Origin of the sequence: Pedobacter sp. Leaf132, from assembly GCF_920984695.1 — a bacterium.
In the GTDB taxonomy this organism is placed as follows: domain Bacteria; phylum Bacteroidota; class Bacteroidia; order Sphingobacteriales; family Sphingobacteriaceae; genus Pedobacter.
On the sequence record NZ_CAKLBO010000002.1, the window covers coordinates 576,716 to 634,386 of the forward strand.

Genomic DNA, 57,671 nt, shown 5'->3' on the forward strand with positions numbered 1-57,671 from the left:
AACCTGATAGTAATAATTAAACATATCTCTTTTGCTTATTTTATCCTTCGGCCAGTAAAGCTTGCTTAAGTTGGTAAATTTTAATTCATGACCTTTAATTTTTCTTACCTGCGTTTCATCCTTCGGATTTAATAAAGTTTTAGAGGTTTGAGCCTTTGGTGGCTTAAGTGCTTTTGCATGGTTTTCTGTATCATCAATTAACTCATCTGTTGGAATTTCTTCCTCCCTTATTACTTCCTTTGCGTTCTTATCTGCTCGCATACCTTGAAATGATGGGTGACGAAAAACGCCGTCATCAGTAATTTCAGTAAAAGCAACTTCACAAACTAATTCAGGTTTTAACCAAATTGCCTTCGCCTTCGGCGGATTTGGCCTAAACCTCGAAGGTTTATTTACATCCGGTAATTCATCAAAAGGCATTTTCTTTGTTACCAATGGATCGAAAGCAGAAATCATTTCTTTTTGTAACTTATCAGAAAAACCCGTACCAACCTTTCCTACGTATTTTAAATTTTTTCCTTCGTAAACACCAAGTAGAAGCGAACTGAATTCTTTTGATGTATCATCGTTTCTTGTATAGCCGGCAATAATAACTTCCTGCCTTTTGCTAACTTTAATTTTTAACCATTCTTTAGAGCGTTTATTTAACACATAGGTACTATTTGATTTCTTAGCAATAATCCCTTCTAAACCCATTCGTTTGGCTGCATCAAAAAAATCGATACCGTTAGCTTTAAAAACTTTGCTCAACCTGATTCTGTCATCATCTGTTGGCAATATTTCTGCTAGAATAGCTTGGCGTTCGGCCAAGGTCAAATCCATCAGGTTTTTATTGTTGTACCAAAGCAAATCAAATACGTAAAATATCAGTTCTCCATCAGCCTCGCTTCTCCAATTTTGTAAAGCGCCAAAGTTTGATATGCCTTTGTTGTTTAAAACCAGAATCTCACCATCAAAAACTGCATCAATCTTCTGCTTACCCAATAAATCGTATATCGGGTAAAACTTATCATTAAATGATTTATTATTTCTGGATAGAATATCAACCTTGCCCTTGTTTATAAACGCTAAAGCCCTGTAACCATCCCATTTAACTTCATACTGCCATTCATCATCGTCAAAAGGTTCATCAACTAATGTAGCAAGCATCGGCTTGATGTTTTTTGGCATCGCTGTCTTTTTAGCTTTTGCAAGTAATTTCTTTACATCAAAATTCTTATCATTTTCTTCCGTATCTATCTTCTGTTCTAATTTATCCTGTTGTGTTTTTTTTGCAGGTTTTATTTGCGCTTCATGGCCATCCTTCCAAACGGTTTCAGGTGTTTTTTCCATCATTTTGATGTTCTTACCAGAAAGCACAGATTTATCTTCTTTCGTAATATCTTTAGCTGATGCAAAATCATCTTTGTGTTTAATAAGTAACCAGCCATTTTCGCCCATTCCGTTTGTTTTAACCAATGCAAATTCGCCTTTTAGCTTTTTACCATGTAAAATAACCTTTAACGAACCTTGTTTAAGCTGTTCCAACAAGTGCTTTTCCTGGGCTGCTTTACCTTTTATCTGTTCAATGGGCTCATAAGTTCCTTCATCCCAAACGATAACCGTACCACCGCCATATTCACCCTTTGGTATAATGCCTTCAAAATTTCGATAATCGAATGGATGATCTTCAACCATCATTGCTAATCGCTTATTTTTTGGGTCGGTAGATGGACCTTTTGGCACTGCCCAGCTTTTTAAAACACCATCCATCTCCAGCCTAAAATCGTAATGTAAACGAGATGCGTCATGTTTTTGAACCACAAAAATCAACTTTGTTTTACTAGAACTTTTACCAGATTTAGGTTCTGCTGTTTTAGAAAAATCCCGTTTCGATTTATATTTTGTTAAACTCATATCAGCTAAATATTAAACTACATAATATTAAACCATAGCTAAACGCAAAGGTTTCAAAATAAAATTTATCAGCATATATCTGATAATCAGAATATTATTAAAACCATTTAACAATTACAGAGGTTGTTTTAATAAATACATCCATTATGAGAATAAAAGGTACAGTGGTTATTACGCTAAAATCTGGAGAAAAGGCCCTGATTTTATTAACCGAAAGCAAAGCAGAACAATTTAAACTTTACCAACATTTAGCTACGGATGCTTATCAATTCAAAAATGAGTTATCTGAAGAGGAACCGGAGATTAAATATATTTCTTCAGGATTTAAAACTGACGAAAACGAAATTATTTGGGACGATAATTACATTGCTGTTCCCAATTGGTACGATAAAAATTAGCTGTTATTTTAAACGACCTGAACGTTGATAAGTGCATGATTGTGAATAAATAACGTAAACCAAAAGTTCTATTATTTCGTTTTTAAAGCATAGAATTAAGCTTATGAAAAAGTGTATCTATGTTGTAGAGGATAATCCTAACATTCGAGAAATTATAGAATTTCTACTAACCGAAGAACTTTATGAAGTTAAAACTTGTAAGGATACCAAAGCATTTTGGCAGCAAATGCAAATGCAAGCTCCAGACATGATAATTTTAGATATCATGCTTCCTGATGGAAATGGAATTGACATTTGCACGGCGCTAAAAACAAATGCCAGAACACACAATATTCCGGTAATGATGATGTCTGCAAATAACCATTTAGCACAAGTAAAATCTAAATGCACCGCCGAAGATTTTATAAACAAACCGTTTGATTTAAATGATTTTGCTGAACGCGTAGGAAAATACGCACCTAATTAAAAAGGGAAATTAAATTAATAATTTCCCTTTTTGTTGGTATTCGAATTAAAATCTACTTTACCAAAGCAGTATTGTAAAGCTTTTTATGGAGCTTGAACAACTCGGCAGATGGCATTTTAATTACCTTTCTATCATAAGTCATGTAGCCATTTATTTCACCTTCCACATCTGTAGTTTGCGTGTAAACGGCTGCCGATAAACCTAAAGGAATCAGCTCGACCATCTTTTCCATAAAGGTTTTATATTTACTTAACATTTCATCAGCAGTTTTAAAGCTCTGATAACCCCAGTTATTTTTATTTTGCCAGGTGTGGCCGTTTACCGGCAAACCCAAACCACCAAATTCGCCTAAAACCAATATTGTATTTTTACCAAATAAATCAGGGCGAGGCATTGCTGGTTGCGGGTAATGGTGTAAATCTGTAAAATGCCCGGTATTAAAGAAATTTCCTCCACTCGCACTGTTAACTAATCGAGATGGATCTTTTTTCATTGTCCACTCTGTAATCTCTTCGGTTTTAAACTGTCCCCAGGCTTCGTTAAAAGGCGTCCAAACTACAATGCATGGATAATTATGCAAAGCATCCATAATGGCCGTCCATTCTTTGCGGTAATAGCCTTCAGATTCAGTTGTTCTTTTTTGCTCAGTTCCTCTTCCAATAATTCCGGGATTTGGTTCCCAGCCATTTCCTAAATCGCCACTCGGCATATCTTGCCAAAGCAACATTCCGATTTTATCACAATAATTATAGTATCTGGCCGATTCAACTTTAATGTGTTTCCTTATCATATTAAAACCCATTTTTTTAAGTTCATCGATATCAAATTTCATTGCGGCTTCTGTTGGTGGCGTATACAAACCATCTGGCCAAAAACCTTGGTCTAACGGGCCATACTGGAATAAAAATTTGTTATTTAAAAACATCCTTTTAATTCCATTGGCATCAACACCGGTAGAAATTTTCCGCATAGCGAAGTAACTTTTTACCTCATCAATAATTTTGCCTTGTCTGATAATACTAATCCTTAAATCATATAAAAAAGGGCTATCAGGCGACCAAAGCTTCGAATTTTCTACTGGTACGACTGCTACTTCACCAGCTTTAACTTGATTTTGCGATATAACTTTGTTGCCATTTAAAACCTCTATTCTAATTAAATCGGCAGCTTGTGCTAAGGTAATATTTGCAGAAACAGAAATTGTTTTAGCGTCAATATCTGGAGTTTGTTTAGTATGTTGGATGTGTGTTTTAGCCACACCTTCAATCCAAACGGTTTGCCAGATTCCAGTTACAGGCGTATACCAAATACCTTCTGGTTTTTTAACTTGCTTGCCTCTGGGCTGAGGTCCTTCATCTGTAGGGTCCCAAACTTTTACTTTAATCTCCTGTACGTTACCCTTTTTCAATAAGGTAGTTATGTTAAAACTGAAAGGATCAAAACCACCCTCGTGCTTGCCTGCTAGTTTGCCATTTACGTAGACCTCGGTTTGCCAATCAACCGCACCGAAATGTAATAGAACCTCCTTATTTTTTAATGTCAAAGGAATTGTAATGTTATTTTTGTACCATAAAATACTATCCTTACCAACGGTTTTCCCCACACCAGATAGTGCCGATTCTACAGCAAAAGGAACCAAAATTTTTCCGTCATATTTCGCAGGTTCTTTAGCTGATTTCGGAATAATTGCATATTCCCACAATCCGTTTAAATTTTTCCAGTTATCGTTTCTAACCAATTGTGGACGCGGATATTCGGGCAATGGCGCATTTGGATTTACCTGTGCAGCAAAGTCAGTTACAATTTTATCTTTTTTGTAAGACCAGCTGGTTTGTGCATGAACACTAAAGCTTACTAAGACGCTTAAAGGGATGAGTAGTTTCCAAAATTTCATTATATCTGTGGTTAGGCAGTAAATATAGTAAATCCTTTTAGCTACGTTATTTTACAACAAATTATTTACCTAAAAGGATTTAAAAGAAAATACTTAACTGCAAAAGCGAAGCGTAAAATTTGGAATTAATGTCCATCTTTTAGCTTTAATTGAAAGGCAGAATGATTTTGTAGTGGTTATTTGTTCGTTAGAAATTTAGATTTTGGTTCATCTAAAATATTGACTTCAATTATCTCTTCAGCGTTTTTCAAAAGCCTTCTACTATCCGAGCTCAAATTTTTTAAGTGTAATTCTTTGCCCGCTTGTGCGTATCGCTGCGTAAGTTTATGCAATGCATCAATCCCACTCATATCTGCTACCCTACTTTCAGAAAAATCGATAACAACTTTTTCAGGATCGTTTGCAATATCAAATTTATCATTAAACGCAGTTACAGAAGCAAAAAACAACGGACCATACAATTTGTAATGCTTAACCCCATGCTCATCAATAGATTTGCTTGCTCTAATTCTTTTGGCACTTTCCCATGCGAAAACCAATGCCGAAATAATTACCCCGATTAAAACTGCAAGTGCAAGATTGTGCAAGAAAATTGTGATTAGTGCAACGGTAATTCCAATAAAAATATCATGCTTAGGCATTTTATTCGCTATGCGGAAACTTGCCCATTCAAAGGTTCCAATTGCAACCATTATCATTACCCCTGTTAGCGCTGCCATTGGCACTTTTTCAATTAAGGGAGCGCCAAAAAGTATTATGGTAAGAATAGTTAAGGATGCAATAATGCCTGATAATCTGGCTCTTGAACCTGAAGAAAGATTTACCAAAGTTTGCGCAATCATTGGGCAACCACCCATGCCAAAGAAAAAACCATTAGCAATATTTGCCGTTCCTTGCGCTAAACATTCTCTGTTACTGTTTCCTTTAGTGGATGTAATTTCATCGACCAAATTAAGGGTTAGCAAACCTTCTGTTAAACCCACACCCGCCATAATTAATGCGTATGGAAAAATAATTTTTAAGGTTTCAAATTCAAATGGAATTTTTGGAATATGAAATGGAGGAAATCCACCACTTACTGAAGCGATATCTTTAACTGTTTTTGTATCGATATTAAAACCTAATACAATAAGAAAAACGATTACGATTGCGATTAATGATGGCGGAATTGCCTTTGTAAATTTTGGAACAATCCAAACGATAGCGATGGTAAGCAAAACCAAGCCAGCCATCAAATAAAGTGCATTACCCGAAAGCCAAACCAATTGTCCGTTTACAACCGTTTTAAATTGTTCTAGCTGTGCTAAAAAAATAATAACCGCTAGGCCATTAACAAAGCCATACATAACCGGTTGTGGCACTAACCTTATAAATTTCCCCAGTTTAAATAAACCGACAATGATTTGAATAACTCCGGCTAAAATAACTGCTGCAAAAACATATTCAATTCCATTTGATTTCATTAAAGCAATTAGAACAATCACCGTAGCACCTGCCCCACCAGAAATTAAACCCGGGCGACCGCCAAAAATTGACGTAATTAAACCCATAATGAAGGCTGCGTATAAACCGACTAAAGGTGGAAAACCTGCCAGAATTGCAAAAGACAAAGATTCCGGCATCATCGTCATGGCTACGGTGAGTCCGGCCAAGATTTCATTACGATAATTTACTTTCTGCGTAAAGTCGAACAGATTTAGGTAAGATTTCATATTGGATTCAAAGGTAAATTAATTTAAAACTGATTTAGATTTTAAATTAATTTACTTTACAAATCGATACAATTATTTAAAGAGTGAAGCAAAAACTTTGTTTGAGTGCAGCTTAGCAGATTGATCGTAAATATGAGAAGTGCTCATAATTTCATTTACACCATATTTAGTTACAAAAGCATCCAGATTATTTTTTATCGTAGCGCCACTGCCAATAAATGAGTAATAAAGCATTTGCTCAACAGCATCCTTTTCCATCGCATCCCAAACCAGATTCATATTTTGAACGGGTGGTTTTAGTTTTTCACGTTTACCGGTAATTACGCCCAAAAACATTCTTTTTACAGAGTTTGATAAAATTTCTGCCTCCTCATCAGTATCGGCTGCAACCACGTTTACACAAGCCATAACGTAAGGTTTCTGCAAAACCTCAGAAGCTTGAAATTCATTTTTATAAATTTCGATGGCTTGTTCAAAATAAGTTGGCGCAAAGTGACTGGCAAATGCATAAGGTAAACCTTTTGCAGCAGCCAATCTGGCGCTATCCATACTCGAGCCTAAAATCCAAATCGGAACATCCAAGCCTTCGCCAGGTATTGCTCTAACATTAGAATTTCGGTTATCAGCAGAAAATAATTGTTGTAACCTTTCTACATCTTTGGGAAAACTATGTGCGGCGTGTATGTTTTGACCTCTAATGGCCATAGCCGTAACCTGATCAGTTCCTGGCGCTCTGCCCAAACCCAAATCAATCCGGTTAGGATATAATGAAGCTAATGTTCCAAATTGTTCGGCTACAATTAAAGGCGAATGATTTGGCAACATAATTCCGCCAGAGCCAACCCTTATCGTTTTTGTTCCACCTGCTATATAACCAATTAAAACTGCCGTTGCAGAACTCGCTACGCCTGCCATGTTATGATGTTCGGCAAACCAATAGCGGTTATAATCCAAACTTTCTGATTGCCGGGCCATTTCTAAACTTGTATTAAAAGTATCGGCAGCGGTATGCCCTTCTAAAACGGTTGCTAGATCTAAAACAGAATATGGTATATTTTTAAGTAGATTTTCCATTAAACGAATATATGTTACAATTGTACCCGCAAAAATATCCTTTAGTTAATCAAAGAATCTGCTACATTTTAGATATGACCTTAGTCAAACAGTTTATTTACTTCAAACATACAGTAAACAATATATGTTCAAGTGGTATGAAGATTTTTATACTGCTTTTACTGATATGCTCATATATCTATGCCTCTGCCCAATTCAGCGATAGCACAAATTACCACATTGTAGCATCGTCAACTGGCTCGATAAACAAAACCAATAACGATCGTGCTTATCTATTAAACAACAACATCAATTTTGGACTAAAAAAGAAAAGTATTGTTTTTAACAGTACAACCAGCTGGCTTTATGGCAAGCAAAATAATGCATTAAGCAATAACGATTTTTCTACTACAATGAATCTAAATCTGTATAAAACCTTTACCAATTTTTATTATTGGGGATTGGTAAATTACAACACAAGTTATTCGCTTAAATTAAAAAATCAGCTTTTAGCTGGTGTAGGTGTTGCTTATAGTTTTATTGATACCACTAACGCATACATCAATTTAAGTAATGGCGTACTTTTCGATAGAAGCAGCCTAGTAGAATTAGCAGATTATAGTACTTTTAGAAACTCTTTACGGCTACAATATCATTTTCTTATAAAGGATATTATTACGATAGATGGAAGCCATTTTTTGCAAAATTCTTATAGCCGTAAAGGAGATTACATTATCAGATCGAATACCACGCTGGGCTTAAAAATTAGAAAATGGATTAGCTTTACTACAGCATTAAATTATAACAGATTAAACGTAACACAACGTGAAAACTTAAATTTAACCTACGGTTTAAGCATTGATAAATACTTTTAATTTGAATTAAACTTAAAGAAAATCTTCAATAAACTTCTTCCTGTTAATCATTTCCAGGTACGCGTAATCTCCAGAAATTTGTTTTCTTATCTTTAATCTATAAAGAAATAAACCACCTAAATCGACAAAAATTGGAGCTTTTGCAGCATACCAAACCGCATGTGGTTGTTTCCAACAGAAATGATAATAATTTGAACTAAGCTTAATTTTTTTTAATTCTGGATGATAGAAATTTAAAACTTTGGGCTTAACAATTCCAGATAATACCTCTGATTTGCTAAACATCGAAAGATGGTCGGTATTGCAAAACTCAAAAGCTTCAAGTTTGGGATCGTAAGGATCTGGAAGATTTTTTAGCACTCTAAAACCTTTGAATTTTTTGCCATTTAAAACCCAGAGCATCTTAGGGTAAAAAGCTTCTCTGCTTTGCATTTCTGACAACGTAATTGGCGAATTTTGGAATTCTATAGCAGTGCCGCAATTTGTATAAACATCCGCTCTATGTAATTCGCCTGTATCCTGACAGCAAAAAACCTTCTCACGATATTCTATTGGAAATGCCTTTTTCCAGTTTTTGTGCCATGTACTTTCCCTGTGGTATTTTTCAAACGGATCGTTCGGGTAAGCTGTTAAATCTCCATTGAAATATTTTAGCAGATTTTCATCTACACTATCCATTTCCTTTAAAAACGTTTAAAACACTGGTTTTCCATTTTATGTAACCCAAATTACCACAAACGTAGCCTACAAAGTTTTCTACATCTTCCGTTACATCGTTAACTACTCTAAATCTTATTTTATATTTTGGGTTATAACTAATGTAAACAACAAGATCGTCTTTTCTTTCCCCTACCGAAAGCAGTGGCTGTAAATGAATATCCTGAAGTTCGGCAGCGGCCTGCTTCAAGCGTTCATTCATTATCTTTCCCAAAGAAATATCGGGCACAAAATCCGTTTCTGTTATTGCAAGTACCGTAATTGTCATAAAGTATCTTCCTCTTTTTAATCTGTTCTGTATGCATCAAAAACGCAGCAGAATAAGGCAAAAGTATACTAATATTTTTAGCAAGCAAATAATCAGACATAAATTTTATGCATACCTACATAATTAACTGTAAGATAGGAAAATAAAATTGATGCGATAAAGGGAAGAAATGGCTAATATAATGAGTGAATAAGAAGAATTTAGGCTTTTATACTATTCTCTGCAACCTTATTCTTTTCAGCAGCAGATAAAATTAGTAAACCGGTAATCGCTATACCAATCATTGCAGCCTGAAAAACCAAATGTTTTTTATGTTTTTTGATGCCTTTGTAAAGGTTATATGCCGCAATAGCACCAGCAGCTCCAAACTCAATATTTCTCTGTAAACTAAAAGGTGTTGAACCCTTTTTAGTAAAGTTTGCCCTCATTAAACTATTTATGATTGAAAAACCAGGTCCAATCGTTCTCTTTAAGGTTCTTGATTTTGCGAGGCTATTTACTAAATAATTTATGGGGGTTTTAGGGGTTGTATTTGCTTTCATAGATAAAAAGACAACCACATTGTAAGAAATTAAGTTTTAAAAACTTTCAAATAAATCTCAGGAGCATTTTATGAGAATTCTAAAAAGACTAACAATTAGTTTTTCTTGTTCTTTTCGAAGTACCGGCTAAAAAATAAGGCTTGATAAACAACAGCATTACCCCAATATTCAAAATTATGAACGCCTGGTCTGGTAATGAAATCATGTGGAATATTTCTATCCAAAAGCTTATCATGAAGTGCTACATTTACTTTATAAAAAAAATCGCCGGTTCCACAATCAATTATTATGGCAAGTTTATTTGGTGTTAATAGATGCGTTAAATTCACAACCGTGTTTGCTTCCCAACGTTCAGGATGTTCACTGTATTTGCCTAATCTTTTATACAAATCCCAATTCTCAGGAAAAGGTCTGATGTCTACCCCACCGCTCATGCTCCCGCAAGCGCCAAAAATATCTTGATGGCGAAATGCAAGGTACAAACCACCATGCCCGCCCATACTTAAACCGGTAATGGCTCGTCCGGTTCTATCTTGTATGGTCGAATAATTAGCATCAACATAATTAACCAGTTCAGTAGCAACATAAGTTTCATATTTATATTTTGCGTCTTCCGGAATATCGAAATACCAGCTGGTAACGCCTCCGTCAGGGCAAACTACAATTATGTTGTGTTGGTCGGATAGGTTTTTAACCGTTTCTTTATTTGGTGTATTGATTATCCAATCAGAAAATTTGCCACCGGCACCATGCAAAAGATACAGTACAGGATATTTTGTGCCGTTGCTGTATCCGTTTGGCTTAACAACTGCAGCTTTTATATCTTTTTTCATTGCGTTACTGCGGGTTAAAACGGTATCAACCGTTGCCGCAAAACTACTTTTAGCGGCTATAAGTATTACACAAAAACATAAAATGATGGATAATTTAAACTTCATAAAATTAGATAGGTTTGATGCAAAGGAGCAAATATATGATAATAGATAGATAATGATTTTTGTTATTTCGGGTTGTATAAATCCCATACCGAACCTTGCCTGGCAACTTCTTTCATTTGTGCCATAATAAAATCGGTGCCATTGCATCTTAGGTTTATCATTCCAAATTTGATTTCATTGGCTGAGTTAATAGAACGGGCAAGTTCGGTAGAAAACACTAGTGGTCTATCTGAAACTGAATACTTCCCTGCGCATCCAATTGCATCTGCCCTTGGATGTGCGTAACTTTCATTATCGCCAGATGAAATTACCGTAGCAATCGGACTCACCTGTTTCATAAAATCAACAGTAAATTCTGATGCACCATGATGACAGGATTTCGCAACATCAACCCTGAAAGGATTATCGGTTCTATAATGCTTCAAAAGATGTTCTTCTGATGGAATGTTTAAATCGCCGCCAAATAAAAAGCTTCTTTTTCCGTAGATTAATTTTACAACAACGCTATGTCCGTTAACGGTATGGGCATCATCTTTAAAATAATCAAAAGCGGTTTTATCATCAACTTTTGCCGTAACCGGACCCAATATATCGAGTTTAAAATCTACGTTTGTAAACTCATTTAAATTGATGGTTCGGGTTTTATGATCAACACGTTTGAAAGATTTTAAACGCCCCTCTTTTTTGGCATTTGATACTGCAAAACAGAATTTTTCATGCAATCGCTGCATCATTCCAGTATCTTTAAGTTTGTTCAAGTCTTCAATACTATCAAAAGTGGTTGTTAAAAAAGATTTACCTTCAATTTTCTCTTTCTTACCTAAACCGCAATTAAAGAGTGTAGCAAAGTTCTCATTATCCTCGTTAAATTTTGCAATTCCATTATGTAAAATTGTACCGAATGTGTACCGCACATCATTAATAATATCAATTAAACACTCGTAATGGTCTTTATCAAAATGACTAACAATAATGTAATTAATATGAACTTTCTGATTTAAATTATGGTAATAAGTGTATTGCCATTTGTTTAAATAAGCCGCCATATTATTGCCTGGTCCGCCATCAATAAGCATTTTAAAATTGTTGCCAACCTCAATTAAAGCACCATCACCCTGACCAACATCTACGAAAAAAATCTTTAAGCCTGGTTCGTCACCAATGTCTGCATTGTCAATCCAACCATCAATTCCGAAAGCACTAACCAACGAAAAATTATTTTGGCTTTGCCCTAAAAGCTTAACATAAGAGCCCATTAGCAATGTGTTGTTACCACCTTTTTTTGAGGCCGCAGGAACAGTTTTATAAGTATTGGCCGTAAGGCTGGTAACGATTTTATAAACTGACATAGCTTTAAATTTAGAATGAGATTTAAAAACTAATATAACTCTAATTAACTGTACAACAAATACTTGTATAACTACTAAAAATATTTTAATTCGAAAGTTGAAAATTCAGCAAATTCCTGAGGTTTACCATTAAAGTTCAAACCAATTCGTGGACTTCTATCCCATTGTGGGAGAAAATTTACATCAACTTTGTTATCAGAATTAAGTGTTTTCCAATCATCTGCACCTTGTTTGTAAAATGTGCTTACTTCTAAATTAGGATTTACCTTAAATTTTAATTCTATACTACCCTTTCCACTAATTTTTTGATTTGATAAAACAGTTTTTTCTTTATTCTGAACTTTCCAGAATTGCACTTGATTACCAGAAACACTAAGACCAATTGCAGCGCCCGCATCGCCATAATAACAGATGCCTTTTTGCGCATCGTTTGAATTACTTACAGTTGTAGTAGCTTCAAATACTGCAGAAACCGGGCGAACCGTTATTACGATACCAGTTAAATTTGAGCTCGAAATAGCGCCTGATATTTTTAATTTACCATTTAGTTGTGAAATTATAGGTGTAGAATTTCGAAAATCCCATTGCCAGCTCCGACTTACATTTTTATCATTAAAATTGAAAGTTAAGTTTTGATTAGTATTTGGTGCTGAAACTTCTTTAAACTTTGGCCAGCCATTTTTTTCTGGCCATATTAATTCTGCTAACATACCTTGCCTGCCAGAAAAAACAGTAGTTTTTTTGTTATAAGAATGATATAAGTAGTAATCTTTTTCATTATCTCCCTTTACAAAAGTACCATGCCCGGAGCATTTCCAATCGCTATTTTCGGATAAAATCGGGTTTTGAGCATACTTTTCATAAGGTCCTTTGAACGATTTTGAACGAGCCACGCCAACATTATAATCACATTGAATTCCACAACAAGCTCCTGCAGAATAAAACATATAAAAATAATCGCCAACTTTCATAAAGCTTTGCCCTTCTAGACCCTTACCAGCGTCATCTTTCATCATAGAAAATGTTTCGCCTTCTGTTTTTAAGCCATCATCAGAAAGTTTGATGCCTAAAATTTCGATTGGTCTTTTATCAAGTCCATAAGCTTTATAAGTAATGTACCGAATACCATTCTCAGCAAAAACAAAACCATCAATAGCTTCTTTTCCATGGTCGATAATTACGCCATGATCTACAAAATCTCTATCCGGATATTTGGATGTTGCAACGCCAATGCAAGAAATATTATCTTTCTTTCTCCTCGCTGTATAATAGATGAAATAAGTTCCTTGGTGATAAACATATTCTGGTGCCCAAAAAGAGCCTGAAGTCCATTCCGGTGCCTTATCGAAGACATAACCAGACTGTTTCCAGCTTTTTAAATTTTTTGAGGTATAGATTGGAAAATGTGGTGCCCATTCTGATGATGTGCCAATAGCATAATAAGTGTCTTTAGCTTTGATGACTGATGGATCGGCAAAGTCACCAGGAATTACCGGTTTGATTATATTTTGTGCAAAGGAAAAGTTAATAAAAAGTACTGAAATGATTAGCAAGAAATATTTGGGTAGATTCATTTAACTAAAGTAATTTTAATTATGAATATTCCTCAAGTATCAATCTATATTTTACAATGGCGATGAATGGCTTAGGTTCATATTTTAATTTCTCGAAACAGAACTTCTTTGAAAATAATACAGGCAATTTTTCCTAAACGTTTTTAAACATTAAAAAGAGATTGCCACGGCTGATGAAAAATCAGCCTAGCTTACCTACCGAAGGCAGGCAATGACGAAATCGGGAGTTTGCATTCACTCCATGCTATCCGGCCTAGCAGATTTTGGAAGCAGAAAGCAAGAAAATACTTGCACTAATTTCATTTTCCGATTAACCAAGGAAATTTGCAGTCCCGATTTTTCTTCGGGACCTCAAATATCCGCTATCCGTATTTTCTTCGCTTTATGCAACAAAAGATGCCAGCCTTGATTTTTTGTTTCTTTTGTATCAAGACAAAAGAAAAAGCCTGTCTGGCAAAGACAAAAACATGACTAATATTTAGAATGAAATCCCCTTGAAATCAGAAAAGGAAGTTTTTCTTAAACGTTTTTAAACTTTAAAAAGAGATTGCAACGGCTGATGAAAAATCAGCCTCGCTTGCCTACCGAAGGAAAGCAATGACGAAATTGCGTTATAGCATTATCTCCATGCTATCCGGCCTAGCAGATTTTTGAAGCAGAAAGCAAGAAAATACTTGTACTTATTTCATTCTCCGATTAACCAAGGAGATTTGCAGTCCCGATTTTTCTTCGGGACCTCAAATATCCGCTATCCGTATTTTCTTCGCTTTATGCGCCAAAAGATGCCAGCCTTGATTTTTTGTTTCTTTTGTATCAAGACAAAAGAAAAAGCCAGTCTGGCGAAGACAAAAACATGCCTACTATTTAGAATAAAATCCCCTTGAAATCAGAAAAGGAAGTTTTTCCTAAACATTTTTAAACATTAAAAAGAGATTGCCACGGCTGATGAAAAATCAGCCTAGCTTACCTACCGAAGGCAGGCAATGACGAAATTGCGTTATAGCATTCGCTCCATGCTATCCGGTCTAGCAGATTTTGGAAGCAGAAAGCAAGAAAATACTTGTACTTATTTCATTCTACGATTAACCAAGGAGATTTGCAGTCCCGATTTTTCTTCGGGACCTCACATGTCCGCTATCCGTATTTTCTTCGCTTTATGCAGCAAAAGATGCCAGCCTTGATTTTTTGTTTCTTTTGTATCAAGACAAAAGAAAAAGCCTGTCTGGCGAAGACAAAACATGCCTAATATTTAGAATACCCCCCTTGAAAGTAAAGAAAAGAGTTTCCTTTCAATCATAAAATAAAAAAAGCAGCCCTGTAAAAGAACTGCTTTCAAAATAAAAAAAAACTAAACCCTACTAATTCGCATCAAACCACAATTTTGTAGTTAGCAAATCTGCTCCCTGACTTGCGACTGCATTCCTGTAGCTTTGTCCGTTTAAAGATTGCTCTGTACCAGGATATATGAAACGAACCGGTATTTGTCCGTTAAGCACCGTATTTACAGATGCCGTTAATTGTGGATAATCTAACCTTCTACGTTCTGCCCACGCTTCTAAACCTTGTCCAAATAAAGCAATCCACTTTTGTTCGCCAATTGATTTTTTGTAATTAGATGCGTCATATTGTACGGCCGCTTGCGCAAGATAAGTTGAAGCTGCAGCATCACTAACAGAAAATTGTTTTAATGAGGCAGTAATGCCTTGCTTGTACAAATCAGCAGCATTTTCTGACGTTAAACCCCTTGCAGCAGCTTCCGCTCTATCAAAAAGTAATTCAGCATAACTGAAAATAACTGCCGGAGATTGCGGTGCAAGAAAATAAGCGCCAGGTTTTGATGTTCTGGCAAAGCCAAGATTACTTGCCTCAGAATTTGTTAATCCATTTGGCAAGCCTACATACTCCTGAGGTGTAGCCGTTTGTGTTTTACTTGCATAGACAGATAAACGTGGATCATTCAAGGCAAATAAGTTATCTACAATTGTTTTGCTGATGCGGTAATCATCACGAGTATCAAACTGTGCACTAACTGGATTTTGTTGCGGAGAAATCTGGTAAATCAGCTGTGCGATATCTGTATTATCACTGATAAATAAATCGCCATCGGCTTTAATCTCATCTAAAACCTGTTTAGCTTTTCCTGGCTCTTTATCCGCAATGCGCAAAGCGATTCTTAACCTTAGCGAGTTGGCAAATTTCTTCCACTTTGTGATGTTGCCACTATAAATAATATCTCCTGCAATTGCCTTTCCATTCGGGTCTAAAGCAGTTTTCGCCACCTTTAAATCATCCAGCAAGCCAAAATAAACATCTTTTTGTTTATCGTAAACCGGAGTGATGTATTCGTTTAATTTCCCTGCCTGACTATAAGGAATATCGCCATAAGCATCAGTTAACAGCAAAAATGACCAGGAACGTAAGGTAAGTGCAACACCTTTATAGTTTGAATTACTTGTTGCATTCCCAATTTCGATGATTTTATTGAATCCGGTTATACTTTGCGAATAAAGCGTAGACCATAATGATGTGAAACTGCTATTTGAGTAAATAAACCTATCCTCTTCAGTGTACTGAACTTTTGCCCAATGTTGAGCAAACAGCAAACTGGAGTTCATGTTATTCGTTGTGCCCCAATAGGCATCGGTTGTGTTTTTAATGGCTGCCGTTAACAAATAGTCGGGCTGTGCATTTTCTGTAGCATTTGGATTGATGTTCACTTCATCCAATTCTTTGGCACATGAAGCCAGCAAAAGCGATAAAGATAAAAAGCTGTATATAATATTCTTTTTCATGGGATTTAAAATTTGATGTTAAGATTTATACCATAGGTACGTGTGGTTGGATTAGAAAGGCTTTCTAAACCCTGACCGTTTCCTGTGTTGAATGCAACTTCGGGATCGATATCGGTAACATTACGATGAAGAATTGCTAGATTACGACCAACAAGCGCTACCGAAACACCTTGCAAGCTTAATGGTTTAAGCCATTTAGCAGGAAGATTATAACTTAGCCTAACCTCACGAAGTTTTACATAAGAAGCATCGAAAATATTTGCCTCATCTATTGTACGGAAAGATTTATAATACTGTTGAGCAGGAAGAATTTTTTCGTTCTTTTTACCATCGGCTGTTACACCTTCGAAGATCATACCATCATCATAAACCGTAACACCTGCAGGAGCTGTATTATTTGCGGTTACTCTTACTGTTCCGTTTGCTTTTAAATTACCTGGATAATAATAAGAAATTCCACCAAATTCGGCAGCACGACCAGGCAAAGTTGATTCCAAAACACCAGTATAAATTCCGGTTGCGTAAGTACCGTTATAAATAGAACCGCCAAAGCTAGCATCAATTAAAACGCCTAAACTTAAATTTTTGTAAGTAAAAGTGTTCGAAATTCCACCAATCCAATCTGGTGTATATTTACCCAAAACCCTTTTAGTTGGGTCTGTTTGAGGTGCACCGGTTGCATTAACAACAATATTGCCACTGCCATCTCTCAAAAATGCATTTCCAAAAAGTGTTCCGTAAGGCTGACCAACGGCTGCAATAACTTGTGCTGAATTGGTTGCCACAACATAGTTTTGCAATAAGCCGGCTTTATCCAATTCGATAACTTTACTTCTGTTTGCAGCATAATTTACATCAACATCCCAAACAAAAGCTTTTTTAACAGGTGTAATGCCTAATTGAACTTCAATTCCTTTGTTGTTGATTTTTCCGGCATTAAGGAGCTTGGATCTAAATCCTGTACTCGGACTAACATCAACACTTAAAATTTGATCATAACTATTGGTATTGTATAAACTTACATCTAAAAGGATACGTCTTTTAAATAAAACTGCTTCTGCACCTAATTCTGATGAAGTAGTTGTTTCAGGTTTTAAATCCGGATTTAGATCTGTTGTAGATGCCGTAAGTTGTGGATTAGTACCAAATGGCGCACCAAAAGCGTAGGTATTAATTAAGCGGTAAGGGTCTGCATCTTTACCAACTTTAGACCAACCTCCTCTAAGTTTGGCGTAATCAAGCACATCGCTTTTAATGTCAAAAGCCTCGGTAATTACAAAACTTCCATTAAATGAAGGATAAAAATAAGACCTGTTTTGCGCCGGAAGTGTAGATGACCAATCGTTACGGGCAGTAATATTTGCATACAAGTAATTTCTAAATCCAATTTGCGCAGAAGCATAACCACTATATGATTTTAGCTTGCTATAATTGTTAGAAGATGTTAAAGGATCTCTTGAATTACTAAGCGTATATAAACCTGCAACAGCTAATCTTGGCGCACTTTGGTCGTTTTGCTCAATGTAGCGTGAGCGAATGTTTGTACCTAATAATGCCTCTACACTAAAATCATCATTAAGCTGTTTGCTATAATTTAAAGTCGCATCAGTATTATTTTCGTTAACGGTAAAAGCACTTTCTGTGTAAGAACCGAATGGCGTACCATTTGTACCATAAGCTATTTTAATCTTTCTTCTATCGTTATAATAATCTGTTCCGGTACGGAAGTTAAAATTTAAGCCTTCAATAATTTTATAATTTAAGCCAATACTACCTATAATTCGGTTTCTGTTTTGAGAAACTGTATTTTCATAAGCCACCCAATATGGATTGCTGTAGTAACTATTGTTCCAGTTAAACGTATTTCCGTTCTCATCTAAATAGTTTTTTAGGCGATTAATATCTACTTGCCTGCCAAACCAGGTGAATTGAAGCATGGTACTTGTAGAGCGAGAACCGCCCGTACCCGATAAATTATCAGAACCAAGCTTGCTGTAATTTGCATTAGCTGTTAAAGTTAGTTTTGGATTGATTCTTAAGGTTGTATTTAAAGCAAAGGAGTTTTTCCCTTGTCCAGAGTTTGGAACAATACCAACCTGTTTAAGGTTATTGTAAGATAAGCGATAATCAAATTTTTCGCCAGCATCTTCAATTGATAAACCATTGGTTAAGGCATAACCTGTTTCAAAGAAATCGCGAACATTATCCGGATGTGCCTCAAATGGAACGGCTACGCCTTTAGAAAAAAACTGAGGTATAAGCTGTCCGTTCATTCTTGGACCCCAGCTTTCATCAACACCATCATTAATCCCTGCACCTTTACCATCAACATAACTAAATTTACCTTCGGAGCCTTGTCCAAATACGTTTTGATATTTTGGAAGCGTTAGCAAACTTTCTATTACAGCATTTGAATTAAAAGTTACGCCCAACCCTTTTTTAGTTTTACCCGATTTTGTTTTGATGATGATTACACCAGCCGCAGCACGAGAACCGTACAAAGCCGCAGCATTTGGACCTTTTAACACGCTCATCGATTCAATATCATTTGGGTTGATATCTGAAATAGTGTTGGCGTAATCTCTAGCTCCGGCAGAATTTAGCTGCGAATTATCAACCGGTATTCCATCGATAACAAAAAGCGGTTGGTTATTCCCAGAAATTGAAGTTTCTCCACGAATTACAATTCTGGATGAACCCATATCGCCCTGACTGTTCGTAACCCTTACACCCGCAACTTTACCCGCAAGCGCATTAACTAAATTTGTTTCTTTGGCTTCGGCCAGATTTTCTCCTTTAAGCTCCTGAACGGCATATCCTAAAGATTTTTTCTGCTTAGAGATGCCTAAGGCTGTAACTACAACTTCATCCAACGAATTATTTGCATCACTTAATACAACAGATAGTGATGATGTACTTGATAAAACTTCAACTTCTTTAGTTGTGTAGCCGATATAAGAAAAAACAAGTGTTCCCTTACCATTTAGGTTTAAGGTAAATGCACCCTCATTATTTGATATAACGGCTTGTTTTGTTCCTTTTACAAATACAGAAACGCCCGGCAAAACCTCTCCGGTGGCGTCTTTAACAGTGCCCGATACTGCTATATTTTGAGCACGAACAAATGTAGATAGCAATAGCAAAAACAAAAATGCTGATAGCTTTACTTTTTTATACATGTTAACTTAATTAGAAATGATTAATTATACTTTTGATTTTTTAGGCAAAGCAATGCCACATCGCTCTGTGTCGATTTTTTTGTAACATTAAATTGATCTTAGATTTGGGAGCTTAGCGCTCAGCTTTATGAGCTACAACATAGCTCCATGCACATTCGGATGGTTTTACAGTTAGGAACTGTAGAAATTTTTAACTTTTGCTCGTCAGGTTTTTTCATTTAAATATTTTTTAAGAGCCATTTAAAAAGCAAATCGTTTCATTCCAAAGAAATACTTTTATAAAAAAAGCACTTCCGAAAAATCAGAAGTGCTCTCATATATTGTCATCAATATTTACTTGGCATCAAACTGACTTAACTACCCCTTTACGGGTTGGAATTAGCACCATACCCAAATAAGGCTGGTTGCTAAGGTTTCAAAGGGCCATTCCCTCCACCTTTCTCGATAAGCATTTTAAAATAACTGCTGCAAAGATAGTATATTTTTTTAATAGTCTACAAATTCTATAGATTTTATTGAAAATATTATTTTAAGTGCTTACCTTTGAGCCGGAATTAAAAATCATCCCATGAAAATAAAGTCGATACTCATCATATTAAGCTTGGGCTTAAGCATAATAAATGCACATGCCCAAACCAATAAAAAACTGCAACCATCTAAAATATCATCAACAGTTAACAAAACTGCAAATGGCAATTGGAGAGGTCTTTTTCAAATTAAGCCTGGTGTAGAAGTTCCTTTTAACTTCGAAATTAATAATGACAAAATAGTTTTTCTTAATGGCGATGAACGTTTTGATGGTGGGAAAGTCTATCAGAAGGAAGATTCTTTAAGTATAAAATTAGACCAGTTTGATAACGAAATTGCGGTAAAGCTTATAGGCGATTCTTTAACAGGTACGTTAAGAAAGCAAGATAATTCTGGAAAACCACTGGTTTTAATTGCAAAAAGAGGTGAAAATTTTAGGTTTAAAAATTCTGGAGAAAAACCTGCAGCAAATTTTTCTGGCACTTATGCTGTCACTTTCAAAAATCCGAGCGGAAAAGACGAAAAATCTGTTGGTGTTTTTAAGCAAACAGGTGATAAATTAACAGGAACTTTTTTAAGAGTTACAGGAGATTCGCGTTATCTTGAAGGTATAGTGGAAGGTAATAACTTTTACTTATCCAGTTTTATCGGCATGGCTCCTGCTTACTACAAAGGCAGTTTTTCTCAAAAAGGAGAAATTACCGGAGAATCTATAAATTCAAGAGGAAGTATAGCTTTTACAGGTATCCAAAACCAGAATGCTGAGTTACCTGATGCTTACAAACTTACCTATTTGAAAGAGGGTTACAAAACTTTAGACTTTTCTTTTCCGGATGTTAACGGAAAAAAGATTTCACTGAGTGATGAAAAATACCGTGGTAAACCTGTTATCATAACCATTACCGGAACATGGTGCCCAAATTGCGTTGATGAAGCCTCATTTATTGCACCTTGGTACAAGGAAAACAAGAAGAGAGGTGTTGAAGTAATTGCAATCCATTACGAAAGACAATTGGATTCTGCTTATTTAAAGAAAGCCATTAACGGTTTCCGTGAGAAGTTTGATATAAAATACGACCAGGTGATTGCCGGTAAACCAGATAAAAAATTAGTTTCTGAATCTTTACCTGCATTGAATAACTTCTTATCGTTCCCAACAACCATATTTATTAACAAAAATGGCGAAGTTGCGAAGATTCATACAGGTTACAGCGGACCAGCAACCGGAAAATTCTATACTGCATTTGTAGAGGAGTTTAATAAGGAAGTGGATAGTTTATTGAATGAGTAAGTATTGAAGAAATAATATTTAGAGAGGTCGTCATGCTCAGCTTGAATGGGCATATTAAAGCATAATATTATTTCGTTACGCTTTAGGATTCCCGCTTTCGCGAGAATGACGATGATGTGTAAAACCAATCCATAACAGCGTAATGTTCAGCTTTACAACATTAACTTCCTGATTTGCTACCGCTTGATTTCACATCATCATTACTGATGCTTCTTTGGCTCTTTTTAATAGAATCCTTCAGCTTTCCAAATTTCCAGTTTAAACTCATGTTAAACGAACGATTGTAGTTTTCGCCACGGTAACGCTGTGTAAAATTTGGTCCTTCAGTTAGCGTTTCATAAATTCGGTATTTTATAAATGGATTATTTATACCTGCCGAAATCGTTAACTTATCTTTAATAATTTCCTTGCTTCCACTAAACGACATGTAATAATATTCACCAGAACGGCCTTGTAATAAAACATCAGCACTGCTATAATTAAAACTTGCATTTGCTCGCCATTGCTTTTCAAATTTATAACCTGTGTTTAAATAAACATATCCAGAAACACCTTCATTTTTAGTCAACACACCATTAATTGTGCCTTCCAACCAGGCATAGCCAAGGTTGCCGCTTAAGCTTAAATTCCACTTTGTGGTTAATGGATAATTTATATTTATGTTGGAACCCAAGTTTTTATTTCTACCAACGTTGGCGAAACTTGTTCTGGTAATTTTATTAACATCGTTGTAAATAGATATTGTTTGTATGGTATTATTAGCAAAACTGTAGGCTAAACCGGCATTTATAGAGCCTTTCTTAAATCGGCTGTACGTCAATTCAAAATTATTACTCAAAACAGCTTTTAAGTCTGGATTTCCGGTTGATTCAAAATTTGGAATAGAACGGTCAACAAAAGGATTTAAATTATCAATTCCCGGTCGCTCGATACGCTGTGTAAAACCAAAATTTAAATTGCTTTGATTTTTAAACTTCCGATTTACAGAAAATGATGGTATAATGTTAAAATAATCGGTATTAACATTCGAAGCATTGCTGATAAAATCAGCTTTTACAAACGTTTCTTCAATCCGAACGCCAGCTTTAAAACCCCAATTAGTAAGGTTGTATGAGTAGGAATTGTAGGCGCCAATAACATCCTGATTGTTATCAAAAATATTTGTTCTTGCTGGTACAATTTCAAATCCTCCGGTGCCGGCATTAAGTTGTCTGTACTCAAAATTACTATTGTTATCCCTCAAAATTCCTTTCAAACCACCTTCAATATTTAATTTTCCTACCGGATGCACGTAATCTAACTGAATGGTTTGCTCTTTTGAACGGCTATCATTTTGCTGTATATAATTTGGTTCCGTAAAATTTTGTCTGTTAGAGAATGTTAACTCATTTCTCTGCGGGTTGCCCCCATTATTAAATTTGTATGAGAAAGTTAGCAAACGCTCTTTATTACTTTTAAAACCTAGCTGATAGTTCAAAGTCATATCCAAACCATTCCAATCAAAGCGGTTTTGTCCCAATAAATCGTAAGCGGTAAGTTGCGCTGGAGAACTTAATCTAAAAGTCTGATTATTAGTAGATTTATTGTAGCCGCTGTATGGGTTAATCTCTGCAGTTATCAGATTAAGCGTATCAATTTCAAAACTAATTTCTGCACCACCATAACGGTAATTATTATCAAACTTTCTTCTACCGATATTTATTAATTCTGATGGATTAGCACCTAAGGTTGTTCTGGTATTTGTGTTCTGAGTTTCTGGTGACGAATAAAAACCGGTACCGCCATAAGCTGTAATACCCAGTTTACCTTGCTTTACGGTTAAAAAACCACCAATTCCAGGACCGCCAACGGGAAATTGGTGACGAAGATTTAAGCTTCCACTATAACCATTATCAATTTTTTTATTAGTGATGATGTTAATGATACCAGCTAAACCCTCACTATCATATTTTGCCGGTGGTGTTGTAATCACCTCTATTTTTTGAATAGATGATGCTGGCATGCTACGCAAAACATCTTTCGGACTTCGGGAAACCATACTCGATGGTTTTCCGTTTATGAGAATTTTATAGTTTCCACTACCTTTAAGTTTGATGTTATCATCAGCATCTAAAGATAACAATGGCACTTTCCGCATCATATCCAGTGCAGTCAGAACTTTGCTTTCCGGATCGGCCTGAATGTCATAGCTAATTCTGTCAACTTCTTGCTTAATTATTGGCCGCATAGCATTCACAGCAACTTCATTAAGATTGTTTACTTGCGAGGCGACACTAATTTTCCCGGCATCGAAGGTGTTTTTCGTTTCATTCAATTCAAAATTTAGCGTTTTAGAATTGTAACCAACGGCTATTGCAGTTAAGGTATATTTTCCTGAAGCAATGTTGCTAAACTCGAACAAACCTTTCTCTGATGTGACAGTCGTTTTAACCACAACGCCATCTTTTTTAATGGCAAGGGTTATAAATTCTAACGGTTTTTTTGATGCTGAATCAATTACTTCTCCTTTAACAGCAATTGGGTTTTGTTGTGCAAACGTAACGGAGTAAAACAGAGTGCAAAGGAAAAGGACGATAATTTGAAAGCATTTTTTTTTGAGGAGTGATAATTTAGGATTTCGCATGTAATTTGGTAGATAGATGTAAATAAAGAATGATTAGGGCATTATAACTTCAGATAAGACGAAATAATTGTTGAAACGTTGCATCTGACAAAAAATTTATTTCAATTATAAGCCCTAATCATAAAATGAGATTAAAATATTATGGATTTCTTAAGTAAATATTCCCGTAAGATGAATTGAAATCATAACTCGGTCCTTTACCTGGTGTGGCATTTATTGCGGTGTAGAAACGCTCTTCTTTTAATTCGTTAGGTTTTAAATCTAAATTGGTATAAATTTTACCAAAGCGGTTGGTCATTTTTATCTTTCCAATTAATTGCTGATTTAATTTGGCTTCAATTCCGCCGTATGTTGCATCAACTTTAATTGGCCCTTTAAAATCCTGAACTTCTACAAAGCCATAAACAGAGTTAACTTCTGTATTAATACTTGCCGGTAATTTTACATCAATAACAATTTCAATATCTCTGGTTTGATAGTTTGATTTTACAGAACTACCTTGCTCCTTCATAAAAACATCCATATCAGCTTTGTTTGTAAAACGATGTTTAACGCCGTTTACACTTACAAAATAACTGTATGGAATTTTCTCCATATCCAATTTGTTCTTGATAACGATTTTACCATCTGATTCAGTTTTCTCAATACTGAAAACACTATCATCATCAACCCCTTCAACTTTTACAGTGGCTTCTACTGATACTTCATTTTTATCCCAGGTACTAAAGCGAACCGTTTTCGGGAAATCAAAATGAAAAGAAACAGTTTGACCTTTATTAACCGGATAATTTTTAACGATTTTGCTTTGAGAAAAGGCAATACAAGGCACTATGGCTATAAATAGCCAAAACAATATTGGTTTCATAATTTAGAATTTTAGTGGCTCAGAGATTTGCGGGAAGCATATATGAACCGTTAGAAAATTGAAGAGTTATTTAACGCGTAGGTAAACATTATCGTAGCTCGATTTTAAAATTAAATTGCTGCCGCCACCATTAATCGTTCCTTTAATATCTTCAGAACTACGACCACCATAAGCTGCTAAACCAATCCCATTAATCGAACCACTTCTTGCACCGCTAAATGTGCTGGTCATAGTGTTCACACCTTCGGCAATTCTTATTCCATTCACTACCGTATTTCCATTGGTATTTTTAACACTCGCTTGTTGTTCTGTTTGCGTTCTTTCAGTTTTGTCAATCGCAATTTTAAGTTCATCAGCAGCATATAGCTTGCCGTAACCAGAAGACAATTCTACATTTGCTTTAACATTAGTAGGCAAAAGCACATCAACGTGGCCATAAACTGAAATGATAGAAACCGGGCCTTTAATTTCGTTTTGAAATGAAGCATCAATGTCTCCGAATAGAGATTTAATACTCATCGGACCACTATTATTTTCAAGTTTGATTTTATTATAACTTGTAGAAATTTCGATTTCATTTTTAAGGTTTTTCAGCATCAAATCAGAATGATACATATTACTTTGATTTGAAAACTTGATTTTTATGTTTTGAGGAACTTTAATAGTTAAAATTCCATCAAGATTTTTGTCTACTGCATTTACAACGATTTCACCACCTTTTTCAGTAACATCTATTCCTAAGCCTGTGTTATCTACAAAGCCGGAACCTGTAATTACCCTTAAACCTTTTGCTCTCTCATCCACAACTTCATTTTTTCGTGTTGGCATAGAGAAAACAATTTCGTTTCCACTGTAACCTTCTATTATGGCACCAGAAACATTAATATTTAGTTGCCCTGATGATTTACTTAATTTGTATTCTTTCTGTGCAGATACCGATAACGTAATCGAAAGCAAAGAAAGAAGAACGATAAATTGCTTTTTCATAATTTCTATTTCTTTTAATAAGGTTTATAATTTGTCTTGATTTAATAATATTTTATTGGCTTCATCCCTTACGGCTACAAATGTTTCCGGATTATTTGCAAGTGCGTAAAGTTTTTCGTCAATATTTACATTTTTCATTTTTCCAACAGAGCCAAGCAAGCCAAGCTGAACTATTGGGTCGTTTTGTTTATCTAAAGATTTTACCAGAAGTGATGCTACATGACTATCGAAACTGTATTTTTGCAACACACTCAATGCCGCAAGTCTAACGTTAGTGTTACCATCGTGGTTTAAAGTTTTGGAAAGCATATCAATTGTTTTGTTATTGATGTTGTCCGATTTTTCAATTTCCATAATGGCTAACAACCTCATACTTGCCGAGCTACTGTCTCTCAGCCCCTTATATTCATCAACATTAACATTCGGTTTAGTTTTCTTTTGCTTTGGCTCGCTATTTAAACTCGCAAAAGAAACCTGATTTTCTTTAGCATTTGCTTTAGGCTGCGCATCTTTTACCACATCAACAGGAGCATTAATTATTGCTTCTTTTTTTACCGTTTTTGTTTTTGTGTAAACAGTTTCAACAGCTGTTTTTTGTTGATAAACAAACCAGCTTGTAGCCACCACAATTAAAATACATGCTGCTGCCAACCATTTTGGCGATTTATAAAAAGGCAATTTCTTTACTACAACATCTTTTTTAGGAAGCGTATTTTTAAAGCGTGCCAAATCAAAAGCCGGCGCTTCAAGGTGATCAAATTCCTCCCTGTTCCTGTCTACAAAATCTCTTATCTCATCACTCATAATAACATTTATCTTTTAATGATAATAAAATCTTCTTTTTAGCCCTATGATATTGAGTTCTAACATTTGTTGCTGTCAAATCGAGCATCACTGCAATTTCCTCATGGGTAAGTTTTTCAAAAATGTGCAGGTTAACAATTGTTTTATATCCTTCGGGCAATTCCTCTATACTTTTCCTAACATCATCAACCCTTGCATCGAAAATATCAGCTTTGGTACCATCTTCAATTTCATCGGGCATATCCATTTCGCCTAAATCAGAAAAAGTCATTTTTCTTTTTCGGATGTGAGAAATAGAACGATTAATTGCCAATCGCCTTACCCAAGCCTCCACACTAGAAACATTTGCAAGCTTACCAACCTCGTTAAATACTGCGCAAAAAGTATCTTGAAGAATATCTTCAGCCTCGCCACTATGGCTTACAATACGGCTGATAGAATTATAAACCTGCCTCGAATAACGATTGTATAAGCCCGTATAGCCTTCATCACGCCCATTAAGGCATAAATCTATCAAATATTTATCGGTTGTTTGTTCTAAAGGTGGCAATTGCAAGAGCTTTAATTTTCCAATATTTAAGGTGCTTCTATACTCTAGTCGCAACTTATTAAAAAGTGTTACACTAAATCTGAAAAAATCTAAATAAAAAATAACATAGATTAATTGGCAGGTGCAGAAACAGCCAAATAAAAATAAGTAAAATGCTTATAATAAGATACTTGCAAGCTACATTAATTTATTAAATGAGTAATAATCAATCTTGCAGTTTTTGTATAAGAATAGTTATAAAATCTGCCGGTTTATTGGTAATAGATGGCGAACAGAACTTAGTTTTTGCCCAAATGAAAAAAGGAAATTGATTTTAAACTGCAATCTTTTTACATTGATGGCGCTTTTAACGCAACACCGGTTTTAACCGGGATTCCAAAATTTGGTGTACCATCTGTGTTCCAGGTAAATTTTTGCGCCCGTGGCGATCGAAATCCACCACAACCTTGTCCAGGCTTGTCATTTGCGTGATATAAAATCCAGTCTTCTTTTCCATCAGGAGATTTAAAAAACGAATTATGACCCGGTGCATAAACGCCATTTTCTTCTGATTTACTGAATAATGGCTTTGTACTCTTTACCCACGATTTTGGATTAAGAAAATCTGAATTAATATCAGCTGATAGCATTCCCAAGGCGTAAAAATCAGTCCAACAGCCACTGGCAGAATAAACAACCATGATTTTATTTCCACGGATTAAAAACTGAGGTCCTTCATTAACATCTACATGCGGTGGATTATCGGCAGAATTTAAATCGCCATGTTTTTCCCATTCAAAAGCCGGCGTAGATATCTTGATTCTTTCTGATTCAACCGTCCATGGATTTTTTAATCGGGCGATATAGATTTCCTGCTTTCCATTGGTGTCGCCTTCCCAACCAGACCAAACCATGTACAAGTTATTTTTGATGGCAACTACATCTCCATCAATTGCCCATTTATTTGTTTTATCGGTTATCTGACCTTTAAAAATCCATTCACCCGCCATCGGATCGGCAGATGAATTCTCCAGTACAAACATTCTGTGGTTTTCGTTTTTACCATCATCAGCAGCAAAATAAGCATACCATTTACCTTGCAAAAACATCACCTCTGGCGCCCAGATTTGTTTAGAATAGGGTCCGCTGGCGGGTGCTTTCCAAATGGTTTTATGTGGTGCATCTTTTAATCCTTCCAGGCTTTTACTTTTCCATAATTCTATACGGTTGCCGGTGGTATGGGTATAGTAGAAATAGCCATCTTTGTAAAAACTGTAAGGGTCGGCACCAGCCGGAAGCAATGGATTGGTGAAAGTTTGTGCGCCAGAATTTTTTACAAGCAGAAATAAAATGATAGAAATGATTAGTTTGATGTTCATAGTAATTTTACTTGCTCGTAAAGTGTTTTTGGTTAGATTTTTAGAAATATAAATATGAGCTAATATTATTTATTTATCTAAGCATAACGTTTCAATTATTAAACAATTCGTTTCTTTTTAATGGCTGTAAAATTACTCAGGTTGTTTATGATTAACCACATTATTAAAAATAAATGCTTGCAATAAATACTCATAATTTTATCTAAGAATTTTTTATTCCAATCAAATACCTAAATTAATAGAGATATATTTATATTTCCATCCTATTTCGAATATTAAGAATGATTGAGCGCAAGGAGATTTTTGAAAAAATAAATCAATACCAGGAAGAAGAATTGGAGCTTAAATTAAACAATTCTGAATTGAGGAAAATAATTGAGGAGCTAAGAAGAGCCGAAGAGAAAAGTGCTATACTCAATTCTATTATCGAATCTACAGATGACGGTATAATAAGCAAAAGCTTAGATGGTACAATTACGAGCTGGAACAATGCGGCTTCACGTATTTTTGGATACGAGGAAGCGGAAATGATTGGCGTTTCAATCTTTAAGTTGATACCTGACAGCCTTCAGGAACAAGAATTAAAATTTTTAGAACAGCTTAAGCAAGGCAATTCCATTGAACATTTTCAAACCCAGCGTTTACGTAAAGATGGCTCTTTGGTTGATGTTTCCTTAACCATATCCCCTGTTTATAATTCCAACGGAGATTTAATCGGCTTATCAAAGATTGTAAGAGATATCACTAAAGATAAACTAGCCGAATCGGTTGGGCAACGCCTGGCTGCCATTGTAGAATCATCTGATGATGCGATAATAAGTAAAGATTTTAATAGCATCATCATGAGCTGGAATCAGGCAGCCACGCGTATTTTCGGCTACACGGCTGAAGAAATGATTGGAACATCGATACTTAAAATTATTCCTGAAGATAGATTAGACGAAGAACCCAAAATTTTAGTTCAGCTTAGAAAAGGAACTCGTGTAGAACATTTTGAAACCGTTAGACGAAGAAAGGACGGAACATTGATTAATGTTTCTTTAAGCATTTCGCCGGTAAAAGATTTGGAAGGCAATGTAATCGGCCTATCGAAAATAGCTAGAGATATTACTGAAAAAATTCTGATAGAAAAGAATAAAGACGAATTTGTGAGCTTTGTAAGTCATGAGCTTAAAACTCCTTTAACTTCACTAAAGTCTTATCTGCAAATGGCTTTGATTAAAATGAACGATAAAGATTTTATCCACAAAGCTTTAGTGAAAGCAGAAATGCAAACCAGAAAAATGGAACATTTAATTCGTGATTTTTTAAATATATCTCGTTTTGAAAACGGACAAATCAATACAAAAAATTCGAACTTTAATGTTGTAAAACTGATTACAGATTGTATTGAAAATGCAGAAATTGCAAGCAGTAAACACTCTATAATTTATGATGGCTTATCTGAAATAAATGTTTTTGCTGATGAAGAAAAAATTACGCTGGTGTTAACGAATTTAATTAGCAATGCTCAAAAATATTCACCACATGGTGGAACAATATATATTTCTTGCGAAGTATATGAGAAAAATGTAACCATCAGCGTAAAAGACCAGGGTATTGGTATTTCTGCTCACGACCAATTAAATATGTTTCAGAAATTTTACCGGGTAGAAAATGAGCAGACTAAATCCATTCCAGGCTTTGGTATAGGATTATATTTATGCGCCACAATTTTAAAACTCCATAACGCACAATTAAAATTTAAAAGTGAACCTGGAAAAGGCTCTGTGTTTTATTTCTCTTTGCCTTTACACACAGTTGGATAGCTGATTAGTAATTCGATATAAAGCCCTCTAATAACAAAAATTAAAAACAATTTATGGTTTAGCCGATTATTAATGTAGATAAAAAGCAAAAACTATGAAAAAGCAACTTTTAATATTATGCGCATTTGCAACAATGGCTTTAGCCTGTAACGGAAATAAAGCAGATAAGGAAAATGCAGACAGTATGTATAAATACACTGATACCACTAAGGTAGTAGATTCTCTTGCTACAGACAGCACAGCAGATTCTACCACAAACGCACCTGCAGACGTTAACCACTAATTTGTCTTTGATAACTTAATTTTTTTTAATTAAATCCGATAATCTTTTATCATGTTAAAAGGATTATCGGATATTATTAGGGTCAAGTGTTAGGGTTACCATCAATACTACAAGTGGAATTTTTACTGATGTTTAAAATTATCTATTGATTTCTGTTTAATTTAATAAAATGCTTAACCAGATGCTCCCATTCTAATGCTAAAGATGTGGCTGGCCTGGAGGATTTTGCTTTTCTATACCAATAATCAGCGTTCCAGATATCGCCTTCTTTTCTATGTAAATATGCATGCACCAGCGCCGAGGATTGGTCGTTAAGTTGATCTACTAATGCATGTGCTTTATGCCAATCTCCTTTTTCATCATACCACAAAGCATTAAGCTGAATTGACAAACCAGCTGGATGTTCAGCGGCGTTTAAACTTTCTTTAAATGATGATACTATATCCATGGTTAAAAAAACATCCCTCTGTTAAGACTTTGAAATTAGCTAAATTTTAAAATCTATATTATGATTTTTTACTTTTTATCAATTTCGAAAACCAGTTTTCGGATTTTACCTTTGGATTTTCTGGTCCCAATAAAAATCCATAAGGCTTTAATTCAGGTATTCTATCGCATATAATTTTAATTATTCCGAAAATCGGGATGGCCAAAATCATACCTGCAACGCCCCAAATAAATTCCGCTAATACAATAGATAAGATTGTAAATAACGGATTAATGTTAACCTGTTCGCCAACAATAAGTGGCTCCAATATATAAGTTTGAAGAAATTGCACCAAACCATAAACCACTAATACGCCAATCAGCATTTTTGAATCGCCGCCCTGCCCTATTACAGCAAGCAAGGTTAAACAGGTGCCGGTAAGGTTGCCCACAAAAGGAATAATTTCTAAAAGACCGCACAGTACGGCAAAAAATATGGCACTCTGCACACCCACTAGGCTAAAACCGATGCCATAAAGCACCCATAACACACCAATCATTGCCGCAAGCCCGCTTAGATAATGCTGCGCCACCTTTCCCGATTCATGTACAATTACCGAAGCTTTATGTTCTTCGGTATCTGGAACGAGCTGTAATATAAACTTTTTAATATGCGAACGATAATAAAGCGATAAATACATATAAACTAAAACAAGAATGGTATTTACGGCTACGCCCATAACGCCACTTGCAAAACTGGCAAGTAAATTTCCGGTGCTACCGCTGCCAGCTTTAATTATTTCTTTCTGTTGCCTACCATTTATATCTAATTTTTGATTAATCCAGTTTCTCAAATCGACCACCATAGTGCTCAGCCTGGATTTCATTTGATCTAAGTTTTCGGTTAAACTTCCTAATTGCCAGTATAATAATGACACAATCAGCGCAACTGCTAAAATAAATAACAGAACGCAAAGCAAACTTGCCCACCCTCTTTTAATTCCATTATTTTCTAACCAGTTACACAGCCTAATAAAAACCATCGAAAATATACCCGCCAGGGTTATAGGGATCAGAAATGGAGCTGCGAAATATAATCCAGCAAAAACTAAGGTAATAAAGAATAAAATATAAACGCTTTGTTGAAGTTTAGCCATAAGGCTACAACATTAAAGGCATTGAAATGTTTACATTCATTGTTTTACTAATTTTAGTAAAAACAGATTACATCCCACCTTGCTTCGACCAAGAAAATGTTAACAGTAATTAGGTAAAAGAAATCCCGATGAAAGATTTTCATCAAAGGAATTTAATAAAAACACATATTTTCAGTTATTAACATCTGTTAAAAAAAACCATTTATATTGATTTTGAGTATATATTATTTTTAGATAATTCAAATATAAACCATGGTTAAGATACAAACGGAGCAAGATTATAAATTCGTAATTGCTGAAATTAAAAACTTACTGCACAATACAAACCCTATTGTTACTGCAGAAGAAATCCCTGAAATAAAAACTTTATCAATGGCGGCTACCGAGTACGAACTTATTAAGTATGATTTCACTAAACGCTCCCTTAATCAGGCATCGTAATTTTAACGAAATTTCTGCGTAAGCCCTTTACGCAGCGGCTCATCATAATATTTTATGCCAATTTAAGCCAAAACATTTGATGCTGTTAATATTGATAAAGCACGTGGCCATGCTTTTAATTATAACTATCCCTTTTTTATAACCTACCCAGGCTACGTAAAAATAAATGTTTGGATGATGACAAGCTAATGCGAATAAAATATCCCCTAAAAACGTACAGATTTTTTTTTCGGTAGATAATCGCACAACACCTCTTGCATCTAGAAACAATAAATGGAATAAGAATAATTTAATGATGGATTTACAAACACCATTCTCAACCAGCAAAATATGAAACATTCATAATTTATCGGCTAAATATTGGCTATGCTACAATTTCTATCAAGGAGATACAATTCAATTTAGTTTATTGTGTTTATCTTATCATAATTTCAAAACCATTTACCTTTGTCATTGAGATATTAAATAACTGTGCATGTTCAGCCGAACACAAAGAGCATCAAGCACTTAATAGCAAATAAATATCTAAAATGATTTGGAAATTCAAATTCAATCACTTACATTGGTGTATATTTTAAAAGGCACTCCTTTTTTTTAATGAATCTGTTTCATTTACTCATCTGATACTCCGTATACCAGCACACAGTGTGAATTCTTTTTAAAGGTTAGAACAAATTTCCAAACTCTATCAAGGCCGCTTTTGGCTTTGCATAGTTATAACCTAAAATTTTGGTATATGGCAGCGGCTGGCACAATTGAATCCATAACATTAGCATTGGGAAAAGCTTTAAAACCGCTTTCTACTCTGTTAACACCCGATATTTTTGCAAAACTCGGTGTGCCTCTACCACAAAGCATAGAAAACAATGCGGGTATATTAAGTAAACTGGCAGAAACTAAAACGCTCGTTACGGGCTTACCCTCATCAATTTCGATTTTAGAAGCCGCAATAAGCGCTAAAGATGTAACGCAAATTATAGCAGAAGGCATAAAACTCACCAAATTAATTATCGATATCCTCAAGAAAATAAAGGAATTAGGAATTGCCTTAAATACTGCAATATTAGGTTTGCCAGCTAATGTACAGGCAGACTTAAAAGCGCTTGCAGATAATCTTCCAATCAGGATAATTGAGTATTGCTTAATCGGTTATCTGAACGAGTACTTTCCATTATTAACACGAGCCATTAATTTACTTGGCACAATTGATAAAGAAATCATTCTACCTCCAGGAATGGTATTAACTACACCACTTCCTGCAATTACACCACGCAGAATATATTTCGACAGGCTTTTCAAAATGCTGTCTAATCCACAAGCTTACCTACAAGATACTTATAAGCTAGGTTTGCCAACTTTTACCGGAAAAGAAATACTCGAGAAAACCCGTGCTTTACTCATTGAGCTTGGTATTCCTGCTGAAATAACTCAAATAGGAACCGGGTCGATTGTATTGGAATCAGATTATTTTAAAGCAGAATACGATTCAACATTAAATCCACCGGGAATAAAATTTGAAATTAAAGTTAGCGGAAATAATACTTTTGATAAAAGCTACAACATCTCTAGTATTTGGAAAGCTAGAGTTCAAAATACACGTTCTTTTGGAGCAGGATTAACCGGTAAATTAGCATTTCCACTTAAATTAACTTTACAACCTGTTAGTGGTAATGCATTAATGGACACCACATTATCTCTTACCGGTAGCAAAAGTAATAACGACGCCTTTATGCTTATTGGCGCATCAGGTGGAACGAGGTTAGAAGCTCAAAAAATTCAGGCGAGTTTAGGTCTAAATACTGCGGCAGTAAATTCGCAAACCCAAATCAGCCCTTCTGTACAAATCAGTTTGGAAGGCGGAAAATTGATTATTGACTTTAGCGGCGGCGACGGATTTATAACAACGCTACTATCTAATATTAAGGCAGAAGCTGCATTTGATTTAAAAGCAAATTGGGATCCTACAAATGGCCTTCGCATAGCCGGAAGTGCCGGGCTTGATATTTTAATTCCGCTACATATAGATTTAGTTGCAATAATTATCGAAGGCTTTCATTTTAAGGCCGCAATATCAGACTCAGCAACTTTAAAAGTTGGTTTAACGGTCATCATAAAAACTAATTTAGGCCCTTTGGTTGCCGTTATTGATGGTATAGGGACACACTTCCCAATTAGTTTTCCTAATAATTTAGATGGAAACATGGCATTTGCCAATTTAGGAATTGAATTTGTTCCGCCCACACGGGTGGGCTTATCTATTGATACAGGCGTAATAAAAGGCGGTGGATTTTTAGGTGTTGATATTGAAAAAGGAGAATATATTGGTGCCCTGGAATTGTCGTTTCAAGGGTTTATCGATTTAAAGGCAATTGGAATTATATCTACAAAAATGCCTGATGGAAGCGAAGGCTTTGCTTTACTTATCCTGATTACGGCTGAGTTTGCCCCTATCCAGCTCGGCTTTGGCTTTACACTTGTTGGTGTTGGCGGTTTGTTAGCCGTAAACCGACGAACAGAAGTAGATGCCTTAAAAGAGGGTTTACGCACTGGCGCTATCAATAGCATTTTATTCCCTCAGGATATCGTTAACAATATTACCAGAATTATAAGTGATTTACAGCAGGTCTTCCCAATATCGAAAGGCACATTTATAATTGCCCTAATGGCAAAGATTGGTTGGGGAACGCCTACCTTAATCTCACTCGAGATGGGTATCATTATAGATATACCAGCAACAAAAATTATTATTTTAGGTGTACTACGCTGCATTTTGCCAACCGAAGAAGCACCGCTGCTAAAATTACAGGTTAACTTTTTAGGTGTTATAGATTTTAACCAGGGCATATCCTTCAATGCTGTTTTATTCGATTCACGCTTACTGGCCTTTACTTTAACAGGAGAAATGGCATTAAGAATTGGATGGGGCAACCAGCCAATGTTTATATTATCTGTAGGTGGATTTCACCCATCATTTAACGAAATTCCAACGGATTTAAGAAACATGAAACGGATAACCATTTCATTACTTTCTGGTAAAAACCCTAGGATTAGTGTTGCAACTTACTTTGCCGTAACTTCAAATACGGTACAATCTGGTGCCAGAGTAGAGCTCTATGCAGAAGCTTGCGGCTTTAACGCATTTGGTTACTTAGGATATGATTTACTGGTACAGTTTAATCCCTTCTATTTTATTGCACAAATTGAAGCTGGTATTGCCTTGCGTAGAGGCAGCAGCGAAATTGCTGGCATCCACCTTGTTGGCCAGTTAAGCGGACCAACCCCGTGGAGAGCACTTGGTAAAGCAAGTTTAAAAATATTATTCGTCAAAATTAGTGTTAAGTTCGATGTTACTTGGGGCGACCAGGCGCCACCTCAGTTGGAAAAACCAATAGACGTAAAACAACTGATTATTGATGCGATAAGGGATGATCGCAACTGGAAGGCAGATTTACCAGCAAACACAAATACTAATGTTACCCTGCGTAAAATTGAACTTCCTGCTGGTAAGATAGTCGTCCATCCATTTACCATACTCTCCTTAAGCCAAAAGGTTACGCCTTTGGATATGGAAATCAACAAATTTGGAAATGATAAGCCAGCTAATGAGACTAAGTTTTCACTTTCGGTAACTGATAATTCTGCAACGCAGCCAATGGATGAAGAATTTGCAATTGGAAATTTCATCAGGCTAAAAGATAGCGAAAAACTCTCCCGTAAATCATTTGAACGGATGAGAAGCGGCATTAAATTTCAAACTTCTAACGAAATTTTACATGGTACCGAACTACAAAAAGAAGTAGATTATGAATTGAGCTATGTTCATCGCAAAAAAGGAATAGCCTTTATTATTAAAGTTACTGGCTTTAAATTATTAGATAAAGTGTTTAATATATTTTCTAAAGGAAACGCGATAAGCAAGAATACATATTCTGTAAGTAATAAATTGGCAACCATAAGCCCTGCCACAATAAAAATTAATACAGGTTTGTACAGTATCGTAAATACAAAAGATTTAAGCACTTATGGCAATACAATAAGCTTTAACTCAGAAGCGGAGGCTTATGCTTTGCAAGATGATTTACTAAGGAAAAATCCTGCATTAAAGAATCAATTACAAGTAGTTGCACAATTTGAACTAAACTAAAGATGAGTATAAAAGTAGCAAAATATACCTTTGGCTCTTGGATGCGTAAAGGCATTGGCGGTCGTATTACCACTACCGATAATTTGGGCAGTGGGGCAACATCAAACACCCTTCGCTCTACTGTTAATATTGAAGTAAAAGTAAACGACCACCTGGAAAGCAAAAATTTTGAATTGCTTAGTCCCGGAGATATTATTGGTGTAAATCCAGCCTTGATAGTGCGTACCGAGCCGCTAAATTGGATAACGAATTTTGAGCCAAACTATTTACCATTTATTGAATTTTATGATGAGGATTTTTTATGGCGATATACTCCGGCTCAGGCCAACGGTGATAAACTGAGGCCATGGCTTGCACTTATTGTTTTAAAAGATGAGCAACCAGCGGGAAACGAAGAATTCACTTTCAATGAAAAAAAACTGCCTTTACCTTCGGTAATTGTAAAGCATGGAAACAATCTGCCTCCTTCAAATCAAATTTGGGCATGGAGCCATGTTCATATAAACGAAGGTCACGATTCGACAACTGAGTTTGAAGCTTTTCTGAAAACCTTAAATGATTTAGACAACGAAAACAGCGACAAAATTATTGGCAGACTGCTTTGTCCACGTAAACTTGATAGTAATACAGCCTATCGTGCTTTTTTAATCCCTGCTTTTGAAACCGGGCGACTTTCAGGCTTGGGTTTAGAAAATGAAACAGTTGATGCGCAAAAACCATCATGGAACGCAAGCTCGAACAACATTGAATTTCCGGTGTACTATCATTGGTTTTTTAAAACCGGAGATAATCAGGATTTTGAATCACTGGTAAAGATTTTGGAGCCTCGAATAATGGACTCAAAACTCGGTATCAGAGATATGGATGGTTCGAAACCGGGCTTTGGCTTAACAGAAGGCACAGACATTGGCATTACAGAAACATTAAATGTTGTTGGTTTGGAGGGCGCCTTAAAAGCGCCAACTACAGTTTCGGAGCCTAAAGTTTTAGATACCACTAAGCCTTTCTTCAATCAACTGGAAGATGTATTAAATTTTCCTGAAAAAATTAAAAAAGCTTCTAATACGGAAACCGATCCAGTTGTTAGTCCGCCAATTTATGGCCAAAACCATGCCCTTACTAATGAAATCGACACACAAAAAGCGGGTTGGTTACATGAGTTAAATAAAGATCCAAGAAACAGAGTGCCGGCTGGATTTGGAACCAACGTTGTGCAGAAAGACCAGGAAAAATATGTTGCAGAGGCATGGAAACAAGTTGAAAATGTAAAAAAGGCAAACATCAGGATTAAGTTTGTTGCCTTTGCTATGCAGGTAAGCCAAACATTAAAAACCAATTTTACAAGCAAACTTCAACCGGCACAGTCGATTATTTTTTTATCGCCATTACTTAAAAAAGTTAAAGGCTCACCAACAACCTTGCAATATCAACTGGAAGAAAGCTTTGTACCAACCGCGGCAGTAAGTACAGCTTTGCGTAAAATACTTAGGCCAAGAGGACCATTCTTTAAAAAAATCGCAATTGTAAATCCAAATTTTAATCATAGCACACTTGTAAACGATATAAATGATGGCAAAATAACGGCAGCTCCGCCAAAAATTATACCTGTAGGTTTACCTACGATAGATGAAAAACTTAATAATATGCCAGGCAAAACCCAGCATCCGTTATTAAGCTGGATTCTTCAAAATCTATTGCTTTTTTTAATACTCATATTAGTGGCGATTTTGATTTTTGGTTTAATAACGGGTGCATGGTATTTCTGTTTAGTTGCTGCAATAATCGCAATTGCATATTACTTTAAGGCAAAAAATAGTAAGGCAACTAATATTAACCCTAAGGATTTAAATAACCCTGAAGAAATAGTAAAAAATCTTGAGCAATCGCCACCGCAACCGGATTTTGTATTCCAGGAAACCAATCCACTTATTATTGAAACAAATAGTGGAAATACTAAGGTAAGCAGCGAAACCAAAGAAACAGTTAGCGGTGAAGATGGATTAGCTTATACTTTTACAAATACATTTACGCCCGGCGCTAATGGAAAAGATAGTGTAGAAGCGGCAAACTTCAGGGCTGCGGCAATTCATTTAAATCAGCTTGAATCTATTAAAACGCCTGAAAGAAAATTTAGCCGCTTTGACATTGGTAATGCTCATTTAAAATTGCAGGAAGCAACAGATCCGAGAAAAGTTTTTCCTAAAATGCTGGCCTCATTTGTTATTTACACCTTTAATAAAAACTGGTTGTTTAATTTCGAAAATCTGGTACCCGCTATGGCTTACCCAGACATGCCTGAACCGATGTATGAAAAACTCCGCGATATATCCTCAGAGCTGCTAATACCTAATTTAAAACTGATTCCACAAAATACAATTTCTTTATTGGTAACCAACCCGGAGTTTATAGAATCTTATATGGTTGGATTAAACCATGAATTTGGCAAAGAATTACTTTGGAGAGAATATCCAACAGATAAAAGAGGAAGTTATTTCAGGCAATTCTGGGATGTAAAAGGCATCATCAGCAATAACAATAATCTGGATCCTAATCAGCTTAAAGAAGAATATAAAGATATACAACCCTTAGATAAATGGTACAGCAACAGTGCGTTAGGCACACATCCTAAAAGAAAAGCTCCAGATGGAGAACAAGTTGTATTAGTGGTGAGAGGCGAACTGCTTAAAAAATATCCAAACACCATTATCTACGCTCAGAAAGCACACATATTTAAAGATGAAAACGGTGTAATAAATGCAAACAAACAGCCTGTAATAAAAGCAGTAGAAACGCAGGCAGAAATGGCTGCAGAAATTAAATTTCCAATGTTTAAAGCAGAAATTAATCCGGATATAAAATTCTTTGGCTTCGATTTAACCGTACCAAAGGCAATGGGAAAAGATGAACCTAAACTTGAGACAGATGACTGGGGATGGTATTTCATCATTCAGCAAATACCGGGAGAACCACGCTTTGGAATGGATGTAAACTTTGAAAAAAGTGGAACACAAGTAACCTGGGATGACCTAAGCTGGGATAAATATACGCCAACTAATGGTTTTATCAATACTGATGTTAAACCGAACGGTGATTTTAAACCTGCAGCACCTGAAAATGTAGATGACTGGGGTCAAAATTCTGCCAGAATGGGACACATCTTATATCAAAAGCCGGTGATGATAGCTGTACACGCAAAGGAAATGTTAAAAAGTATATAACCCGTTAATTTATCGTAACCATGGGATATCTTGAATCTTTAAAAGAAATTAAGCAGGCAAAAGCCCAAAGAGATAAAACTGCAGATGAATTGTATAAACTTCAACTGCAATTTATAAATCTTGATCGCAAAAATAATGCTTCGCCTAATGAGAAATATCAAGCGCAGCTTAAAAATTTAAAAGACCAAATTCAAAAGCGGAACACGGAGAAGAAGGACCTGACAGATATGACCCACAGGGTTATTGACAATTTATACCTTAAGCTCAAGCCTCAACAACTCATAGAAGAATGGCAGGATAATATACCCATTACCCTATTTCCGGTTCGTTTAGAAACTAAATACCGAAAAGGCATTCGGGGTACGCAATTAATGGTGAGGGTATATCCGGACGATATTTCGATAGTAACCCATGAAAAGCTGCTAACTAAAGATGAAAGCGACTATGGAAGAAAGCATTGGGAGATTTTATTTAAAAACTCCGCAAACCTAAGCGTAAAAAAAGAAGCATGGCAATTGCTTTATGATAAATTTGGAACAAACAGAGCAGTTTGGGTAGCTAAAAACACTAAACCAACCAATTGGCAACAACGTACTGATTTAAATACTGTGGCAGATTTAATTTTTGAAGATTTAGAAACAAAACCTGATAGCTGGACAGCTGCAGCACATACAAATGTTTTGCCTGATCGTTTTGTTTTAATGGCCTACAGAAATGGTAAAGAAGTTTTACAAATGGTTGGCCAACAAATTAAAGATATAGTAACCGTTGGTCCGGCTCCAATAATTGATGAGAACGACCCTGCATTTACCAGAGATGAACAGGAAAATCGGATTCAAAATGGAGCGGATTATGCCTGGATGGCAGACTTCGATTTAGCTGTTGCCCAAGGTTTGGGATTTATTATCTCGCAAAGCGATGAAGATTTAAAACTAGGTTACGAACAGTTGCTGGTTTTAGGCTTAAAAATTTCTGCTGATGAAAATGAAAGCAAAGAGATGTTTGAAGCACTTATAGAAAACCATAAATACAATGAGGAAGGTTTAGCCTTGATTAAGCAAGGTACACCAACAAATAATACCGAAGGGGAAGATTCTGGCTTTAAAAACCATGAAACGATAGATGATTTGGCTTTGGAGGTAGAACAAGATCAAATCCTCTTTACCCCTACCGATGATGCGCATGAAGCTACCGATGGACAAAGACTTGCTGAATATTTTGGCTTAGACTACGCTATTTTTCAATCTGTAAAAAATAGTGGCATAACCGACCACAAGGAAGCTATTGCCATGAATACAGCAATGTATCCGGGTACATTAGGTTATTTCACCAACACCATGTTAAACGGTGTTTTAGGTGATGCAGATACGGATGCATTAAGAAATCATTACTTGAATTTTGTTAGCGGCCGAGGTCCTTTAGCTGCAATAAGGGTTGGAAACCAGCCTTATGGAATTGTTGTAACCAGCGACTTTGATAATTGGGTGTATAAACAATCCAGATTTGAAGATTTTAGCATTAACCTTCCCTATAAGATGTCTGCATTTTATCAGAAAATGTATAACATTCTTATCTATATGGCGGCTTTTTGGAAAGACAAAACCAAAAATTTACCGCAAATAACAAAAAGTGGAGATGCAGGTGCAACATTATTAAAAGTATTGGGCTTACATCCTTTGTCAGTAGATTTTTTCCAGCGGAAAGGCTATAGTTACGATTACTTGAAAGACCTTGAAAAATTTGAGTACAAAGGAAAGTATTTTGCAGATACGATGTTAATGGCAATAAATTCTTCTCAAATGACGAATCTGCTAAAATCCTGGGGTTATAAAACGCAAAAGGAAAATGGTACAAAAAAAACACCTCCTTTATTATTAGAAATTATATTTCAGCATTATAATACAAGGTTAGATAAAGAAAATCTAATTGATGCTCAGCCTCTATCAGAAGAAAATAAAATAATAGCCTTTAATGAGGACGATGATTTAAATTATATTGATTGGTTGCTTGCCAACATCGATAACGAAAAAAGTTTAGAGAAAGACAATTTTGGCGATAAAGAAAAGCCAAAACCATTGCTTTACATGATGTTGAAGAATGGTTTACTGCTGGAAACCAATCACAGCATATTTAAATTTTTAGCTACAAAGGATATCCATGCATCAGAATTAATGCAAAGCAGAAAATTTATGAACATGAGCACCTCAGCCTCTGTTAGCCCGTGGGAGATTTACAAAGCGCCTGTAAATCGAATTGTAGATACAGAACAATCTACCGCATCAATATTTAATCATGTTCATAAATCAGTTATCGATATTACCATCACCAATAATCTTCAACAAAATAAATGGGCTTTAAATATTTTAAAAGATTTACCAACAGCACGGCTACAAAGAACCTTTGTAGAGCATATAGATAGTTTAAGCTACCGTTTGGATAGTTGGCAAACCTCTCTTTTTGACCAACGTATAGTGAGTCAACGAAATTTACAAGGCGGAATTAAGCAACGCAAAACAGGTATTTATCTTGGTAGTTATGGTTACCTTGAAAATGTTAAGATGCGCAATACGAGGAAAAAGGTTGCAGAGTCTATGCTCCCGGATGGACTTATTGAAAACGAAGACAATTTATATATTGAGAATGAAAATGGCGGTTATGTACATGCGCCAAGCCTAAATCATGCAACTGCCGCAGCTATATTACGCAACGGTTATTTAACCCATGCGAATCAGCAAAATGCAGATGCATTAGCGGTCAATCTTTCATCTGAACGCGTTAGAAGAGCCAAAGCAATTTTAGAAGGAATAAGAAATGGCCAAACCCTCGATGCGCTTTTAGGTTACCAATTTGAAAGAGGATTGCATGATTGGAGCACCAGATCATCCAATCCGGTTATTTTAAATCAGCTTAAGCCAGATTTCAGAAAAGCTTTTCCCATCAAAAAAACTAAAGTTCCGCAAGAAGGAAATGTTACCGGCCCTGAAGAAGTTACGGAAAGTTACGAAGTGGTTAATGGTTTAGCTTTAGCAGAAGTAGTGTTGCCTTTTCCATTCGGGATAACAAATCTAGCAACGCTAAATGCTGCCCAAATTACTGCCCTGGAACAAGAAAGAAACAATCTAAAAAACACTTTAGATGCTGTAAAAGATTTACTAACCGCCGAAAGCGCTTACCAGATGGCTACAGGTAATTTTGAACGTGCCACTGCGGTAATGCAGGCCATTGCCAACGGAACCATTCCGCCAGAAGTGGAAGTTATCAATACAGCAAGAAGTTCGCAAATGACTTTCACCAACAGAATTGCCTTAACCTTTGATAGTTCATTAAATTCTAATCCGTGGCCAAATGTTAACCAAAGTGCAAAATCTATAACTGAACCTGCTTTAAATAATTGGGTAGCTAATCGCTTAGGAAACCCAGCAGATATCTTGTGTGTAGTTACAGCGCAAGATGCCGTAGGAAACGAAATCAGGCTTCCGGTAAGTTTAGAAAACCTAAAAATACAAGCATTGGATTTTGTATTGCTTATTCGCAATAAACTGGAAACCTCCGGCGCTTCAGAATTGGAAAGCCGTATTCGGTATTATTTTCTAAGAGACCAACTACTATCAGATAAAACGATAATAAATATACAGTTTGCTGAAACAGATAGCCCTGCTGATTTATCAAAAAAATCTTTTGCAGAAATATTACCTTTTGCAAACTACATCCGCCAGCTTATAGGAAATAGTAGGCCACTTAATGCAAAAGATTTTCCTTCTAAACCTACATCACCGGCAAATAATAATCCTGCAGAAATTGATTTAGCAGAGCTGAAGAACCGAACAATAAATCTTTACCAAAACTTTCTTGAATCGCCAATCTCGGTACTTCAAAATGCGCTGAATGCAATTCAGATAAACTTAACAGATACAACCATAGAAAATTTGCGAGCCACGCTGAAAGGAATTGCAGATATTCATTTCAATTATGCGCAACCTAATTATGCTTTTGATAAAGGCCAGGAAGCGGCAGATTCATTAATTAAGCAGGGAAAAGCTGTGCTTTTAAGATTATTTGAAGTGCAAAATGCTTATCAGGCACAAAATGCCAAACTAAATCCAACAGGTGAAATTGAACAGGAAAGCATCAAGCTGATAAAAATGATTCAAACCATTCTTGGAGATAATTTTATGGTACTTCCTAAATATAATTTTGTAGATAAAGCTGAAATGGATGCCGCGTTTTCTTCATCAGATGATTTATTAATTTATGCAAAAAAACCTTCAAACCCTGCTTTAGGAGATAATGCCGGACCTGGAATAGCCAAACCGGTTAGCGAATTTTTGCATAGCGCATCATTAGTAAGAGAAAAAATGCACACACTGGAAATGGTGCGATTGTTAAACGAAAACTTTAATCAGGAAGTTTTAGATGCAATGCCTTTGCAACTACCTCACAAAAACAATGATAGCTGGTTAGCAGTAGAATTTCCAAAAAAAACTGAATTACTTAATGATACTACATCTTTTGTTTATTATGCGCCGCAAGGCTTCAATCCTAATGCAACGCAAATTGGTTTATTAATAGATGAATGGACGGAAACCATACCAAATCAGGAAGAAGTTACCGGCATAACCTTTAACTACAATCAACCAAATAGTAGCCCGCCGCAGGCAATTCTTTTAGCCGTAAGCCCCAATGAAACCGGCAACTGGTCTTGGAACGATTTAACAAACACAGTTTTAAATACTTTCCAAAGAGCAAAAGAACGTGCTATAGAACCGGATGATGTAGATACGATGCCAAATTTAACCACACTCCTACCTGCAACAATGGCTGAATTTAGCGCAAATCGTTCTACAAATATTTCCTTAGACTACTCCTTAAACATTTCAGTAAAATACACTGCTGCCAAAGTCATTCAAAATTTAATTAAACAATCATGATTCAACTTACCGATAAAATCAAACAGTTTTCTCCGGATGTTTTGTTGAAAGACTATCGCATAGCATCTATAACAGCATACAACAGACTAGAACCGCGGGCACGTACTGAAAACTTCGACCAGAGTTTAAAAGCTTGCGTACATGATGGATTATGGTTTTTAACCCGCCAATGGCAAATGGGCGAATTAGAAAGTGAAGATGCCGGCTCTGCAATTGATGCCAGGTTAATCACTAAACAAATCCATATTGATAGAATGGCGGTTCAGCAAAACCCGGCATTGTTATATAATGGTGAAATGCCCATGGAAGCCCAAATTGAAAGAGAGGTAATTCCTTTTAGTTTAGCACTGAAAATACAGATATCTCAATATTTTTTAAGCTTACACACCGCCACGTTAAAATCTACTTACTTCTCAAAGTATTTAAATATTTACCCGATAACCGTAGCGTCTAATCCTGATTTTGAGAATCAGGAAAATAGCTTACAATTATTAAACAGTACGGTAAAACGCTCAATTGATGGTGAACTTTTACTTGCTGATGTTGCAAACGATAGCTTCAGTACAGGGGTGAATATAGCACCTGAAGATTTAGCAGAAATGAAAGTCATCACCAACAACTTAATTAATTGGTACAAGAGAATTTACACACAACCAACCAGCGACAATGAAAATGCCTGGAGCGGCCAAAATCTGAGTTATGGATTTTCTAGCGCCGCACCAAAACCCGATGGTACACAATTGGTTATGGAAAGCTCAAATTACCATAGCGGCAACTTGGATTGGTACAATTTCGATGTCGACCTAAATAAAAGGTCGCTTGATTTAGAACAGTCAGATTATCAACCTGAATTAACAAAAGATAAAGCCATATCTTTTATTCCAACAGCTACAGCTTTTAAAGGCATGCCAAATCAGCGCTTTTGGGAAATGGAAGATGCTTCTATAAACTTCGGAACGTTGAATGCAAAAACAAACGACCAACTGCTACTTTTATTTGCCGAATTTGGTTTAGTTTATGGAAATGATTGGTTTGTAATTCCTTATAGGATGAAAACCAATACGCTTTGCGAAATTGATGGTTTTGTGGTTAAGGATGTATTTGGCGACCGTACTTTAATTCAAGCTGCTGACGCAGGTTTGGATAATCAATGGCAAAAATGGAGCATGTTCAACTTAAGCAATAAAGACCATATCGGAGCCTATAACAGACAATTTTTCTTAACATCTACTTTAGCAAGCACTTTACAAAGCGCACCAATTGAGCAGGTTAATTTTATGCGTGATGAAATGGCAAATATGGTTTGGGCGATTGAAGAAATTATTCCGGATGGAACAGGAATTGGTATTGATGGTAATGAAGCTGCTGATAAAGAAGGTATTCTACCCGAACCAATACCAGATGCTAAAGCATTAATACGTTACATGCTTGGCAATACAGTACCTCAAAACTGGATTCCGTTTTTACCGATGCAGCTACCCAATAATTATCAGGATATTCATTTCCAGAGAGCTTCAATGCCAAAACTCGGAAATCCACCTGTAGATACTGTTAAAGCAAAAGGCAGACTTTTAAATGAACAGGAAGCTCCATATTTTATTAATGAGGAAGAAATTCCGTATGCCGGCACATTGATTAGCAGAGCATGGCAAAGAAGCCGCTGGTACAATGGTAAAACGTATAACTGGGTAGGCAGATACAGACAAACCGGACGTGGCGAAGGAAATAGTAAATTAGCTTTCGATCATATAATAGATGCTAAATCAACAGATGCGCCATAATAAGGTGGTTTTATTAATGAGAATTGAAGTATAAATAATTGATTACTTATACTTTATAGCAACTTAAAAAACTCGTATAACAACAGGAATGCCTAACTCTACATCATTATAACAACTAAATTAATAATTCATCACATTTTCACGTCTATCCATCACATTTATATTCAGTAATATAAGGGCAACCATATCTTGCATAAAAATAATGCACCATGAAACTGATTTATATGCTTGCACTCCTATTTTTAGGTAATGCTCTCTGGGCACAAACTGTTAAAAATAAAACTGGGAAACCCTACACCATTCAGAATGTAAAATTTAAAAGTGCTGAAACCACATTAGCTGGTTCCATTTTTTTGCCTAAAAATGCGCATGCAGCTTTGGTGTTGATACATGGATCTGGCCAGGAAAAACGAATGTTAAATCTGGCGACGGATTTAGCGAAACAAGGCATTGCTATTTTAACCTATGATAAACGTGGTGTCGGCGAATCTGGCGGTCAATATCAAGGGCCTGAAGTTGGCACCAACAATATTGATTCTGCAAACCTGCAACAATTAGCCCTGGATGCAGCTGCAGCAGGCAGTTTTATGATCAAACATTTATTACCTAAACAAATACCGCTCGGCTTGATGGGTTTTAGTCAGGCGGGATGGATTATTCCGATTGCCGCACAAAAATTAAATGCGATAAAGTTTATGATAATTTTTAGTGGCCCGGTGGTCAATACCCTCGAGCAGTTACGTTTCCAGTTTTATACCAATGGCAACAACAAATTTTGGGACTCGCATAGCCAAACAGATGCTTTGCATCATATTAAAAACGATATTGATAGATATAATTTTACTCCGACTGAACCCCGAAACGCATTATCAACGCTTAAAATTAATGGATTATGGATTTTTGGAGCCAAAGACATACAAATCCCAGTAGAACTTTCAAAAGCTAAAATTAATGAGCTGAAAGCTGAGGGCAGGCTATTTGAATACATCGAATTTCCCGAATTAGGTCATAATACCTCAAGTTCAGCAGAACCAATGAACAAAGCCATTGAATGGATAAGAATTCAAACTACTAATAAAAATCGACCTAAAACTAAAAACCGGAACAACTAATAGGAGCCTGAATATTTTAGTATAAAAGATGGACTTGATTATTGTGCCCTATCAACTTGATTATCGCTGATTAATTTACGAATACCAAAAAATGATACAAACCCAATGGTTACGCCTACGAAGATTAATGCTTTAAATGTCATACCTGTTTTAACAGATAGCTTAACAAATTTGTTTGAAAATTGGAGAAAATTTAATCTGGGAAGAATACTATAATCAATCTTTTTTTGGCATGATATAATTGATAGACAAAGTGCCTATGCGGCTGGTTAATCCGTAAATTGGACTTGTAATAATTACATTTTGCCCTCTCTGTGCATTTAGGCTTGCCGTATCTACATCTAAAAAATACTTATTGTAAAATGTTGAGTAAGGAAGTCCAAGTTCGGATTTATCGCTTGAAGCAATAATTAACCCTTTTGGATTTACGATGGAAACTTCCTTAAAATTTTCTTCAGTTACCAGTTGATGAATGTATTGGTTTACCGCCTGCATATCGCCTTCCAGCATTTTCTGGCGAATGGCCCAAACCATTGGTTTACTAAAAAGCACCAGTTGTTTCTTCAGCGTAGAATCTAACTGACCTGTTATGCGGTTTCTAAAATGTTCGTTTTCAACTTTCTGCTCCCTGATAATACTTCTGGTTTCCAAAGATTTATAAGCAAGAATAAAAAATACCAGGATAATTCCTGTAAAAACCGTAATCAAAAATGTACGTAAAGAAACGGTAGAATGTGGAATATCGTAATTTTTGTTGTGCGTTTGGGAAGGATGAGCCATAGTTTTATCGTGATGTCACTAAAATAAAAAAAGAGCCTTTTTTGTTTTACGATGATACACTAATTTTTAAAAAATTATAACTAGATGAAAAACCCTCGATATGATAATAAAGCTAAAGCCATCCTTAAATTACAAATAAACAGCTTTAGCATTTATTAAACCTAAACTTCTTGATTATCATTGTGTTTTGTTATGGCCTCACCAAGATGTAAAACCAAAGCATCATCAAATTCATCCATTGTGCGCCATTGCATGTGCTCATCAACAGCTTCTGCATAGATTACGCCAAGTTTATGATCGTCCTGCATAATTCGATATGTTCCATTTTCTTGCGGCTCAACTGTATAATCACCTTCTTCTACACTAATTTTAAAGTTATCCATTGTATGTTATTTAAATTATTTTTAAGTATTTATCTAATCGCAAATTTTTAGTAATTCTAACGATGCATATATTAACTCGCTACAGGCAAGGCCATGCTTTTCGCCATAAGTTTTTGAATCATTTTTTTTAATCTCAAACGATAATCATCGCCGAGCCAAGCGATGTAATCTCTGGTTACTTTTGACAGGCATTTTCCATAAAGTTTAATGCGGTAATCAATTTCCTTATCCAAAACATGGCAAAGCTCTAATGCTTTCGCTAAATCGCCTTCAGCATTATCTAAACACATTAAAGCATGTTGACGAATAGAATCCCTTATTACAATTTTTGCTTTCTGACCATCTTCCAAAGCTTTATGATAGGCTGCTACAACATCAAAAGACACCTCTAAACTATTGGGGAAGGCGTTTCTCATCTCAATAGGAATAACATGAGTTTGTTGTGTACTACGGCTAAGGTTTTCATGGTAAATTTCTGGATGATTAAATACATGGTTCCAATCAATTTCGCTATTCCATTCGCCAAACCTTTCGCAATTATTACCGAGATCTATAATCGAAAATTTCTTTTTACCCGAACAACAACGGGCACCCCGCCCTATCATTTGATGGTATAAAGTTAATGATGTGGTGGCCCAGTAAAGTATAACCGATTGAATGCTTGGCTCATCAAAACCTGTTGTTAAAATAGAAACAGAACTAAGAATTGCACCTTTTGTTCTTTTAAACCATTTTAGTATTTCTTTCCGCTCTGCGGATGATGTTTTATTATCTAAATGGCGAATAGCATACCCTGCCTTTCTAAAAACCTCCTCAACACGTTTTGAAGTGAATATCCCGTTATTGAATATCAAGGTCTTCTTTCTCATGGAATGAGATTCATAAGCATGCAAAAGCAAATCCAGCATAACTTCCGAGCCATATAAGGCATCGGATGTACTCACGGTAAAATCGCCGGTTAAACCGGTTTTAAGCGTATTGAGCTCAACATCATAGCTGTGCACTTTTGGTTTGGCTAAAAAGCCTTGCTTAATTAAGTTTGAAATAGATTCGCCAACCAACAATTCATCATAAAAGCCTTTCATAGGCAAATTAACATCAGATGAGAAAGGTGTTGCCGTTACCCCAATTACAGCAGCATTTGGAAACTTAGAAAGTAATTTATGGAAAGAATTGTGATGTGCTTCATCAACGATAACCAATCCAACAGAAGATGTATTTATCAGTCCTTCATCAATGCGGCGCTTTAGCGTTTCAACCATCGCAACATAACATTCAAAATGGTCTTTAATGGATATCTTTTTTACCTTGCTATCTATTACCCGGTTCACCACTCCCATATCTTTAAGTGCTTTGGTAGTTTGTTGGCAAAGTTCAATACGGTGGCTCAAAACAATTACCTTTTTACCGTAATTAAGAATGAATCGCTTTGCTATCTCTGAAAAAATAATTGTTTTACCTCCACCGGTTGGTAATTGATATAGCAGTTTCGCCTTATGATTGGCATGAGCAGAAAGCTTTTCGAACAATAAATTTAGATCGTGATGCTGGTAATCGTAAAGTTGTTTATTTGCTGCAGAATTTTTTTCTACCAGGGTATCCAAATGTGTTTCCATATAAAAATGAAACCTAAGGAATCGGAAAAAGTTTCGAGATTATATCAACAGGATATATTTTTTTAAGATGCTTTATTGTATGAAACCAAATGCACCAAAGATAACTTGCGAGTGGTTGTATGCTCATTTGAATGACTAGCGGGAGTCGGTATGTTTCCTAACGCTAAAAACTATATCAGTAATAATTTCATCTAATTTTTTAGCCGAATCGAGAACCATATCGCAAACCTGTCCTATGTATTTTTCATTGTGTAGATTTTTCTTCATAATCCGAGTTAATGCTAAAAGGTTTGCCAGAGGCGCTCGAACTGTGTGACTTTGCGTAAATACAATTTCTTCGAGCAAGCTTGATTGTGCGTTAATTTCTTCTGATACCTTTTTAGATTGTTGCCTTTCCAACATCAGTTCAGAAATATCATAACCCAGGCAAAACATACCCGATGGCTGGTTATTTTCATCAAACATAGCCCGAAATTCCCATTGGGTAAATATATAGCCGCCTTGACCATCATGTTTACGGATGGTTGGAGGAAATAACTTATCTGGCTGCTTGAAACATTCCTGAGAAACCATTTCGCAGGTAGCAACATCATCCGGATGCATGGTAATGTGAAACGGCTGACCTATTAAACCACTTGATACATGAGAAAATCTTTGCGAATAATTATCATTTGTAAAAGTGTATTTGCCTTCCATGTTTACAATAATAATGTAGTAGAAACTAGATTCTTTTAGTAAATTACATGTTTGGTCAAAATTTATCATAGGGTTGCATTTATCGTAAATAACACGCCGATTTTAAATAGTCAGAGCAGACCAAAAAAATTTCAAGACGATTAATTCAGAGCCTCTAAGTTATTAAATAAACAACAATTCAATAACTTAAATTTTAGTATTTTGTAATTGTTTAATTACAAAGCGAAGTTGAGCGACTACTCAGGTTTTAAGTGCCAAATTGTTTGTTCCAATGGTTAAAATGCTCATAAATACGATTTTCTGTAAATAATACGTATGCCGGTTATTTATACTTAATTTATCTGGATAACGTGGAATGGTAAAGTTTTTACTTAGTTTGCTGATATTATTAGTTTTAGAACTATTAACCGGTTTTTTGAATTTAAAAATCGAATTAATACTACAATCTATTTCTATTGATACACCCTATGATAGAAAATGAAATCCTGCTTATTGATGATGACGAGTATAGTTTATTCATCAATAAGGAAATAATTAGTGCACATACAGAATTACCCATACATGCTTTTAATAGCGGCGAACTTGGCTTGAATTATTTGAAGCGTATCGCCCAGGATAAGCAGGTTTTTATGTTTCTGGATTTAAATATGCCCGTTATGAATGGCTGGGCCGTTTTAGAAAACTTAGAACAAATGGTATTAAAAAATGCTGTTCGCGTATTTATTCTAACATCTTCTGTAGATGATTTAGACAAAGCAAAAGCGAAAACATACTCAATGGTTAAAGCATTTTTTGTTAAGCCGCTTGAAAGTGAAGTTGTTGAACACGCGCTTCAGAATATCTAAAATAGATTTTGCAAAAATAACATCCAAAAAAAATGCTTTGTGAAGCCCCTTCTTTGCGAAAATTTATCGTGGTAAAAATTTCCTTTTTTTACCAATTAATTTCTAATATTTCAGAATTTTTGTATCGCGATAATTCTAATCGATAAATTAAAAATAGCGTAATAACAGTCTTCAAACCAATTACAGCTCTCTTTTCTATGCCATTGAAATGTTGGTGCACGATATTCTAATCTGACAGCTTTATAAACTATTGATTAATAGAATCTTTAAATACAAACTAATTAATTTATAGCGAAATCTGAGAAACCTAATTATCCGTATTTATTTACACAGAATAATATAAAAAAACTGAGCATCTGTACCTGATGATAAATGATTTAATGCTAAACAATAATTAAATAATTTTAAAAATGGAGGATACTATAGCAACAATTAATAAGCCAAACGATAGTTAAGTATCTAATTCGTTACTATTTTAACATTATGTAATTGGATTTTAACATATCATTATATTTTTTTGCATTTAATGTGCTAAAATAACTAATTTAACACTTGCGCTCCCTTCCTATAATTATCTCTAAATAATGAAAGTATTCCCATTCACCTTTCTCGTCTCTGAAGACAAGAGCGTAGTGTCTGAGCGATTTGAATCGCCCAATTTTTATCCGTATCTGCATAGGCATGAGGAGTGGCAAATCACTTATATTGAGCACGGCACTGGTACGCTTATTGCAGGCAATGATATGCAACACTTTAAAAGCGGCGATTTATTTGTAATCGGGTCAGGGCTACCCCATCTTTTTAAAAACGCTATAGATGAAGCTCAAAATCAAGTAAACTTAGTTTCCTCACATTCTATCTATTTTGATGTTGATGCGAAACTAGGTCCGCTATTTTCATTACCCGAGATGAAAACAGTTAAAAAGTTTTTAGCGAGGAATAAAAATGGTTTTAAAATATCTGAAAAGCATGCAGAGATGATTTATTCATTGATGAAAGCTATTGACAAATCAATCGGCGTTAAATTGCTTTCTAACTTTGTTGATTTAATGCTTGCCTTACAAACAATAGAAGAACAATTTACGCCAATATGTTCTGATATGTTTAAATTGGGTAAAATTGACAGTGATGGCGACAGACTGGTTCGGATTGTTAATTACATATCCGATAATTACCATAAAGCCATTACACTCGAAGATGTTTCAGACATTGCTTTTATGACTCCACAAGCATTTTGCAGATACTTTAAAAAACACACCGGGCACACATTTGTCTCTTATTTAAATGAAGTTAGAATTAATTATGCCCGCAAAAGCTTAATTCTTGATGGAAAACTAGATCATATATCCAGCATAGCATATAAGGTAGGTTTTAGCAGCATACCAAACTTCAATAGAGTTTTCAAATCTATTGTAGGCAAATCTCCAAAGGCATACATTCATGATTTTGAAATGCTCACTGGATAATTTTAAGTTTTTATAACATTTTTAAGGTCTTTTTTGCCCACTTTATCTAAAAATAGAGTGGGCTTTTGTATTTATATAAAGCAAAAGAAGAAAAATCTACAAATTATAGTATTTCAACTAATGTTTTAGGGCAAAATCAGCTCCAAAATAAATCTTCATAGCAAAAATGTGCTAATATTTTCACCTTGACTTATTGCATTTTTGCAGGTTTGCCAAATACTCCAAAATTTGCTATGATTTAGCATGTAATAATTTTGTTTCATGCAGTTTTCGACATAGTTTTAGCTAATTAACTTAACATTAACTAAACTAAATTCGATTATTCATGAAAAAACTTTTACAGAGTTTGTTCATACTTGTATTCGTTGCGGGCACTGCAATGGCACAAGAGAGAACAGTAACCGGTACAGTAACTTCACAAGATGACGGAGTTCCCATCCCTGGTGCAACAGTGAGAGTAAAGAACATCACAGGCGTGGGTTCACAAACAGGAGCTGATGGAAAATTCAGCCTTAGGGTTCCTGCAAATGCAAAAACAATTGTAGTATCTTTCTTAGGTTACAAAACTACAGAAACAAGCATCCCTGCAGGTAATGTAATTAACATTTCTTTAAGTTCTGATGCGCAGGCATTAAATGAAGTTGTGGTAACAGCCGGTGGTGTTAGCATCCAGCGTAGACAACAAGGTAACCAGGCTACAACCATTAAGGCAGGCGAGCTTACTCAAGGTAAGGCATTTAACGTTGCCAGTGCATTGAGTGGTAAAGTTGCGGGTTTACAAGTAAATGCGGTAAGTTCTGGTGTTAACCCGAACGTTCGTATTGTTCTACGTGGTAACCGCTCTTTAACTGGTAACAACCAGGCATTAGTAGTTGTAGATAACGTTATCGTACCAAGTAACATCTTAGGTAATTTAAATCCTGAGGATATTGAAGATATCCAGGTTTTAAACGGTGCTGGTGCTGCTGCCTTGTACGGTTCGGATGCATCAAATGGTGCCTTGATTATCACAACTAAAAAAGGTAAAGCAGGTGTTGCTCAAATTAAAGCATCACATACAAGCACTTTTGAATCAACTGCATTCTTACCTCAAATTCAAGAACGTTTTGGTTCTGGTACCGGTCCGGATGATATTAAAACCTACACACCGTATGAAAACCAGCAGTATGGTCCGGCATTTGATGGCTCTTTACGTCCGATTGGTAAGCCATTAGTTGATGGTTCAATTCAAACTGTACCTTACTCATTTAATTCTAGTCAAAACAAAAACAGCTTTTGGGAAACTGGTATTGGTAACCAGGAAGATTTAAGTATTTCTTCTGGTGATGAAAAAGGCAGTTATTATATCTCAGGTCAGTATTTCGACCAAACGGCAACAATGCCAGGCGATAAATACAACCGTTTTAGCATCAGAGTTAATGGCGACCGTAAAATAAGCGATAAGTTTGATTTCTCATTTAATGCAAACTATGTTCAAAACCGTTACAATTTAACTACTGCAACTTCTTCAGTATTTGATAACGTTTTACAAACTCCCGGACAAATTCCGCTTACTATTTACAAAAACTGGAAAGAAGATCCATTCTCAAATCCTAACGGATACTACAATGAGTATTATCAAAATCCATATTTCGCAATTGATAATAACCGTCAGTTAGTAAGAAATGATTATTTGACTGGTAATGCTCAATTACGCTATAAACCAATTACAGAATTATCTATCTTATTCCGTGTAAGTTTATCAACTCAAAATTCATCTAATAAAGCTTGGACAGATAAATTTACATATTCTGATTACAGACTTGGAATTACTTCAAATTTCCAGAATATAGTTGGTGGTGTTAGTGATGGTGCAAATTATTCAACACAGTTAAACCCTGAGTTTCAGGCACAATATCAAAAAAGACTGAACAAAGATTTCTCTTTAAATGCTATTTTAGGTGCAAGTTCACGTAACAACATAGCTAAGGGTATTGGCGTTTCTTCATCAGCAATGGTTATTGGTGGTTTATATAACATTAGTAATACAACGCAAAATCCTGGTGCATCAGAATCAAACTCTTTAGTTAGACAGTTTGGTGCTTATGTAGATGCCCGTTTAGGTTTTAGAGATTATTTATACTTACACGTTACCGGTAGAAATGACTGGAGATCACTTTTGAATCCTGAAAACAGATCTTTATTTTACCCGGCGGCAGATTTAGCTTTCATTGCTTCTGATGCTATTCCATTCTTAAAAACTTCAAACACCATTCAAAGTTTAAAATTACGTGGTGGTTGGTCTAAAGTAGGTTTGGTAAACCTTAACCCTTACGCATTAAACACAACCTTCGGGCAAGCATACGGATATCCGTATAACAACGTTCCAGGTTTTACAATTGGTAACCAGGTAGTATCTCCAAATATTAAACCAGAGGTAACTACACAGGTTGAAGCTGGTTTTGATTTAGAGATGTTAAAATCCAGATTAACAGCAAGCTTAACCGTTTATCAATCAAACACGGTTGACCAAACTATCGGTACTCAGATTCCTTCATCAACAGGTTATACAAATTACCTGACTAATACTGGTGAGGTGCAAAATAAAGGTATTGAAACTGCTGTTCGCGTTACCCCTATCAGAACTGCCGGTGGCCTTGAAGTAAGCATTGGTGCAAACTATACTTACAATGCAAACAAAGTGCTTTCAATCAGTACAGATCAATCGTTCATCTCATTAGGTAGTTTTGGAACTTCACAAATCGTTGCAGAAGTTGGCCAGCCTTTCCCACTGTTAAAAGGAACAACATACCAAAAAGATAATCAAGGCAGAGTAATTGTTGATAGACTTACAGGTATGCCATCTGTAACTACTGCAGTTTCTACTTTAGGCATAACTGAACCAAAAACACGTTTAGGTTTAGATGCTAGTGTATCTTATAAAGGTTTACGTTTTGCAACCGTTTGGGAATACCGTACTGGTAATGTTATGTATTTTGGTGCTGGTAGTTATGATTTCTCTGGTGCTGGTATCAGAACAACTTTCTTTAACAGAGAACGTTTTGTTGTACCAAACTCATCATACCTTGATCCTGCAACCAACACTTATGTTGAAAACACAAACATTACAACATACACAGGTGGTGTAGATTTTTGGACAAACGGACCAACAAATACAGGCGTAAATAGCAACTATACATTCTCTGCTGCATTCTGGAAATTACGTGAGGCATCATTAAGCTACGATTTACCTGCATCAGTATTAAAAAATGTTGGTTTTGTTAAGAGAGCTACAATTAGCCTACAAGGACGTAACTTATTGTTATTCACGCCTAAAACAAACCTTTACACAGACCCAGAGTATAGTGCTTTAGGAGCATCAAGTAATGCCATTGGTTTCTCTTCATTAGGTCAAACGCCTCCAGGAAGATACTACGGCTTTAGTTTATCTGTAACGTTATAAGCAAAAGAAGAATATGAAAAAGATTTTTAAATATATATTACTTAGTGGGATGGTGATTTTTTCAAGTGCTTGTAAGAAGTATCTTGATGTAAATACCAATCCGAACAGTTTAACATCTGCTACTCCAAACTTAATATTGCCTCAGGCTATTGTAGGTGCTGCCTCTATTAGCAATTCATTTAGCTTAAGCTTAGCAGATTTTTCTGGGGCCAGAGCTAATGCTGGTGGTTTTGGTGGCTTTGGCTCGGTAGTAACTTACGATTTTGGTACTGGAGATTACCAGGGATTATGGACTTCAACTTACGATAATGCACAGGATTTTCAATATGTGTTAGAAAACACAGTTGCAGATCCAACTTTGATTTATTCGACTTCTATTGCAAGAATTATGAAATCCTTTGCTTTTGAGCGTTTGGTGAATCAATTTAATGATGTACCCTACTCTCAGGCCCTAAAAGGAACAGCAGTTCTATCGCCTAAATATGA

Annotated in this window: 40 protein-coding genes and 1 riboswitch (2 of these 41 running past the window's edge); of the genes, 16 read left to right on the forward strand and 24 right to left on the reverse strand. The window is 35.7% G+C overall.

Going from position 1 to position 57,671, the window contains the following annotated elements:
- Positions 1–1,896: the 5' portion of a DNA ligase D gene (ligD, locus tag LUA86_RS06325; RefSeq protein ID WP_231459768.1), read on the reverse strand. The gene continues 792 nt to the left of window position 1, outside the view; 1,896 of the gene's 2,688 nt are visible here — the first part of the coding sequence; its start codon is at positions 1,894–1,896; its stop codon lies off the left edge, out of view.
- 146 nt (positions 1,897–2,042) lie between these two features.
- Here ligD and LUA86_RS06330 point away from each other — a divergent pair, with 146 nt between their 5' ends.
- Together LUA86_RS06330 and LUA86_RS06335 are read left to right on the forward strand one after the other, a co-directional pair.
- Positions 2,043–2,294 (forward strand): hypothetical protein, encoded by a 252-nt coding sequence (locus LUA86_RS06330; RefSeq protein WP_231459769.1) that lies wholly within the window; start codon positions 2,043–2,045, stop codon positions 2,292–2,294.
- 103 nt (positions 2,295–2,397) lie between these two features.
- Positions 2,398–2,760: a response regulator transcription factor gene (locus tag LUA86_RS06335; protein WP_231459770.1), complete on the forward strand. Its 363-nt coding sequence runs from the start codon at positions 2,398–2,400 to the stop codon at positions 2,758–2,760.
- 52 nt (positions 2,761–2,812) lie between these two features.
- Here the strand turns inward: LUA86_RS06335 and LUA86_RS06340 are convergent, their stop codons facing one another.
- From LUA86_RS06340 to LUA86_RS06350, 3 genes are all read right to left on the reverse strand, one after another.
- On the reverse strand, positions 2,813–4,654 hold the full coding sequence (locus tag LUA86_RS06340) for a glycoside hydrolase family 2 protein (RefSeq protein ID WP_231459771.1): 1,842 nt from the start codon (positions 4,652–4,654) through the stop codon (positions 2,813–2,815).
- A 176-nt stretch (positions 4,655–4,830) separates the two neighbouring features.
- Positions 4,831–6,366 (reverse strand): SulP family inorganic anion transporter, encoded by a 1,536-nt coding sequence (locus tag LUA86_RS06345; RefSeq protein WP_231459772.1) that lies wholly within the window; start codon positions 6,364–6,366, stop codon positions 4,831–4,833.
- Positions 6,367–6,438: 72 nt separating this feature from the next.
- The gene (locus LUA86_RS06350; protein ID WP_231459773.1) at positions 6,439–7,440 is read right to left on the reverse strand and encodes an LLM class flavin-dependent oxidoreductase; all 1,002 of its coding nucleotides are present in this window, start codon (positions 7,438–7,440) and stop codon (positions 6,439–6,441) included.
- Positions 7,441–7,577: 137 nt separating this feature from the next.
- Here LUA86_RS06350 and LUA86_RS06355 point away from each other — a divergent pair, with 137 nt between their 5' ends.
- Complete coding sequence (locus LUA86_RS06355; RefSeq protein WP_231459774.1) at positions 7,578–8,294, forward strand: DUF481 domain-containing protein; 717 nt, start codon at positions 7,578–7,580, stop codon at positions 8,292–8,294.
- A gap of 12 nt (positions 8,295–8,306) precedes the next feature.
- Here LUA86_RS06355 and LUA86_RS06360 read toward each other — a convergent pair whose 3' ends face one another.
- From LUA86_RS06360 to LUA86_RS06395, 8 genes are all read right to left on the reverse strand, one after another.
- The gene (locus tag LUA86_RS06360) at positions 8,307–8,972 is read right to left on the reverse strand and encodes a competence protein (RefSeq protein ID WP_231459775.1); all 666 of its coding nucleotides are present in this window, start codon (positions 8,970–8,972) and stop codon (positions 8,307–8,309) included.
- Complete coding sequence (locus LUA86_RS06365) at positions 8,965–9,279, reverse strand: hypothetical protein (protein ID WP_231459776.1); 315 nt, start codon at positions 9,277–9,279, stop codon at positions 8,965–8,967. The genes LUA86_RS06360 and LUA86_RS06365 overlap by 8 nt, the downstream gene beginning before the upstream one ends.
- Positions 9,280–9,479: 200 nt before the next feature.
- Positions 9,480–9,821: a hypothetical protein gene (locus LUA86_RS06370; RefSeq protein ID WP_231459777.1), complete on the reverse strand. Its 342-nt coding sequence runs from the start codon at positions 9,819–9,821 to the stop codon at positions 9,480–9,482.
- A 95-nt stretch (positions 9,822–9,916) separates the two neighbouring features.
- Entirely contained in the window at positions 9,917–10,759 is an 843-nt protein-coding gene (locus LUA86_RS06375; protein ID WP_231459778.1) for an alpha/beta hydrolase family protein, read from the reverse strand.
- Positions 10,760–10,821: 62 nt separating this feature from the next.
- A complete protein-coding gene (locus LUA86_RS06380; RefSeq protein WP_231459779.1) occupies positions 10,822–12,108 on the reverse strand; it encodes a ComEC/Rec2 family competence protein in 1,287 nt (428 codons plus the stop codon).
- Between the two features lie 74 nt (positions 12,109–12,182).
- On the reverse strand, positions 12,183–13,682 hold the full coding sequence (locus LUA86_RS06385) for a glycoside hydrolase family 43 protein (RefSeq protein WP_231459780.1): 1,500 nt from the start codon (positions 13,680–13,682) through the stop codon (positions 12,183–12,185).
- A 1,358-nt stretch (positions 13,683–15,040) separates the two neighbouring features.
- Complete coding sequence (locus tag LUA86_RS06390) at positions 15,041–16,474, reverse strand: SusD/RagB family nutrient-binding outer membrane lipoprotein (protein WP_231459781.1); 1,434 nt, start codon at positions 16,472–16,474, stop codon at positions 15,041–15,043.
- Positions 16,475–16,479: 5 nt separating this feature from the next.
- Positions 16,480–19,653 (reverse strand): SusC/RagA family TonB-linked outer membrane protein, encoded by a 3,174-nt coding sequence (locus LUA86_RS06395; protein WP_231459782.1) that lies wholly within the window; start codon positions 19,651–19,653, stop codon positions 16,480–16,482.
- A 350-nt stretch (positions 19,654–20,003) separates the two neighbouring features.
- Positions 20,004–20,104, reverse strand: a riboswitch (SAM riboswitch).
- A gap of 117 nt (positions 20,105–20,221) precedes the next feature.
- Between LUA86_RS06395 and LUA86_RS06400 the strand changes: the two genes are divergently transcribed.
- Entirely contained in the window at positions 20,222–21,472 is a 1,251-nt protein-coding gene (locus LUA86_RS06400; RefSeq protein WP_231459783.1) for a peroxiredoxin, read from the forward strand.
- 160 nt (positions 21,473–21,632) lie between these two features.
- On the opposite strand, the gene LUA86_RS06405 is transcribed toward LUA86_RS06400, so the two are convergent.
- The 6 genes from LUA86_RS06405 to LUA86_RS06430 form a co-directional block, all read right to left on the reverse strand.
- On the reverse strand, positions 21,633–24,095 hold the full coding sequence (locus tag LUA86_RS06405; RefSeq protein ID WP_231459784.1) for an outer membrane beta-barrel family protein: 2,463 nt from the start codon (positions 24,093–24,095) through the stop codon (positions 21,633–21,635).
- A 139-nt stretch (positions 24,096–24,234) separates the two neighbouring features.
- Entirely contained in the window at positions 24,235–24,960 is a 726-nt protein-coding gene (locus tag LUA86_RS06410) for a hypothetical protein (protein WP_231459785.1), read from the reverse strand.
- Between the two features lie 66 nt (positions 24,961–25,026).
- Positions 25,027–25,947, reverse strand: coding sequence for a DUF4097 family beta strand repeat-containing protein (locus LUA86_RS06415; protein WP_231459786.1), 921 nt, complete (start codon positions 25,945–25,947; stop codon positions 25,027–25,029).
- Positions 25,948–25,971: 24 nt separating this feature from the next.
- Positions 25,972–26,751 carry a HEAT repeat domain-containing protein gene (locus tag LUA86_RS06420; protein ID WP_231459787.1) on the reverse strand — a complete coding sequence of 260 codons (780 nt, stop codon included), beginning with the start codon at positions 26,749–26,751 and terminating at the stop codon, positions 25,972–25,974.
- Positions 26,744–27,301 (reverse strand): RNA polymerase sigma factor, encoded by a 558-nt coding sequence (locus LUA86_RS06425; RefSeq protein WP_231459788.1) that lies wholly within the window; start codon positions 27,299–27,301, stop codon positions 26,744–26,746. Before LUA86_RS06425 ends, LUA86_RS06420 begins: the two co-directional genes overlap by 8 nt.
- 329 nt (positions 27,302–27,630) lie before the next feature.
- On the reverse strand, positions 27,631–28,659 hold the full coding sequence (locus tag LUA86_RS06430; protein WP_231459789.1) for a family 43 glycosylhydrolase: 1,029 nt from the start codon (positions 28,657–28,659) through the stop codon (positions 27,631–27,633).
- Positions 28,660–28,940: 281 nt separating this feature from the next.
- Here LUA86_RS06430 and LUA86_RS06435 point away from each other — a divergent pair, with 281 nt between their 5' ends.
- Positions 28,941–30,467: a PAS domain S-box protein gene (locus LUA86_RS06435; protein WP_231459790.1), complete on the forward strand. Its 1,527-nt coding sequence runs from the start codon at positions 28,941–28,943 to the stop codon at positions 30,465–30,467.
- Positions 30,468–30,561: 94 nt separating this feature from the next.
- Positions 30,562–30,750 (forward strand): hypothetical protein, encoded by a 189-nt coding sequence (locus LUA86_RS06440; protein ID WP_231459791.1) that lies wholly within the window; start codon positions 30,562–30,564, stop codon positions 30,748–30,750.
- Positions 30,751–30,892: 142 nt separating this feature from the next.
- Here LUA86_RS06440 and LUA86_RS06445 read toward each other — a convergent pair whose 3' ends face one another.
- Entirely contained in the window at positions 30,893–31,198 is a 306-nt protein-coding gene (locus tag LUA86_RS06445) for a hypothetical protein (protein ID WP_231459792.1), read from the reverse strand.
- 58 nt (positions 31,199–31,256) lie between these two features.
- A complete protein-coding gene (locus tag LUA86_RS06450; protein ID WP_231459793.1) occupies positions 31,257–32,333 on the reverse strand; it encodes an AI-2E family transporter in 1,077 nt (358 codons plus the stop codon).
- Between the two features lie 252 nt (positions 32,334–32,585).
- Here LUA86_RS06450 and LUA86_RS06455 point away from each other — a divergent pair, with 252 nt between their 5' ends.
- The 6 genes from LUA86_RS06455 (at position 32,586) to LUA86_RS06480 (ending at position 47,957) form a co-directional block, all read left to right on the forward strand.
- Complete coding sequence (locus tag LUA86_RS06455; RefSeq protein ID WP_231459794.1) at positions 32,586–32,774, forward strand: hypothetical protein; 189 nt, start codon at positions 32,586–32,588, stop codon at positions 32,772–32,774.
- A 736-nt stretch (positions 32,775–33,510) separates the two neighbouring features.
- Positions 33,511–36,918, forward strand: coding sequence for a DUF6603 domain-containing protein (locus tag LUA86_RS06460; protein ID WP_231459795.1), 3,408 nt, complete (start codon positions 33,511–33,513; stop codon positions 36,916–36,918).
- Positions 36,919–36,920: 2 nt separating this feature from the next.
- On the forward strand, positions 36,921–40,136 hold the full coding sequence (locus tag LUA86_RS06465; RefSeq protein WP_231459796.1) for a hypothetical protein: 3,216 nt from the start codon (positions 36,921–36,923) through the stop codon (positions 40,134–40,136).
- A gap of 20 nt (positions 40,137–40,156) precedes the next feature.
- Positions 40,157–45,064 carry a hypothetical protein gene (locus LUA86_RS06470; RefSeq protein WP_231459797.1) on the forward strand — a complete coding sequence of 1,636 codons (4,908 nt, stop codon included), beginning with the start codon at positions 40,157–40,159 and terminating at the stop codon, positions 45,062–45,064.
- Complete coding sequence (locus tag LUA86_RS06475; RefSeq protein WP_231459798.1) at positions 45,061–46,845, forward strand: hypothetical protein; 1,785 nt, start codon at positions 45,061–45,063, stop codon at positions 46,843–46,845. Before LUA86_RS06470 ends, LUA86_RS06475 begins: the two co-directional genes overlap by 4 nt.
- 209 nt (positions 46,846–47,054) lie before the next feature.
- Entirely contained in the window at positions 47,055–47,957 is a 903-nt protein-coding gene (locus LUA86_RS06480) for a S9 family peptidase (RefSeq protein WP_231459799.1), read from the forward strand.
- A gap of 216 nt (positions 47,958–48,173) precedes the next feature.
- On the opposite strand, the gene LUA86_RS06485 is transcribed toward LUA86_RS06480, so the two are convergent.
- The 4 genes from LUA86_RS06485 to LUA86_RS06500 form a co-directional block, all read right to left on the reverse strand.
- Complete coding sequence (locus tag LUA86_RS06485; protein WP_231459800.1) at positions 48,174–48,737, reverse strand: hypothetical protein; 564 nt, start codon at positions 48,735–48,737, stop codon at positions 48,174–48,176.
- A 161-nt stretch (positions 48,738–48,898) separates the two neighbouring features.
- Positions 48,899–49,120 (reverse strand): hypothetical protein, encoded by a 222-nt coding sequence (locus tag LUA86_RS06490; RefSeq protein WP_231459801.1) that lies wholly within the window; start codon positions 49,118–49,120, stop codon positions 48,899–48,901.
- Between the two features lie 71 nt (positions 49,121–49,191).
- A complete protein-coding gene (locus tag LUA86_RS06495; protein WP_231459802.1) occupies positions 49,192–50,736 on the reverse strand; it encodes a DEAD/DEAH box helicase in 1,545 nt (514 codons plus the stop codon).
- A gap of 135 nt (positions 50,737–50,871) precedes the next feature.
- The gene (locus LUA86_RS06500) at positions 50,872–51,501 is read right to left on the reverse strand and encodes a PAS domain-containing protein (protein ID WP_231459803.1); all 630 of its coding nucleotides are present in this window, start codon (positions 51,499–51,501) and stop codon (positions 50,872–50,874) included.
- A 398-nt stretch (positions 51,502–51,899) separates the two neighbouring features.
- On the opposite strand from LUA86_RS06500, the gene LUA86_RS06505 reads away from it, so the two are divergent.
- The 4 genes from LUA86_RS06505 to LUA86_RS06520 all read left to right on the forward strand — a co-directional run.
- Positions 51,900–52,277: a two-component system response regulator gene (locus tag LUA86_RS06505; protein WP_231459804.1), complete on the forward strand. Its 378-nt coding sequence runs from the start codon at positions 51,900–51,902 to the stop codon at positions 52,275–52,277.
- Positions 52,278–52,861: 584 nt separating this feature from the next.
- The gene (locus LUA86_RS06510) at positions 52,862–53,743 is read left to right on the forward strand and encodes a helix-turn-helix domain-containing protein (RefSeq protein ID WP_231459805.1); all 882 of its coding nucleotides are present in this window, start codon (positions 52,862–52,864) and stop codon (positions 53,741–53,743) included.
- Between the two features lie 325 nt (positions 53,744–54,068).
- Positions 54,069–57,185, forward strand: coding sequence for a SusC/RagA family TonB-linked outer membrane protein (locus tag LUA86_RS06515; RefSeq protein WP_231459806.1), 3,117 nt, complete (start codon positions 54,069–54,071; stop codon positions 57,183–57,185).
- A 13-nt stretch (positions 57,186–57,198) separates the two neighbouring features.
- On the forward strand, positions 57,199–57,671 hold the start of the coding sequence (locus LUA86_RS06520; protein ID WP_231459807.1) for a SusD/RagB family nutrient-binding outer membrane lipoprotein. 1,120 nt of this gene lie beyond the right edge of the window; only the first 473 of its 1,593 coding nucleotides appear in the window; its start codon is at positions 57,199–57,201; the stop codon falls past the right edge of the window.

What these genes read in the sequence shown, in the direction of transcription:
- LUA86_RS06475 (WP_231459798.1), top strand. Translation starts at nt 45,061, where the DNA reads ATGATTCAACTTACCGATAAAATCAAACAGTTTTCTCCGGATGTTTTG.
- LUA86_RS06390 (WP_231459781.1), bottom strand. Translation starts at nt 16,474, where the DNA reads ATGAAAAAGAATATTATATACAGCTTTTTATCTTTATCGCTTTTGCTG.
- LUA86_RS06395 (WP_231459782.1), bottom strand. Translation starts at nt 19,653, where the DNA reads ATGTATAAAAAAGTAAAGCTATCAGCATTTTTGTTTTTGCTATTGCTA.
- LUA86_RS06385 (WP_231459780.1), bottom strand. Translation starts at nt 13,682, where the DNA reads ATGAATCTACCCAAATATTTCTTGCTAATCATTTCAGTACTTTTTATT.
- LUA86_RS06360 (WP_231459775.1), bottom strand. Translation starts at nt 8,972, where the DNA reads ATGGATAGTGTAGATGAAAATCTGCTAAAATATTTCAATGGAGATTTA.
- LUA86_RS06430 (WP_231459789.1), bottom strand. Translation starts at nt 28,659, where the DNA reads ATGAACATCAAACTAATCATTTCTATCATTTTATTTCTGCTTGTAAAA.
- LUA86_RS06470 (WP_231459797.1), top strand. Translation starts at nt 40,157, where the DNA reads ATGGGATATCTTGAATCTTTAAAAGAAATTAAGCAGGCAAAAGCCCAA.
- LUA86_RS06380 (WP_231459779.1), bottom strand. Translation starts at nt 12,108, where the DNA reads ATGTCAGTTTATAAAATCGTTACCAGCCTTACGGCCAATACTTATAAA.
- LUA86_RS06415 (WP_231459786.1), bottom strand. Translation starts at nt 25,947, where the DNA reads ATGAAAAAGCAATTTATCGTTCTTCTTTCTTTGCTTTCGATTACGTTA.
- LUA86_RS06405 (WP_231459784.1), bottom strand. Translation starts at nt 24,095, where the DNA reads ATGCGAAATCCTAAATTATCACTCCTCAAAAAAAAATGCTTTCAAATT.
- LUA86_RS06345 (WP_231459772.1), bottom strand. Translation starts at nt 6,366, where the DNA reads ATGAAATCTTACCTAAATCTGTTCGACTTTACGCAGAAAGTAAATTAT.
- LUA86_RS06440 (WP_231459791.1), top strand. Translation starts at nt 30,562, where the DNA reads ATGAAAAAGCAACTTTTAATATTATGCGCATTTGCAACAATGGCTTTA.
- LUA86_RS06445 (WP_231459792.1), bottom strand. Translation starts at nt 31,198, where the DNA reads ATGGATATAGTATCATCATTTAAAGAAAGTTTAAACGCCGCTGAACAT.
- LUA86_RS06510 (WP_231459805.1), top strand. Translation starts at nt 52,862, where the DNA reads ATGAAAGTATTCCCATTCACCTTTCTCGTCTCTGAAGACAAGAGCGTA.
- LUA86_RS06450 (WP_231459793.1), bottom strand. Translation starts at nt 32,333, where the DNA reads ATGGCTAAACTTCAACAAAGCGTTTATATTTTATTCTTTATTACCTTA.
- LUA86_RS06505 (WP_231459804.1), top strand. Translation starts at nt 51,900, where the DNA reads ATGATAGAAAATGAAATCCTGCTTATTGATGATGACGAGTATAGTTTA.
- LUA86_RS06365 (WP_231459776.1), bottom strand. Translation starts at nt 9,279, where the DNA reads ATGACAATTACGGTACTTGCAATAACAGAAACGGATTTTGTGCCCGAT.
- LUA86_RS06330 (WP_231459769.1), top strand. Translation starts at nt 2,043, where the DNA reads ATGAGAATAAAAGGTACAGTGGTTATTACGCTAAAATCTGGAGAAAAG.
- LUA86_RS06490 (WP_231459801.1), bottom strand. Translation starts at nt 49,120, where the DNA reads ATGGATAACTTTAAAATTAGTGTAGAAGAAGGTGATTATACAGTTGAG.
- LUA86_RS06400 (WP_231459783.1), top strand. Translation starts at nt 20,222, where the DNA reads ATGAAAATAAAGTCGATACTCATCATATTAAGCTTGGGCTTAAGCATA.
- LUA86_RS06355 (WP_231459774.1), top strand. Translation starts at nt 7,578, where the DNA reads ATGAAGATTTTTATACTGCTTTTACTGATATGCTCATATATCTATGCC.
- LUA86_RS06410 (WP_231459785.1), bottom strand. Translation starts at nt 24,960, where the DNA reads ATGAAACCAATATTGTTTTGGCTATTTATAGCCATAGTGCCTTGTATT.
- LUA86_RS06480 (WP_231459799.1), top strand. Translation starts at nt 47,055, where the DNA reads ATGAAACTGATTTATATGCTTGCACTCCTATTTTTAGGTAATGCTCTC.
- LUA86_RS06420 (WP_231459787.1), bottom strand. Translation starts at nt 26,751, where the DNA reads ATGAGTGATGAGATAAGAGATTTTGTAGACAGGAACAGGGAGGAATTT.
- LUA86_RS06335 (WP_231459770.1), top strand. Translation starts at nt 2,398, where the DNA reads ATGAAAAAGTGTATCTATGTTGTAGAGGATAATCCTAACATTCGAGAA.
- LUA86_RS06460 (WP_231459795.1), top strand. Translation starts at nt 33,511, where the DNA reads ATGGCAGCGGCTGGCACAATTGAATCCATAACATTAGCATTGGGAAAA.
- LUA86_RS06465 (WP_231459796.1), top strand. Translation starts at nt 36,921, where the DNA reads ATGAGTATAAAAGTAGCAAAATATACCTTTGGCTCTTGGATGCGTAAA.
- LUA86_RS06340 (WP_231459771.1), bottom strand. Translation starts at nt 4,654, where the DNA reads ATGAAATTTTGGAAACTACTCATCCCTTTAAGCGTCTTAGTAAGCTTT.
- LUA86_RS06375 (WP_231459778.1), bottom strand. Translation starts at nt 10,759, where the DNA reads ATGAAGTTTAAATTATCCATCATTTTATGTTTTTGTGTAATACTTATA.
- LUA86_RS06500 (WP_231459803.1), bottom strand. Translation starts at nt 51,501, where the DNA reads ATGATAAATTTTGACCAAACATGTAATTTACTAAAAGAATCTAGTTTC.
- LUA86_RS06350 (WP_231459773.1), bottom strand. Translation starts at nt 7,440, where the DNA reads ATGGAAAATCTACTTAAAAATATACCATATTCTGTTTTAGATCTAGCA.
- LUA86_RS06515 (WP_231459806.1), top strand. Translation starts at nt 54,069, where the DNA reads ATGAAAAAACTTTTACAGAGTTTGTTCATACTTGTATTCGTTGCGGGC.
- LUA86_RS06485 (WP_231459800.1), bottom strand. Translation starts at nt 48,737, where the DNA reads ATGGCTCATCCTTCCCAAACGCACAACAAAAATTACGATATTCCACAT.
- LUA86_RS06495 (WP_231459802.1), bottom strand. Translation starts at nt 50,736, where the DNA reads ATGGAAACACATTTGGATACCCTGGTAGAAAAAAATTCTGCAGCAAAT.
- LUA86_RS06435 (WP_231459790.1), top strand. Translation starts at nt 28,941, where the DNA reads ATGATTGAGCGCAAGGAGATTTTTGAAAAAATAAATCAATACCAGGAA.
- LUA86_RS06455 (WP_231459794.1), top strand. Translation starts at nt 32,586, where the DNA reads ATGGTTAAGATACAAACGGAGCAAGATTATAAATTCGTAATTGCTGAA.
- LUA86_RS06370 (WP_231459777.1), bottom strand. Translation starts at nt 9,821, where the DNA reads ATGAAAGCAAATACAACCCCTAAAACCCCCATAAATTATTTAGTAAAT.